Annotated in this window: 54 protein-coding genes and 1 pseudogene (2 of these 55 only partly in view); 24 read left to right on the top strand and 31 right to left on the bottom strand. The window is 66.0% G+C overall.

Annotated elements, in window-relative coordinates; genetic code table 11:
• Together ACNQOV_RS04405 and ACNQOV_RS04400 are read right to left on the bottom strand one after the other, a co-directional pair.
• On the bottom strand, window positions 1-1657 hold the 5' portion of the coding sequence (locus ACNQOV_RS04405; RefSeq protein WP_416393519.1) for a glycoside hydrolase family 3 protein. 101 nt of this gene lie to the left of the window's left edge; 1657 of the gene's 1758 nt are visible here — the first part of the coding sequence; its start codon is at window positions 1655-1657; the stop codon falls past the left edge of the window.
• Window positions 1658-1731: 74 nt separating this feature from the next.
• On the bottom strand, window positions 1732-3033 hold the full coding sequence (locus ACNQOV_RS04400; protein WP_416393518.1) for an MFS transporter: 1302 nt from the start codon (window positions 3031-3033) through the stop codon (window positions 1732-1734).
• Window positions 3034-3168: 135 nt separating this feature from the next.
• On the opposite strand from ACNQOV_RS04400, the gene ACNQOV_RS04395 reads away from it, so the two are divergent.
• On the top strand, window positions 3169-3759 hold the full coding sequence (locus ACNQOV_RS04395; RefSeq protein WP_416393517.1) for a TetR/AcrR family transcriptional regulator: 591 nt from the start codon (window positions 3169-3171) through the stop codon (window positions 3757-3759).
• Between the two features lie 255 nt (window positions 3760-4014).
• Here the strand turns inward: ACNQOV_RS04395 and ACNQOV_RS04390 are convergent, their stop codons facing one another.
• From ACNQOV_RS04390 to ACNQOV_RS04380, 3 genes are all read right to left on the bottom strand, one after another.
• Entirely contained in the window at window positions 4015-4758 is a 744-nt protein-coding gene (locus ACNQOV_RS04390) for an SDR family NAD(P)-dependent oxidoreductase (RefSeq protein ID WP_416393516.1), read from the bottom strand.
• Between the two features lie 56 nt (window positions 4759-4814).
• Entirely contained in the window at window positions 4815-6545 is a 1731-nt protein-coding gene (locus tag ACNQOV_RS04385; RefSeq protein WP_416393515.1) for a CocE/NonD family hydrolase, read from the bottom strand.
• 174 nt (window positions 6546-6719) lie between these two features.
• Window positions 6720-7586, bottom strand: a complete 867-nt coding sequence (locus tag ACNQOV_RS04380) for an SDR family NAD(P)-dependent oxidoreductase (RefSeq protein WP_416393514.1) — start codon at window positions 7584-7586, stop codon at window positions 6720-6722.
• 148 nt (window positions 7587-7734) lie between these two features.
• On the opposite strand from ACNQOV_RS04380, the gene ACNQOV_RS04375 reads away from it, so the two are divergent.
• Both ACNQOV_RS04375 and ACNQOV_RS04370 read left to right on the top strand, forming a co-directional pair.
• The gene (locus tag ACNQOV_RS04375; protein ID WP_416393513.1) at window positions 7735-8436 is read left to right on the top strand and encodes a TetR family transcriptional regulator; all 702 of its coding nucleotides are present in this window, start codon (window positions 7735-7737) and stop codon (window positions 8434-8436) included.
• 17 nt (window positions 8437-8453) lie between these two features.
• Window positions 8454-9560, top strand: a complete 1107-nt coding sequence (locus ACNQOV_RS04370) for a zinc-dependent alcohol dehydrogenase (protein ID WP_416393512.1) — start codon at window positions 8454-8456, stop codon at window positions 9558-9560.
• 138 nt (window positions 9561-9698) lie between these two features.
• On the opposite strand, the gene ACNQOV_RS04365 is transcribed toward ACNQOV_RS04370, so the two are convergent.
• Window positions 9699-10604 carry an SDR family NAD(P)-dependent oxidoreductase gene (locus ACNQOV_RS04365; RefSeq protein ID WP_416393511.1) on the bottom strand — a complete coding sequence of 302 codons (906 nt, stop codon included), beginning with the start codon at window positions 10602-10604 and terminating at the stop codon, window positions 9699-9701.
• Between the two features lie 90 nt (window positions 10605-10694).
• Here ACNQOV_RS04365 and ACNQOV_RS04360 point away from each other — a divergent pair, with 90 nt between their 5' ends.
• The gene (locus tag ACNQOV_RS04360; protein ID WP_416393510.1) at window positions 10695-11261 is read left to right on the top strand and encodes a TetR/AcrR family transcriptional regulator; all 567 of its coding nucleotides are present in this window, start codon (window positions 10695-10697) and stop codon (window positions 11259-11261) included.
• A 134-nt stretch (window positions 11262-11395) separates the two neighbouring features.
• Here the strand turns inward: ACNQOV_RS04360 and ACNQOV_RS04355 are convergent, their stop codons facing one another.
• Together ACNQOV_RS04355 and ACNQOV_RS04350 are read right to left on the bottom strand one after the other, a co-directional pair.
• On the bottom strand, window positions 11396-11671 hold the full coding sequence (locus tag ACNQOV_RS04355; protein ID WP_416393600.1) for a putative quinol monooxygenase: 276 nt from the start codon (window positions 11669-11671) through the stop codon (window positions 11396-11398).
• Window positions 11672-11724: 53 nt separating this feature from the next.
• A complete protein-coding gene (locus tag ACNQOV_RS04350; RefSeq protein ID WP_416393509.1) occupies window positions 11725-12177 on the bottom strand; it encodes a MarR family winged helix-turn-helix transcriptional regulator in 453 nt (150 codons plus the stop codon).
• 58 nt (window positions 12178-12235) lie between these two features.
• Here ACNQOV_RS04350 and ACNQOV_RS04345 point away from each other — a divergent pair, with 58 nt between their 5' ends.
• Window positions 12236-12973, top strand: a complete 738-nt coding sequence (locus ACNQOV_RS04345) for an SDR family NAD(P)-dependent oxidoreductase (RefSeq protein ID WP_416393508.1) — start codon at window positions 12236-12238, stop codon at window positions 12971-12973.
• Window positions 12974-13243: 270 nt separating this feature from the next.
• Here ACNQOV_RS04345 and gtfA read toward each other — a convergent pair whose 3' ends face one another.
• Genes gtfA through ACNQOV_RS04325 form a run of 4 tightly spaced genes read right to left on the bottom strand, consistent with a single transcriptional unit; the run spans window position 13244 to window position 18228 of the window.
• Window positions 13244-14713, bottom strand: a complete 1470-nt coding sequence (gene gtfA, locus ACNQOV_RS04340; protein WP_416393507.1) for a sucrose phosphorylase — start codon at window positions 14711-14713, stop codon at window positions 13244-13246.
• Complete coding sequence (locus ACNQOV_RS04335) at window positions 14710-15939, bottom strand: MFS transporter (protein WP_416393506.1); 1230 nt, start codon at window positions 15937-15939, stop codon at window positions 14710-14712. Before ACNQOV_RS04335 ends, gtfA begins: the two co-directional genes overlap by 4 nt.
• A complete protein-coding gene (locus ACNQOV_RS04330; protein WP_416393505.1) occupies window positions 15936-17417 on the bottom strand; it encodes an alpha/beta hydrolase family esterase in 1482 nt (493 codons plus the stop codon). The genes ACNQOV_RS04335 and ACNQOV_RS04330 overlap by 4 nt, the downstream gene beginning before the upstream one ends.
• Window positions 17410-18228, bottom strand: a complete 819-nt coding sequence (locus ACNQOV_RS04325; protein ID WP_416393504.1) for an alpha/beta hydrolase — start codon at window positions 18226-18228, stop codon at window positions 17410-17412. Before ACNQOV_RS04325 ends, ACNQOV_RS04330 begins: the two co-directional genes overlap by 8 nt.
• 75 nt (window positions 18229-18303) lie before the next feature.
• Between ACNQOV_RS04325 and ACNQOV_RS04320 the strand changes: the two genes are divergently transcribed.
• Complete coding sequence (locus ACNQOV_RS04320) at window positions 18304-19317, top strand: LacI family DNA-binding transcriptional regulator (RefSeq protein ID WP_416393503.1); 1014 nt, start codon at window positions 18304-18306, stop codon at window positions 19315-19317.
• A gap of 108 nt (window positions 19318-19425) precedes the next feature.
• Here ACNQOV_RS04320 and ACNQOV_RS04315 read toward each other — a convergent pair whose 3' ends face one another.
• A complete protein-coding gene (locus tag ACNQOV_RS04315) occupies window positions 19426-20742 on the bottom strand; it encodes an MFS transporter (protein WP_416393502.1) in 1317 nt (438 codons plus the stop codon).
• A 1079-nt stretch (window positions 20743-21821) separates the two neighbouring features.
• Window positions 21822-22391, bottom strand: coding sequence for a recombinase family protein (locus ACNQOV_RS04310; RefSeq protein WP_416393501.1), 570 nt, complete (start codon window positions 22389-22391; stop codon window positions 21822-21824).
• Between the two features lie 433 nt (window positions 22392-22824).
• Here ACNQOV_RS04310 and ACNQOV_RS04305 point away from each other — a divergent pair, with 433 nt between their 5' ends.
• Complete coding sequence (locus tag ACNQOV_RS04305) at window positions 22825-22974, top strand: hypothetical protein (RefSeq protein ID WP_416393500.1); 150 nt, start codon at window positions 22825-22827, stop codon at window positions 22972-22974.
• Window positions 22975-22983: 9 nt separating this feature from the next.
• Here ACNQOV_RS04305 and ACNQOV_RS04300 read toward each other — a convergent pair whose 3' ends face one another.
• Window positions 22984-23643, bottom strand: coding sequence for a response regulator transcription factor (locus tag ACNQOV_RS04300; RefSeq protein WP_416393499.1), 660 nt, complete (start codon window positions 23641-23643; stop codon window positions 22984-22986).
• On the bottom strand, window positions 23640-24611 hold the full coding sequence (locus ACNQOV_RS04295; protein WP_416393498.1) for a sensor histidine kinase: 972 nt from the start codon (window positions 24609-24611) through the stop codon (window positions 23640-23642). The genes ACNQOV_RS04300 and ACNQOV_RS04295 overlap by 4 nt, the downstream gene beginning before the upstream one ends.
• Window positions 24612-24970: 359 nt before the next feature.
• Between ACNQOV_RS04295 and ACNQOV_RS04290 the strand changes: the two genes are divergently transcribed.
• The 4 genes and pseudogenes from ACNQOV_RS04290 (at window position 24971) to ACNQOV_RS04275 (ending at window position 28420) form a co-directional block, all read left to right on the top strand.
• Window positions 24971-25771 (top strand): hypothetical protein, encoded by an 801-nt coding sequence (locus ACNQOV_RS04290; RefSeq protein WP_416393497.1) that lies wholly within the window; start codon window positions 24971-24973, stop codon window positions 25769-25771.
• A 94-nt stretch (window positions 25772-25865) separates the two neighbouring features.
• Entirely contained in the window at window positions 25866-26546 is a 681-nt protein-coding gene (locus ACNQOV_RS04285; protein ID WP_416393496.1) for a DedA family protein, read from the top strand.
• Between the two features lie 26 nt (window positions 26547-26572).
• Entirely contained in the window at window positions 26573-27307 is a 735-nt protein-coding gene (locus ACNQOV_RS04280) for a hypothetical protein (RefSeq protein WP_416393495.1), read from the top strand.
• Window positions 27308-27319: 12 nt separating this feature from the next.
• Window positions 27320-28420 (top strand): annotated as a pseudogene (locus ACNQOV_RS04275) (alkaline phosphatase family protein).
• A 231-nt stretch (window positions 28421-28651) separates the two neighbouring features.
• Here ACNQOV_RS04275 and ACNQOV_RS04270 read toward each other — a convergent pair.
• From ACNQOV_RS04270 to ACNQOV_RS04260, 3 genes are read right to left on the bottom strand one after another with little or no spacing between them, the layout of a single operon-like run.
• The gene (locus ACNQOV_RS04270; protein ID WP_416393494.1) at window positions 28652-30190 is read right to left on the bottom strand and encodes a glycosyltransferase family 39 protein; all 1539 of its coding nucleotides are present in this window, start codon (window positions 30188-30190) and stop codon (window positions 28652-28654) included.
• A complete protein-coding gene (locus tag ACNQOV_RS04265; protein WP_416393493.1) occupies window positions 30187-31857 on the bottom strand; it encodes a CDP-glycerol glycerophosphotransferase family protein in 1671 nt (556 codons plus the stop codon). Before ACNQOV_RS04265 ends, ACNQOV_RS04270 begins: the two co-directional genes overlap by 4 nt.
• Window positions 31854-34376, bottom strand: coding sequence for a CDP-glycerol glycerophosphotransferase family protein (locus tag ACNQOV_RS04260; RefSeq protein ID WP_416393492.1), 2523 nt, complete (start codon window positions 34374-34376; stop codon window positions 31854-31856). Before ACNQOV_RS04260 ends, ACNQOV_RS04265 begins: the two co-directional genes overlap by 4 nt.
• 86 nt (window positions 34377-34462) lie before the next feature.
• Here ACNQOV_RS04260 and ACNQOV_RS04255 point away from each other — a divergent pair, with 86 nt between their 5' ends.
• Complete coding sequence (locus tag ACNQOV_RS04255; protein WP_416393491.1) at window positions 34463-35155, top strand: phosphatase PAP2 family protein; 693 nt, start codon at window positions 34463-34465, stop codon at window positions 35153-35155.
• 167 nt (window positions 35156-35322) lie between these two features.
• On the opposite strand, the gene ACNQOV_RS04250 is transcribed toward ACNQOV_RS04255, so the two are convergent.
• Window positions 35323-36354, bottom strand: a complete 1032-nt coding sequence (locus tag ACNQOV_RS04250; protein ID WP_416393490.1) for a PDDEXK nuclease domain-containing protein — start codon at window positions 36352-36354, stop codon at window positions 35323-35325.
• A gap of 110 nt (window positions 36355-36464) precedes the next feature.
• On the opposite strand from ACNQOV_RS04250, the gene ACNQOV_RS04245 reads away from it, so the two are divergent.
• Window positions 36465-36809, top strand: a complete 345-nt coding sequence (locus tag ACNQOV_RS04245; RefSeq protein ID WP_416393599.1) for a histone-like nucleoid-structuring protein Lsr2 — start codon at window positions 36465-36467, stop codon at window positions 36807-36809.
• Window positions 36810-36950: 141 nt separating this feature from the next.
• Here ACNQOV_RS04245 and ACNQOV_RS04240 read toward each other — a convergent pair whose 3' ends face one another.
• The 4 genes from ACNQOV_RS04240 to ACNQOV_RS04225 all read right to left on the bottom strand — a co-directional run bounded on the left by ACNQOV_RS04240 (window position 36951) and on the right by ACNQOV_RS04225 (window position 41689).
• Window positions 36951-37367, bottom strand: coding sequence for a hypothetical protein (locus tag ACNQOV_RS04240; RefSeq protein ID WP_416393489.1), 417 nt, complete (start codon window positions 37365-37367; stop codon window positions 36951-36953).
• Between the two features lie 345 nt (window positions 37368-37712).
• Window positions 37713-39413: a DUF4041 domain-containing protein gene (locus ACNQOV_RS04235; protein WP_416393488.1), complete on the bottom strand. Its 1701-nt coding sequence runs from the start codon at window positions 39411-39413 to the stop codon at window positions 37713-37715.
• Window positions 39414-39546: 133 nt separating this feature from the next.
• Window positions 39547-40365 (bottom strand): hypothetical protein, encoded by an 819-nt coding sequence (locus ACNQOV_RS04230; RefSeq protein WP_416393487.1) that lies wholly within the window; start codon window positions 40363-40365, stop codon window positions 39547-39549.
• Window positions 40349-41689, bottom strand: a complete 1341-nt coding sequence (locus tag ACNQOV_RS04225) for an AAA family ATPase (protein WP_416393486.1) — start codon at window positions 41687-41689, stop codon at window positions 40349-40351. The genes ACNQOV_RS04230 and ACNQOV_RS04225 overlap by 17 nt, the downstream gene beginning before the upstream one ends.
• Before the next feature lie 280 nt (window positions 41690-41969).
• On the opposite strand from ACNQOV_RS04225, the gene ACNQOV_RS04220 reads away from it, so the two are divergent.
• Window positions 41970-42542, top strand: coding sequence for a GntR family transcriptional regulator (locus ACNQOV_RS04220; RefSeq protein ID WP_416393485.1), 573 nt, complete (start codon window positions 41970-41972; stop codon window positions 42540-42542).
• 255 nt (window positions 42543-42797) lie between these two features.
• On the opposite strand, the gene ACNQOV_RS04215 is transcribed toward ACNQOV_RS04220, so the two are convergent.
• The gene (locus ACNQOV_RS04215) at window positions 42798-43577 is read right to left on the bottom strand and encodes an alpha/beta fold hydrolase (protein ID WP_416393484.1); all 780 of its coding nucleotides are present in this window, start codon (window positions 43575-43577) and stop codon (window positions 42798-42800) included.
• 385 nt (window positions 43578-43962) lie between these two features.
• Between ACNQOV_RS04215 and ACNQOV_RS04210 the strand changes: the two genes are divergently transcribed.
• From ACNQOV_RS04210 to ACNQOV_RS04200, 3 genes are read left to right on the top strand one after another with little or no spacing between them, the layout of a single operon-like run.
• Window positions 43963-44247 (top strand): DUF4190 domain-containing protein, encoded by a 285-nt coding sequence (locus ACNQOV_RS04210; protein ID WP_416393483.1) that lies wholly within the window; start codon window positions 43963-43965, stop codon window positions 44245-44247.
• A 9-nt stretch (window positions 44248-44256) separates the two neighbouring features.
• Window positions 44257-45120: a hypothetical protein gene (locus ACNQOV_RS04205; RefSeq protein ID WP_416393482.1), complete on the top strand. Its 864-nt coding sequence runs from the start codon at window positions 44257-44259 to the stop codon at window positions 45118-45120.
• Between the two features lie 4 nt (window positions 45121-45124).
• A complete protein-coding gene (locus tag ACNQOV_RS04200) occupies window positions 45125-45493 on the top strand; it encodes an SH3 domain-containing protein (protein ID WP_416393481.1) in 369 nt (122 codons plus the stop codon).
• A 101-nt stretch (window positions 45494-45594) separates the two neighbouring features.
• Here ACNQOV_RS04200 and ACNQOV_RS04195 read toward each other — a convergent pair whose 3' ends face one another.
• From ACNQOV_RS04195 to ACNQOV_RS04180, 4 genes are all read right to left on the bottom strand, one after another.
• Window positions 45595-45843: a DUF3892 domain-containing protein gene (locus tag ACNQOV_RS04195; protein ID WP_259572948.1), complete on the bottom strand. Its 249-nt coding sequence runs from the start codon at window positions 45841-45843 to the stop codon at window positions 45595-45597.
• Window positions 45844-45946: 103 nt separating this feature from the next.
• On the bottom strand, window positions 45947-46906 hold the full coding sequence (locus tag ACNQOV_RS04190) for a hypothetical protein (RefSeq protein ID WP_416393480.1): 960 nt from the start codon (window positions 46904-46906) through the stop codon (window positions 45947-45949).
• A complete protein-coding gene (locus ACNQOV_RS04185) occupies window positions 46903-48003 on the bottom strand; it encodes a hypothetical protein (protein WP_416393479.1) in 1101 nt (366 codons plus the stop codon). Before ACNQOV_RS04185 ends, ACNQOV_RS04190 begins: the two co-directional genes overlap by 4 nt.
• Before the next feature lie 280 nt (window positions 48004-48283).
• A complete protein-coding gene (locus tag ACNQOV_RS04180) occupies window positions 48284-49465 on the bottom strand; it encodes a tyrosine-type recombinase/integrase (protein WP_416393478.1) in 1182 nt (393 codons plus the stop codon).
• Window positions 49466-49689: 224 nt separating this feature from the next.
• On the opposite strand from ACNQOV_RS04180, the gene ACNQOV_RS04175 reads away from it, so the two are divergent.
• The 7 genes from ACNQOV_RS04175 (at window position 49690) to ACNQOV_RS04145 (ending at window position 55595) form a co-directional block, all read left to right on the top strand.
• Window positions 49690-49920, top strand: a complete 231-nt coding sequence (locus ACNQOV_RS04175; RefSeq protein WP_416393477.1) for a helix-turn-helix transcriptional regulator — start codon at window positions 49690-49692, stop codon at window positions 49918-49920.
• Window positions 49917-50576 carry a Rep family protein gene (locus ACNQOV_RS04170; RefSeq protein WP_416393476.1) on the top strand — a complete coding sequence of 220 codons (660 nt, stop codon included), beginning with the start codon at window positions 49917-49919 and terminating at the stop codon, window positions 50574-50576. The genes ACNQOV_RS04175 and ACNQOV_RS04170 overlap by 4 nt, the downstream gene beginning before the upstream one ends.
• Before the next feature lie 766 nt (window positions 50577-51342).
• Window positions 51343-52485, top strand: coding sequence for a plasmid recombination protein (locus ACNQOV_RS04165; protein ID WP_416393475.1), 1143 nt, complete (start codon window positions 51343-51345; stop codon window positions 52483-52485).
• A gap of 639 nt (window positions 52486-53124) precedes the next feature.
• The gene (locus ACNQOV_RS04160) at window positions 53125-53781 is read left to right on the top strand and encodes a hypothetical protein (RefSeq protein ID WP_416393474.1); all 657 of its coding nucleotides are present in this window, start codon (window positions 53125-53127) and stop codon (window positions 53779-53781) included.
• 85 nt (window positions 53782-53866) lie between these two features.
• Complete coding sequence (locus ACNQOV_RS04155) at window positions 53867-54121, top strand: hypothetical protein (protein ID WP_416393473.1); 255 nt, start codon at window positions 53867-53869, stop codon at window positions 54119-54121.
• A gap of 58 nt (window positions 54122-54179) precedes the next feature.
• A complete protein-coding gene (locus ACNQOV_RS04150; RefSeq protein ID WP_416393472.1) occupies window positions 54180-54551 on the top strand; it encodes a hypothetical protein in 372 nt (123 codons plus the stop codon).
• Between the two features lie 390 nt (window positions 54552-54941).
• A complete protein-coding gene (locus ACNQOV_RS04145; RefSeq protein WP_416393471.1) occupies window positions 54942-55595 on the top strand; it encodes a nuclease-related domain-containing protein in 654 nt (217 codons plus the stop codon).
• Between the two features lie 113 nt (window positions 55596-55708).
• Here ACNQOV_RS04145 and ACNQOV_RS04140 read toward each other — a convergent pair whose 3' ends face one another.
• Window positions 55709-55891: a hypothetical protein gene (locus tag ACNQOV_RS04140; protein ID WP_139197372.1), complete on the bottom strand. Its 183-nt coding sequence runs from the start codon at window positions 55889-55891 to the stop codon at window positions 55709-55711.
• On the bottom strand, window positions 55888-56469 hold the 3' portion of the coding sequence (locus ACNQOV_RS04135) for a hypothetical protein (RefSeq protein WP_416393470.1). Its footprint extends 39 nt past the window's final position; only the last 582 of its 621 coding nucleotides appear in the window; its start codon lies beyond the right edge, outside the window; the stop codon is at window positions 55888-55890. The genes ACNQOV_RS04140 and ACNQOV_RS04135 overlap by 4 nt, the downstream gene beginning before the upstream one ends.

Here is a 56469-nt window from a genome sequence, read left to right as displayed (position 1 = left end):
CGAAGGGCAGCTTGCCTTCGGGTGGGCAGTCCCCGAAGAGCGCGCGCAGGAACGCGATGTCAGACACTCCGAAGTTCACGACCGTGGCTGCGACATGATCGATCAACGGTGTGAGGATCGCGGCGCGGTCGAGGTACACGTCGAGGACGGTCGGAACCTGCCCGGCGATCGCGGAGATGTGGTCGATCTGTTCCTGCTTGAACGCGAGCGAGCCGGCATGGAAGTACGCCTCGAGTGCGCCTTCACGGTGATCGTAAGGGGCCTCGACCCGGAGGATCGCTATGTCGGCTTCGGCCGCTGAGGCGACCGGTTCAGCAAAGTCGGCAAGCACTGCGTCGTCGATGCCCTCGGCGTAAACCCGGATCCCGCGAGGTAGCGGAAGGGTGGCCGTGCCGTTCGCGCCGTTATCGTTGGTGAGGACCGTCACGGACCGGCTCTGCGCTTCGAGGCCCGCCTCACGATGTTCGGTGTTTCCAACGACCGCTTCGGCGTGCGCTTCATCCGCGAAAGGGTTGTCGAACAAGCCGAGGCGGAACTTCTCCAGCAAGAGCCGGCGGGCGGAAGCGTCGAGTCTGTCGACGCTGACCTGGTCGTCCGCGACGAGGTCCAGGAGCACGTCTGTGCAGTGCTCGCCGCCGAGCTGGTCGACGCCGGCGTTGATTGCCTTGAGGAGCTTCTCTGGCCGGGTGAGGTGTTCAACGCCCCAGGACCGCGCGGACATGATCGAGTCACCCAGGCCCGCGTCGGTAAGGATGCCCCAATCGGTGCAGACGATGCCGGTGAATCCGAGTTCGTCGCGAAGCAGCCCGGTGACGATACCGCGGTTGAAGCCAAACGCAACTTCCTCATACTTCGTGCCGATTGGCATACCGTAGTACGGCATCATCTGGGCCGCGCCAGCAGCGATTGCTGCCCGGAAGGGCTTGAGGTGGTAGTCGAACCGCCCGCCGGGGTAGACCTGTTCGCGCCCATAGGGGAAGTGGGGGTCTTCTCCGTCCTTCTGAGGCCCGCCACCAGGGAAGTGCTTGGTCATCGTGGACACGGACTCGGGACCGAGCTCCTCGCCCTGCATGCCGCGGATGTACTCGGCGACCAGCTGCGAGGTCAACTCCGCGTCTTCACCGAACGTGCCGTTGACGCGCGCCCATCGCGGTTCGGTTGCGAGATCGATCTGCGGGTGCAGGGCAAGGCGGATGCCGACGGCGAGATACTCCTTCCGCACGATGTCGCCGAAACGACGGACAAGCTCCGGCGACCGGACCGCGGCAAGGCCGAGCGTTTCCGGCCACTGCGAGAAGGGCCCGGCCAGCATCGATGTCGCCGGGTTGTCAGTGAAAGCGTGACGGGGGTCGGTGGAGAACGTGATCGGGATCCCCAACGGTCCAGCAAGTGCGATGCGCTGCGCGGAGTTCTGCCACGCAACGAAGTCGCTGGGCGATTCTCCAACACCGACGATGTTGAAGTGGGACATGCGCCGCTCTTCCACCATGGAGCGCAACGGCGGGCCGATGAGGAACTCGCCGCTGGTGTCGAGCTCGCCGTAGGTGACCATGGTCTGGAACATCAGTCCGACCTTGTCCGCGGTCTCCATCCGCGACAACAGGTCCTCAGTTCGCTGTTCGGGGCTCAGGGTGGGGTCCTGGTAGGGGAAACTCATCAGTTCCGTTTCTTCTCGATGTGCTGACGCACAGTGCTTCGTGGTGGGTTGCCGCGGCGGCTGGGTCTGGCTGACTACCGGGCGCCTCGGATGAACATGGTGCTGATCGCGCCGAGGATGATGACGGCCGCTGCGACCGCAAACAGCAGGGTGTAGTTGCTGGAGGTTGCTGACCCAATTCCGAGCGCCAACGGCGCCAGCGCGGGCGCCAGCGATTGAGGAAGAGCGTTCGCGATGTTGAACACGCCCATGTTCTTTGCGGCTTCGGTATCGCGGTTCGGAAGCACGTCGGTGACCAGTGCGAGGTCGATGGCGAAGTACGCGCCAAGACCAGCGCCGAAGAGCACGGCTGCGACGAAGAGCAGGTTCGGGTCGTGGGCGGCAGCGAACACGATCAGCGCGAGACCGGTGAGGATCGTCGCGATGACGACGAACACCTTCCGGCGGCCGGTCCGGTCGGACAGCCAGCCGCCGAGCATCGCGGCGACGGTCAGCACGATGGTTTGAACGATGAGCAGTCGCAGCTGCCAAGACAGTGCGGTGGGGGTGTCGAAACGGAACCGATCGAGCAGGAAGTACACCTGGTAGTTGTTGTAGGCGGCAAAGCCCAGCAGCATCAGGAAGCGGCCGGCGAACGCCCATGCGAAGTCGGGGTGGGACGCGGGGTTCAGCCAGAAGCCCTTGATGAATGCGCCCAGGCGGAAGCGCGTGGTGTCGTGCTTGTCGAGGGTTCGGTCCTGCAGAACGAGTACCAGCACGAGCACGCCGACCAGACCGAGTGCGGCGGGGACGATGATCGCCCACAGCGTCGGCACACCGAGCGAAACGAACGCTGTGGCGAGGGCAATGCCCACCAGCGGTGCGAGGTTCTGCGCGATGCCGAGCCAGCCAGACACCTTCGCGCGGCGAGCTTCCTCGACCTGGTCCGGGAGCAGTGCCTGCAGCGCGGCCTGAGCACCGTTGAATGCGGTCTGGGCGATGGCCCAACCGATGACGATGGTCGCGATGTTGGGTGCGACCGCGAGGATGACCAGCCCGAGCGTGCCGCCGAGGACTCCGAAGAGCAACCATGGACGCCGCATCCCGAGTCGGCTGGTCGTGCGGTCCGAGAGCGCGCCGGCGATCGGGTTTGCAACGAAGGCGCAGAATGCACCGACTCCGGCCACCAAGCCGAGGTCAGCGGCTCGGGTAGCCGGGGTGGAGATTTCGTTGATCTTGACGGCAAGGGTGGAGATCGCGGGAGTGAGTAGCGCGATGTACATCGCGAAGTACGCCATCACGTACGCGACCACCACGCCGGTGCGCGCCGATCGGGTCGTGGCTGGGGCGCGACCGGCGGTCGCTGCCGCCATCTCGGTGGGCTCCAATGCTGACATCAGGACTCCTCTGTCCTCCGAGCCAGCGTCCTCAGCTGGCGGTGCGGACACGCTAACACTGAATCTCGACCAGTTGGTCGGTATTCGTGTGGGACGATGACGAGATGAGGGTGATGAGGGCGTCGCAGGGCGGTCATGGCTGAGCAGGGGTATGCCAAGGGGCGAGCGAAGCGGGCTGAGATTATCGAGCGTGCTGCGGCAGCACTGGGTGAGAGCGGGTACCGCGGGGCGTCACTTCGGGACATCGCCGCACGCTGTGGTATTTCCCACACCGGGTTGCTGCACTACTTCCGGACGAAGGAAGCGCTCCTGATCGCCGTGCTGGAGCATCGTGATCAGCAGGACGCGGAACGCTTCTTCACCCCTCCCGTGGAGGGGTTGGAGCATCTGCGGCGGATGGTCACGCTGACGGCCTTCAACGAGACCCAGCGCGGCCCGGTCGAGCTGTTCTGTGTCTTGTCCGCTGAGGCCACAGCACCGGAGCATCCGGCGCATGAGTACTTTGTTGCCCGGTATCGGGACATCGTGATCCGTCATCGCGCGGCCTACGACGCGCTTCGGGAGCAGGGGGTGCTCCGTGAGGGCGTCGATCCGCTTTCAGCCGCCCGCGAGCTCATTGCGATGAGCGATGGGCTGCAGCTGCAGTGGTTGCTTGACCCGAGTGCAATGCAGATGGCTCCGCAGTTGCATGCGCACATCGAGTCGAAGCTGACCATGCCCCTGTGACCGACTCGGGGCCGACGCTACGGCAGTGCTTTGAGGGCGATGCCCTGGTCTCTCCTTGCTCGTGATGTGAACCGCAGCGCCCGCTTTCGAGGCGGTCGGGGGCCTAGCACGTCAACGGTTCGATCGTCTTGAGAGCGTCGTGCCACCTGATGGTGGGATCGAGTGTGCCCGCTTCTCGCGGGAGCAGCGTTGCACGACGAACGCACCTCAGCCCGGAGGTTGAGGTGCGTTCGTCGTGAGGTGGTGCCGGAAGGGCTAGACGAGGAACCCGCCGTCGACGGCGAGGTGGGCGCCGGTGATGTAGGACGCGTCGTCGGAGAGCAGGAACGCGACGGCGGTCGCGATCTCCTCGCCGGTGCCCATGCGACCCATGGGGATGCCTCGCTCGGCGACTTCCTGGGTCGCTTCGAGGTTGCCCTCGGTCATCTCGGTGAGGATCACGCCGGGCTGGAGTTCGTTGATGCGGATGCCCTGTCGGCCGTACTCGGCGGCGGCGGAGCGGGTGATGCCGCGGACGCCGTGCTTGGATCCGACGTAGTCGCGCGGGAGCGTTCCGCGGTCGGCGAAGACGCTGGACACGTTGACGACGGCGCCGCCTCCGGCTTCGAGGATCGCGGGGATCTCGTACTTGAGGCTGTAGAAGATGCTCGAGAAGTTAGTGTTGATCACCCGCTGGAAGTCCTCGATGCTCTCCTCGTGCAGGGAGGATGCGGTGCCGGTCACGCCAGCGTTGTTGACGGCGTAGTGCAGCGCACCGAATTCCTCGACGGTGCGGACAACGGCGTTCTGCAGGTCGTCGGGGTTGGCGACGTCGCCGGTGACGGCGAGGGCGCGGCCGCCAGCAGCGGTGATCTCGTCGACGACCTCGGCGAGCTTGTTTGCGCGGCGTCCGACGACGGTGACGGCGGCGCCTTCTTTGGCCAGCAGGACGGCGGTCGCGCGGCCCATCCCGGATCCGGCGCCGGTGACGAGTGCGACCTTGTTTTCGAACCTGTTCATGATGTTGTTCCTTCGATTCTGGTCGCAGCGATGCGACGCGGCTGAGGTGGTGTGGGTTAGCGGTTGATGATCGGCAGGACGAGCCGGCTCGGCCGGGTGCCGCCGTGGTGGACGGTGATGTCGGAGGGGATCATGTCCTCGAGGGCTTCGGTGGAGATCTCGCCGCCGGTGTTGGAGTTGCGGTCGTAGTGCGGGAAGTTGCTGCCGGACACGTCCAGGCGGATGCGGTGGCCGGGCAGGAACACGTTCGAGGTGACCGACATGGGCACGGTGACCTCGTACACGTCCCCGGGCGTCATCAGCGTCGGCTCGGAGAGGCTGTCGCGGTAGCGGAGGCGGAGGATGCCGTCGCAGAGGTTGATCGCGGTGCCGTCCGGGTAGACGTCGACGAGCTTGGCGGTGATGTCGGTGTCGACCGTGGTGGCCGACACGGCGACCTTGAGCTCGACGGGGCCGGTGACTTCGACCGCCTCGGACAGGACCGGGCCGGTGTAGCAGAGGATGTCGTCTCGGCTGTCGATGCTCGACTGGTCGACGGGGCCGACCAGGCCGGGCAGCGGCGGCAGAAGGGCTCCACCCGCGGTGGGCACGGGGTTCTTCGGGTCGTAACGGAACTGGTCCGTTCGTTCCTCGACGGGCGTCTCGGTGGTGAGGACGCCGTCACCGTTGCGGGTGTTCGCCGAGCCGGCGCTGGAGAGGTGGTAGTCGGTGTAGTTGGTGTCCGGCAGCGGCCAGTCAGCCTCGTCGCGCCACTGGTCGATACCCATGACGAAGATCCGCACGCGCGGCGCCGGCGTCTCTGCGGTGATGCCCTTGACGTGCTCGTCGAAGAACGCAGCGTGCAGGGGTGCCTGGTCTTGGACGGCGAAGATGCCGAAGCTGCGGTCAGGGAACTGGCCGGAGGTGTTGACGTGGTCCCAGGGGCCGATTACGAGCCGAGATTGCTCGCGGGTTGCTTCGCTGCCGCCCTCGGTGCGGAGCGTGACGAAGTCGCGGATCTGCTGGTGCAGCTTGACGTCGTACCATCCGCCGGTCTCGAGGACTGGGACGGTGATCTCGTTGAGACGGGACGACCAGTCCTGGGCCTTCCAGTAGCTGTCGAAGGTGGGGTGCGTCAGCCATTCGTCGAGCCAGCGACCCGTGCCCAGCACCGGGCGGGAGAGCACCGGGGTGGCGTCGTTGAGGCTGAGGATGTCGGTCATCGCACCGCCGATGGTCATCAAGCGCGTGGGGTCGCTCTGCTCACCGCGGGTGAGTTCGCGCTGCTCAGCGTTTGCCATCATCATTCCGCTCCATGCGGTGACCAGGCTGAGGCTGAGCGCTCCACCGCGCGAGTACCAGAGGCCGTGGTACCAGTCGGCAGCGGCGTCGGTCGGGGCGATTGCCTTCAGAGCCGGGTTGTCGCCAAGCGCGAGGGCGTACTGGGTCATCCCGAGGTAGGAACCGCCGTACGCCGCGACCGAGCCGTCGAACCAGGGCTGCTCGGTGAGCCAGGCGATGAAGTCCTCGCCGTCGGCCATCTCGTTCACCTTCGGCGCGAACACCCCGTCCGAGGCGAAGGTGCCACGAACGTCTTGGTAGACCACGGCGTACCCGGCATTGACCATCGACAGGAGCGCGGGCATCGGGCTGACGGTTCCGCCGAACATGTCGGCGGAATCCTTGTTGTAGGGCATGCGCACGACCAGGGTCGGTGCGGTGCCTTCGCTGGGGCGCCACACATTGGCGCGCAGGGTGACTCCGTCGCGCATCGTCACAGGGACGTCGCGGTCATAGATGTGAGACATTGCTAACTCCTCGTCAGCGTCGAAGGGAATTCGGTAAGGACCGTGCGAGCCAGGGGGTGCGAGGCGGACGCGGCGACGCCGGTTGTGCTGGTGGAACGGGTTTGTTGTCTCTGCAGACGGTGGGCAGCGGAGGGAGGCGAGGCTTTCGCCCCTCCTCCGCTGCAGCGGTGGGTGCTAGGCGTTCTCGCCGGGCAGGGCCACCGGGTAGGGCTTGCCGAAGTCGAGCGAGCCGCTGGCCTCCTGCCACTGCTTGGCCTCGGCGATTTGGCTCTCGGAGTAGTTGATGGCGTTCTGGGCGGCGTCGGCGCCAAGAACGACGTGCATCGGGATCTCGTCGAGCTTCGCGACGCGGACGAGGAACTCGCCAGCACGCTGCGGATCGCCCGCCGAGGACATCGGCATGCTCATGAAGCTGGCGAGCATGCCAACCGAGTCCTGGTACTCCGCGGGGATTGCCGGGATGTCCATCGACGATCCGGCCCAGTCGGTGGCGAACCCGCCGGGCTCGACCACGAGGTACTTGATGCCGAACGCGGCGGTCTCAGCGGCCAGGACGCGGGTGAGTCCGTCGACGGCGAACTTCGCTGCCTGGTACGAGCCCAGGCCGGGAGCGCCGCCCACGCGTCCTCCGATCGAGGAGAACTGGATGATCAGGCCCGAGCCCTGCTTGCGCATCACCGGGATCGCTGCCTTGGAGACGGCGTAGACGCCCCAGAAGTTGGTGTCGAACTGCCGGCGGAAGTCGTCTTCTTCGCCCGTCTCGACCGGCGCGATGTTTGCGTAGCCGGCGTTGTTCACGACCACGTCGACGCGGCCGAACTGCTGCACGGTAGCTTCGAACGCCGCGGTGGTCTGCGCGCCGTCGGTGACGTCGAGCTGGACCGGGAGGATCTTGTCGCCGTACTGCTCGACGAGGTCGTCGAGCTGCTCGGGCTTGCGGGCCGTCGCAACGACCTGATCGCCGGCCTGCAGGGCGGCGAGGGTGAGGGCGCGGCCGAAGCCGCGGGAGGAGCCAGTGATGAACCAGGTGGAAGTCGTCATGCAGACAGCAAAACACCGTTTCGTTATTTGCGCAACGGCGTTGCGCTAACTCTCAGAGATGGCCGGGGGCGCGTACCCCGACGAACCTTCTGGGTAAGCCCCTCGTGCCGCCGTTCTTAGCGCAACATGGTTGTGCTACCGTGTGGTGATGACTACTGCATCGTTCCAGCGTGCGCGGAGCCCCGAGGCGAAGCGGCAGCGCGAGCGTGCGATCCTCGATGCCGCACGCGATTTGGCCTCGGCCCAGGGTGTGGGCGCGATCACGTTGACGGCGATAGCGGAGGCGGTCGACATGCACAAGTCCGCGTTGCTGCGGTACTTCGAGACGCGGGATGAGATCTTCCTGCGGCTTGCAGCGGACGCGTGGGAGGAATGGTCGGCTGCCGCGCGTGCTGAGCTTGGCTCCTTGCCGCTTGCAGGGGCAGATACTGACGCGCGTGGTGCGCTGATCCGGCGGGTTGCGCAAGTACTGACCGCCACCTTGTTGGCGCGGCCGATGTTCTGTGATCTGCTCGCGCAGACACCACTGAACCTCGAGCGAAACGTCTCCTTTACCGTCATCCTGCCGTTTAAGACCGTGGCCCTGCGCGAGGTGGCGGCCGTGCAGACGGCGCTGCAGCGGCTGCTCCCGCTGCGCGCTGAGCAGGCGATGAGCGTCGTCACGACCGCGACCGGGATGGCCGGTGCGCTGTGGCAGATGACATCGATGACGTCACACCTACGAGAACGCTACGAGGCTGACCCTGCTCTCATGCATGCGCTTGTTGATGCGCGGCAAGAGCTCGAGCACATTCTCGGCGGCCTGCTTGCCGGATTCACCGGTACGCCGTCGGCTGCCATGGCGCCGTAGGCGGCCACGTAAGACGGGTGGCCTCAGCGCAACTCTGGCCGCCGACATCGTCGCAGGACGCACCCCAGCCTGCGATCACGAGAAAAACGATGGAGTTGAGGATCTCAATGAAGAGTGTTGTTGTCACCGGGCCGGACACCGTCCAGATGCACGACGTTGAAACCCCGCACGCGGGCCCGGCCGACGTCGTCGTCGCGATGCGCGCAGTTGGTATCTGCGGATCGGATGTGCACTACGCACACGTCGGCGGCTACCCGCCGCGGATGAACGCAACCCGGCTGGGCCATGAAGGCGCCGGAGAAGTGATCGAGGTCGGCGACCAGGTCACGGACGTTCAGATCGGTGATCACGTCGTCATCAACCCGATGGCGGCCGCCGACGGCATCATCGGCAACGGCGGTGCGCAGGGCGAACTGTCAGAGGTCATCCTCCTCACCGACGCACAGGCCGGCAAGCACTTCCGGGTGGTCCCGAAGGACCTGCCGTGGGATGTGGCAGCGCTGAACGAACCGATGGCTGTTGCCTACCATGGCGTGAACCGCTCAGGCGCTGGCGCGGGAGCCAAGGCAGTCGTCTTCGGCGCGGGCCCTGTTGGCCTCGGAGCCGCGATCGGGCTGAAGAGCAAGGGCGCAGCACACGTTGTCGTCGTAGACATCGCACCGAATCGTCTGCAGAAGGCACTCGCGGTCGGAGCGGACGCCGTCATCGACTCCAGCAAGGAAGACGTCGTCGCGCGGCTGCGTGAGCTGCACGGCGAGGAACCTGGCTTCATCGGCGCTCCTCCGCGTCCCCTCACGGACGTCGCAATCGATGCTGCGGGTGTCCCGGTCGTCACCCACACCGCGCTCAACGCAATCCGCGCCCGTGGCGTGCTGACGGTCATCGCCGTGCACAAGCAGCCGGTGTCGATCGACTTCCAGGAGCTGCTGGTCAACGAACCCGACATCCGGCTGTCCATGGGGTACCCGACGGAGATCTTCGAGGTCACCGACGCCCTCATCGAGCACCGTGACCGCTACGCACAGATCATCAGCGACCGGATCCCGTTCGAGGACGCACTCCGCGCCCTCGACCTCGCCAGCACGCCCGGCGCCACGGACAAGGTCGTCGTCACCTTCCCGTAGCAGCACGACGCCCTCGACGATTCCGCGACCTAGCCCTGATCGGCATCGAAGCCGTCCGTTACTGTCGCGTCGTTCATCGATCCCGCACCGCATTCTCGGTGCGGGATCGATGATGCTCACCGGTGATCACGCACGGCATCAGAACGAGTAGCGCACGCCCGTCAGGTCTTCCGAGACTCGCCACAGCTTCTGCGCCAACGCGGTGTCGCGTGAACGGCGGCTCGAGGAGACCTGCTTCGGGTAGCCGCGGACACCGCCCATGCCGTCGGGGCCGTAGTACTGGCCGCCCGCTGCTGCCGGGTCGGTCGCAGCGCGCAGGGTTGGCAGGGCGCCCATCTCCGCCGGCTGCGATGCAAGGCGCATCACGAAGAACTCCGCCACCGGACCCATGTGACGGCCGAGGTCGGTGCTTGACCCGCCGGGGTGTGCCGCGAGGGCTGCCGTCTTGTCCTTCGCTGCCGTAAGGCGACGCTGGAGCTCGTAGGTGAACAGCAGGTTCGCGAGCTTCGACTGGCCGTAAGCGGCGACGCGGTTGTAGTTGTTGTCGAGATTCAGGTCGTCGAAGTGGATGTCGGCGCGGACGCGGTGACCGAGGCTGCTGACAGTGACCACGCGCGACCCGGCGGTCGGTAGCAGGTTGTCCAGCAGGAGGCCGGTGAGAGCGAAGTGCCCGAGGTGGTTCGTGCCGAAGTGCAGCTCGAAACCATCGACGGTGCTGCCCTTCGGCGTGTACATCACACCCGCGTTGTTGATCAGCAAGTCCAGCCGCGAGTGCTTGTTTTTGATCTCAGCAGCAGCCGTCCGAACCGAGTCCAGCGAGCCGAGATCCAGCCTCTGCAGCTCCACGCTCGCCGTCGGCGTAGCAGCCATGATCCGGTCAACCGCCGCCTTGCCCTTGTTCGTGTCGCGCACCCCCATCACCACGTGCGCGCCAGCAGCGGCCAGCGCTGCAGCGGTCTCGAAACCGAGCCCGGCGTTCGCCCCAGTGACAACGGCCGTCTTCCCAGACTGGTCAGCGATGTCGGCAGCGGTCCAGTTCGACATTTGATCCTCCTCAAGTACCATAGCTATAAGCGGGGCGACCGCTCCGCTTAACTCCGACTATACGGAACGCACGCCCCGTTTACAAGCAGGATGTTGGAGGTCCTTGTGCCTGGAGCCCGATCCGCACTGCGAGCCGACGCTGCCCGCAACCGGGAAGCAGTCCTCGAGACCGCGTATCGCACCTTTGCGGCCGAGGGCATCTCGGTGCCCATCGACGAGATCGCGCGCCGCACTGGTGTGGGAGCCGGGACCGTCTACCGCCACTTCCCCACCAAGAATGCCCTGGTCGCAGCGGTTATTGATCACCGCCTCGAGCAGATCGAAGTCGCCAGCCGGGAGATGCTCGCAGCCGATCCGGCGCACGCGCTGGTGAACTTCATCCGGACGCTCGTGCTTGAGTGGGGAGCCACCGACCAGGCTCTATCACAGGTGATCGCTGGCGACAGCACCTTCAAGGACGCATCCGACTTCGAGCCCCGGTTCATGGAGCTGATCGCGGTGCTCCTCGCGGCAGCCCAGCGAGCAGGTTCCGTCCGTGCGGATCTCCACGACCGAGACGCCAAGGCTTTGGTCGTGGCCTGCCAGGCAGTGCAGAGTCACATGCCCGACATCGCCGACCGGGTGACGAAGATCATCCTCGACGGCGTTCGAGCCTGAGCCGACCGGGCTCGAGTACCAGCCGGGCCACAACTCAAGCCGCTTCGATCACGCACCGCTAGCCATCGAGGTGTCGCAGCACGGCCACCGGAACTCAAACCGTTGGCCGCTTCTGCGCGTCCGCAGCCGATGGTTCAGCGAGCGAGTTCGTGGACCGAGTAGCGACGTTCGATGCCGGCAGTGGCTCGGCCCCACTCACTGGACTTCGCTCGCTCCTGGTGAGCGTTGAAGACATCGGGGTTCTCGAACCGTTCCTCGACCGACCACGTCAACGGGCTCTCGGTCGGGGCAACGTCGAAGGCGATGCATCCTGGTTCGGCCCGGGTAAGGCGAGTGTGTTCCGGGAGATGCTCGCGGACTCGCTGCGCTTCCTCCTCGGTCGTGCACACAAGCTGGCCTGACAGTCGCATCTCTCCCACCCACCGACCGTAGGGGGTCAAGCGATGTCCCGATAGCCGATCGGCTATTGAGACGGTGCGGATGTGCCGTTGAGTGCGAGTTTTTCGAGGACTTGCACCAGCACGGCCGGGTCGACTCCCTCCGTGCGTTGCAGGAGGTGTGTGCGGACCGCGGCTGCGTGGATGGGCCTGGCTACATGCACGAGGCGCGCTCCCTCGTCCGTGATGCTCACGAGCACACCGCCGTCAACCGTGCTGCGGCTGACGAGGCCCCGGTTTTCCATTCGTGTGAGTTGATGAGAGAGGCGGGTGCGATCCCACTGTAGCGACGCACCGAGGTCGTTCTGGCGGAGCTCGCCGCCCCCGAGCTCGACGAGTCGGGTCACGATCCCGAAGTCCTGATCGGACAAGCCTGAGCCGGCCTTGATGTCCTCGGCCACCCGTTGCCGGACCTTGTCAGCCGCGATCTTCCAGGCATGCCAGAGACGTTGTTCCTGCTCGGTCAGCGGCGCGGTCACTCAGCAAGCCTACCCAGGTGCTGTTGACGCATCAACACGGGGGACGCATGCTGTTGACATGACAACACCAAACAAGGCACAGAAAGTCGCTCTCGTCACCGGAGGGAATAAAGGCATCGGCATCGCCATCGTCCGCGGACTCGCGCGAGAAGGCTTCACCGTCCTCCTCGGCGCGCGCAGCGCGGAGGTCGGCCGGGCAGCCGCCACCACCGTCAACGGTGACGTGCGCCCGGTCGTTCTCGACGTGACGAACCAGGATCAGATCGACGCCCTCGTCGCGGACGTCGGTGACGAGTTTGGTCAGCTCGACGTCCTGGTGAATAACGCCGGAGTGAACACGCTCACGTTCCGGCCACTGAAGGACCTGCCCAAGCCGACCGAGGAGAACGTAGACGACTTCAAGAACGTGTACGAGGTCAACGTCTTCGGCGTCGTGCGGATGATCGCCGCGTTCCTGCCGCTGCTGACGCAGGCGGAGGCGCCTCGGATCGTGAACGTGACGAGCAAGCGCGGCTCGATCGGCGAGGCGGGAGCCTGGGTGAGGCAGCCCTCGATGGTGTACTCGAGCTCGAAGACCGCGGTCAACGCCATCACCGTGCACTACGCCCGCGAGTTCGCGGACACCACGCTGAAGATCAACGGCGCCGCCCCTGGACACGTCGCCACGAACTTCAACGACTTCCGCGGCACGCGCACCCCCGATGAGGGTGCGGCTGTGGCGGTGCGACTCGCGACGCTGCCTGCTGATGGCCCCAGCGGCGCGGTCTTCGAGGACGACACGCAGCTCGCATGGTGACCGCGATCTCGCGCGAGTTGTATCGGCGAGCCGATCGACATCTTGACCGGTCAGAGCTTGAGCTCCGACATCACCGGTGTGGCAATCATCTGCGCCGCCGCCCTCCCGGCAGTACTCCTGATCCTGCCCAGAAAGGACACTGCGTAGCGATCAGCTCATGAAACGGCGGCCGTCTGGCCGTCAGCCGATGGCGAGCAGCGGTCTCGCTGACCGATTGGCTATCGATACGCCTGATTCTCAGTGATGCAGTCAGGCTGGCGCGGATGTGATTCAGCTGCGCAGGACGTGTCGTGCTTCTCCGGTGTTGTCGGTCTCGGTGATGCTCCACGCAAGCGTCCGGAAGTCAGCGTGCAGGTCCGCTCGGACGTCGTTGCCCGTCCACGCTAGGTGGAGTGTGTGGTCGTCGGAAACCTCTTCGACGGTGACGTCCACAGCGAACGCAGCGCTCGAGTTCCGGAAGCGGAGCGCGTCGAGGTACTTCGCGACGTCGGGGTCGGTGATCCGCGTAGCGATCTCGTCGCGGGTGTAGTCGTGACGGTTGATGGCTCGGGGGTCCCCCGAGGCCGCGAGCGTCTCGAGGTCGTTCGCGCCGAAGAGCAGGCCGACCGACCACACCTGCGGAATGCCCGGGGCGAAGAGCTGCACGACGCGAGCGAGCAGGTAGGCCTGGCTGTCTTCGCCCAAAGCGGAGAAGTACGAACTCATCAGCTGGTACGGCTTGGCCTTATGCCCGTCACGGCGCACGGCGGAAGGTGCTCCTTGAACGAGGTGGCGGCTGTCAGCGATCACGGCGTTCACCCGGTCGGAGACGAGCTCGATCTCGTCCTCGTCGAGGAGGTCCGCGACGTCTACGACACCGATGCCGTCGTGGGTGTCGAGCGTGGTGAACTGCTTCCGGGGACAGATGGTCATCCAGTGGCGCAAGCGGTCAGTGCGGCCGGTCATCACGGCGTGCAGCATCAGCATCGGGAGGGCGAAGTCGTAGACCCAGTGGCCTCGGTCGGCCATCTTCAACTGCACGCTGTAGTGCTCGTGGATTTCGGGCAGCATCTCGGTTCCGCGCACTTCGAGCGGCTTCATCGCGATGTCGAGCACCTCCCACACGTCCGGTTCGATGAAGAAGGACGAGGTACCGGCTTTCTTCGTCGCGTAGGCGAAGGCATCGAAGCGGACCAGGGGCACATGGTCGGCGAGACGACCGAGGTTCCGGTCGTAGTACGCCCTGGTCGCGTCGTTGCGAGGGTCGATATCGACCTGTTCGTCGAAGAAGGTGTTCCAGAGCTGCACCGCGGTGCCGTCCGCAAGGGAGAACGTCTTGACTGGTCCGCCGGGCTTGCGCCGGTACAGCGCGGCCATCTCCTCCTCTGTGGGCTCCCCGTGCTCCCAGAACTCCGACCAGTGGATGAACATGTCCCGGTAGGGCGACGCATCGCCGTGCTCGATGTAGTCCTGGAACTCCCGTGATCGGATCGAGACGTGGTTGACCATGAAGTCGGCCATGAGGAAGTACCGGTCGGCGAGGGCATCGATGTCGTCCCATGTCCCGAATGCGGGATCGACCTCGTCGTAGTCGATGACGGCGAAGCCTCGGTCACCAGAGGATCGGTAGAACGGGAGGACGTGGACGCCGCCGAACGCGCCGTGGAGCTCGTTGTCGAGCACGGTGCGCAGCGACTTGAGGTCACCGCCGAGCCCGTCGGCGTAGGTGATGAGCATGGGCTTGTTCTCGATGCGCTTCACAGCGAATCCTCCTGAGTTCGGGGAGTGCGGCCGGTGCGGAGCGCGAGGACGATCGCGACGGCGACCGGCAGGGTCATGACGAGGAACATTGCGGTGTACCCGGCGGCCGTTGATCCGAGCGCGCCGGTCGCTGCGGTCAGCAGCGCACCAGCTCCGACTGGAGTGATGAGGTACGCAAGGTCGACTCCGAAGTAGTTGGTGCTGCCCGCGACTGCTCGACGTGCTGGTGCGACGGAACCAAGTGCGAGGCTCTGTACGAGTGGCTGGCAGACGCCGTAGCCGAGGCCGGCGAGCACGGCGGCGGCGAGCATCATCGGCAGGCCGTCCGAGAGCGCCAGGACGATGAAGGACGCCAGGAACAGCACCATGCTTGGGACCATGACGGCTCGGGCGCCGTACCGGTCGGCGAGCCGACCGGTGATCGGCCGCGCGGCGAGCATCGTCGCCGCGTACACGGTGAAGTAGGTGCCGACCGAGGCGATGTCGTGCTCACGGCCGAAGAGGACGACGAAGGCGTTGACGGACGCGAAGCCGCTCGCGAGGAAGAACACGATGACGGCTGGTCGGAGTGCTTCGCGCGCGAAGAACGAGTCGGCACGGAGGCGGACACGTTCCGGAACGAAGTCACGTTGCCGCGGGAGCCCCCAGGTCATGACCGCTGCAGCCGCCGTTGTGGCTAGGCAGATTAGGAAGGGGATGCGGATCGACGTCGCCCCGAGCAGTGCCAAGCCGATCGCTGGCCCTGCGGCCATAGAGAACGCCTGACTCATCGAGAACCAGCCGATGCCGCTCGCCATGCGGTCCTCGGGCAGCGCATCGGCCGCGATTGCGAGCGTCAACGGCGCGAGGAATCCCATGCCGATGCCGTGCACCAGGCGGCCGGCGAGGAGCACCCCGAGGTTCGGTGCGACGGCGTACATCGCGAATGCGAGTGCGATGAGCAGCAGGGTCGCGAACAGGAGACCGCGTTTGGGGAAGCGGCCGGTGGTCACGCCGACGAAGAACCGGGAGCCGAGTGCGGTGATCGCGAAGGCACCGGTCACGACCCCAACCATGAAGGCGTCACCGCCGAGCTTTGCGGATGCGACGGGGACGAGCGCGATCGACATGTACTGCGCGAGGTTCGCGATCAGGCCGATGAGGGTGATCAGCACGAACCGCCGCGACCAGATCGACCGCCGCGCGTGCTGCGTTTCGTCGCTGAGGACAGGCTGTGCCGCGGTCACGGGGTCACATCCGTCGAGAGTGCGTCGCGCAGGACTGCTGCGGCGACGACGGAGAGTTCGCACCAGTGGTCCGTCGCGTAGAGGACACCGTCCCGCTCACTCGTCCACCATCCGCACGTCGTGCGGAGGAACCAGGCTGCAGGCACGAGAAGATCCCCGTCGCGCTCGATGCACTCGACCGGCATCGCGACGACGCGACCATCGATAAGGCAGGCAACCGACCCGCGAGCGAACCGCACCTCGCGTCCGTCCGGCAAGGCGAAGGACACCGAAGCACCCGCGTCCTCCACCCGACGCCGAGTACCGAAGTGCTTGGCGAGGAACTCTGTGGGCAGCGTCACGAAGTCAGCGCGGAGGACCCGGTTCCCCTCGAGACCGTGGTACTTCCAACTCTGGTGACGAGCCGGAGCGACAGACATTGCCACCAGCTGCTGGTCGAGGATTGCCCTCCTGCTCCCGTCTGCGACGATCAGGTTTACGGCGTCTCCTGCGAGGTTCGGCCCGGTCGACTCGATGCCGTCAGGACCCCGTCGGAGGCCAGCGAAGAACGCCCAAACCTGCTCGGCGTCGTCGAGAGGCTGCCCGTGGTCGCGCCCGGCGACGTCCCGGAGGACGACGTCGGCGCGTGCACCCCGCCAGTGGAGGACCGTGTCGACGCCGTCCGTAGTCACCACAGGAATGGTGGACTCGACCTCGTTCACTGTGGCCCAGGCCGCCCGGTTTGCCGAAAGCGTGGTCAGTCGGTCGGTTCCGAAGAAGGTCGGGACGTCGTCGAACTCCACCTGGGTCGACCACACCGGCACGGCGGCCTGTGGGGGTTCGTCGTTGAGGGTTCGCGGTGAGGTCGCGCCTGCTGAGCCTGCGACGCCGGCGAGAAGGTGTCCATGGTGTCGGGCGAACTGGTCGGCCATGCCGTGTCCCATGGACATGCCGTGGACATAGATGCGCGCCCGGTCGACCGGGACAACATCCGTGATCGCGTCGATGAGTCGAAGGAGCTTCGCTTCGTCGGGGTTCTCCTCGCTCACTGCCGGGATGAAGTCCTCGGCGCCAGGCACTTCTCCGCCGAGGCCGGCGGGGAGGTCGCTCAGAGCCCAAATGCCACCGACCGACGCATCTGGGAAGACGACGACGAACCCTTCGCGTTCGGCCACGAGCGTCCACGATGAGTAGACCGCCTGGCCCCAGCCGGCCATCATGCCCCCGTGCAGGGAGATCACCAGCGGCAGATCCCGACCGGCCCGCGCGCTGTGAGGGACGAACGCGACGCCGGCGATTCCGGTGTCTGCGCCGATCAGGTCCGTCAAGTCGACGAGTTCGGCGGGGTAGGGCTGTGAATTGTTGCCGTTCTCGTTGACGACGATGTTCGTTCCGCGCAGATGCGGCGGCAGGAAGTCGCGGTTGTCCTCGTCGGGCGTTCCGGGCGGGATCACCGGACGGCGCCCGTGCGGGTCGGAGGGCGTAGTGGAATCAGTCATTGGCCTGCCCTGAGAGGAACGGCATTGCACGCCGGATGGATTCGTCCCAGAACCGCCACTCATGTCCAAGGCCGGGGATCTCTTCGAACCGCATGTTCAGCCCGGTCGCCTCTGCGTGCTCGCGGTAGCGGGCGAGGTCGTCCCGGATCAGTTGGTCGGCTCCACCGGTGCTGAAAAGGATCGGCGGGAGTTCGTTCCGTCGTTCGTCGAAGATCCGCCACACGTTCTCGTCCCCGTCGACGAATGCGCGCCACCCCCCGGCGTTGTCGGCCATGCCCGCCAAACGCTGCAGGAACGGGTCGGCACTAGTCCGGACCTCGTGCTCGTCGAGCGCGTCGAGTTCGCGAGGAGCGGCGGAGAACACCGCGGCGCGACCGAAGCGTTCGGGGTTGTTGGCGACGAACTTCATCGTGCCCCGACCGCCCATCGACAAGCCCGCGATGGCGTTGTCCTCACGAGCCGACGAGACGGGGAACCATCCGTGTATCAGCGGGAGGAGCTCGTCGACGAGGTAACGGTTCGCGTCGTAACCGAGGGAGAAGTTCGGCCAGTTCGAGTAGTTCGAGTTCAACGCGCTCGGCATCACGACCACCATCTGCGCTTCGGTGGCGTAGGTCTCGATGTTCGTCCGGCGGACCCAGTCGGTGTGGTCCCCGAACGTGCCATGCAGCAGCCACAGGACGGGGTAGCGCTTGCCGGAGCTGTAGAAGTCCTGGGCGTTGGCACCGAGGGGGAGGTCCGGGAGGATCACGCTGATGGTCTGGTTCGACCGGAGGAAGCTGCTCAGGAAGGACAACGTCGTCAATGCCATGGATCACTCCTGTTTGTGGTGCGCGCTACTCCGCCAAGCTAACATTGCTGAAGTTCAGCTTTGAAGGGATCCGTCGTGCCGAACAAGACGGTCACACTGCGCGACGTCGCGGCTCGCGCCCGGGTGTCTTCGACGACGGCGTCTGTCGTGCTCGGTGACCGCGGTCCGGAGTTCCGTATCGCCTCCGAGACGATTGAGAGGGTGCGCGCTGCGGCTGAGCAACTCGGGTACCGGTCCCCCGGCGGCCGACGGCGCCGCAATCGAACCGCGCTCTGGAGCGTGTTCGTCCCGAGTGACGTGGACGTCTTGCCAGCTCGAACGTTCCTCGACGGGGTCTCGGCGTTCCTCGAGGAGCGGCAGATCGCGGTCACGTGTGCGCTCGTGGTCTTCGAGCGTGGGCACCTTCGGGACAAGCTCCGGTGGATGTCCCCAGACGTGCTCGGCGGCGCCGTCCTCGTCGGTCTCGATGACGAGGACGTTGCGTTCGTCGAGAGCGGTGACGTCGAGATTCCGGTCGTGCTCTACAACCGGACCGCGCGCAACGTTCCCTCGGTGATGGTCGATGAGCTTGGGGTCGGGCATATGGCGGCGACGCACTTCCTCGCGAGGGGCATCGACCGGTTCGTCGTCGCCGGCCCGACGCTCATTACGAGTGCGACCTCGCTGCGGCTTGCAGGCTTCTCCGGTGCACTCGTGGCGGCCGGCGACGCGCTCCGCCCAGAGATCTCACTGGAACGTGTCGTCGTCGGGGACGACCAGGCTCTCGACATGGATCGGCTGGTTGCTGCGTCTGAGCGTCGAGGTGTCTTCGTCCTCACCGACACGTTGCTGCCCGCGGTGATGGCTTCACTTGAGTCGGCTGGTGCCGACGTGCCGGCGTCGACGGAGGTGATCGCCTACGGCAACGGTGTGATCAGTGGGCTGTTGCACCCGTCGGTGACAACGGCGACCGTGCCGATGCACGCGATGGGAAAAGAATGTGCCGCGACGCTCGACCGAGCTGTCCGGCAGCCGGGGCCGTCGCGGGACGCACGGCGGGTGTTCCAGGCGGAGATGGTGTTTCGCGACTCGTCACCGGCTGTGCCCTAGATCCACGTCGGTGCGATATCCGCCCACCCTGAGAAGACGCCGACCCCGGCACGGATATACCCCTGCCGGGGTCGAGCATCACGCGGGACGAACGTCACGAACGGTCCGTTAGCGGACGCCCTTGATGCGGTAGACCATCGCCGCGCCGATCAGCGCCACAGCGGCTGCGACGATGAACCACAGCGAGTACCCCGCGCCGAACAGTGCATCACCGAGTGGGATGATGACAACTCCGGCGATCAGCGGGGAGAGCGTCTGCGGCAGGGTGTTGGCGATGTTCAGGACACCGAGGTCCTTCCCGACCTCTTCCGCGTTCGGCAGCACCGCGATGCTCAGCGCCATGTCGACGGAGAGGAAGAACCCGGCGCCAGCGCCGATGAATGCTTCAGCGACGAGGATGAGCCCGAGGCCCCACGTCGTCCCGAGTGCGGGTGCCACCGGGAACATCAGGACACCGACAGCGATCATCACTGCGCCCAGCGCCACGAACAGGCGGCGATTCTGGATCTTGTCGCTCCACCAGCCGCCAAGGATGGCGAACACGACGTTGGCGGACACCAGGACGACCGTCGCGAGGAGGTTGAACTGCAGCTGCTGGCCGATGTCCGTAATGCCGAATGACGTGGCGAGGAACAGGATCAGGTACGTGACCGTCGAGGCGTACCCGAACATGATCATCAGCTTGCTCAGCCACGCCCACCCGAGGTTGCGGTGCTTCGCGGGGTTGAACACGAACGACGCGAAGAACTCACGGAAGTCAAACCGGTCGGGCTTGGTCGTGAGGACGCGGTCCTTCAGTAGGAAGGCGAACATGAGGCAGGCGATCAGGCCGATGGCTGCCGGGATACCCATACGCAGGATGTCGTTCGGGAGCAGGGTGAGGCCGAGCGCGCCGGTAAGGATGCCGAGGGGCGCGGTCGTGCCGATGATGCCGGACACTCGCCCACGGCGAGCCTCCGGAACCTGGTCGGCGACCGTCGCCGTCAACGCGGCCTGTGCGAAGTTCGCGAACAGCTGTGCCATCGCCCAACCGACGATGAGCAGCGTGATGTTCGGTGCGACCGTGATCACCAGGATGCCAAGGAACGTGCCGATCGCGCCGACGATGATCCAGGGCTTGCGCATTCCGGTGCGCGCAGTCGTCCGGTCGGACAAGCGGCCGACGAGCGGCTGCGTGATCAAGGCGAAGAACGCTCCGCTTCCGAGTACCAGGCCAAGGACTGTTGAAGCCTGTTCGAGTCCTACCAGCGCCTGTACGCGGACCGACAGACCGCCGAGACCGGGCGCGAACAGTGCGAGGAAGATCCCATAGGAGCCGAAAAAGTATCTGAGGGCAAAACCCTTCGGTTCTCGCTGCAGGCTGTCAGCAGGCAGTGTTGCGTCCGGTGCCGCTGCGAGCTGGTCGCCGCGTGCTGTTGCGGTCATTGTTCGACTCCTTCGTCGGGTGGTGTACGACTCGCAGAAGCTAACACTGCTGAAATTCAGCGTGGACGCCGTTTTGACGCAGTAATCAGAGTCGCAGGCCGCTGGTCCGCGTTCAAAGTGCCCGCGAGCCCGCCATAGGCCCAGAAGTGACCGAGCAGGTGATGACTACCGCTCGCTACTCGGACGCGGCGAGGCCGACGAGGTCCTCGACGGTGAACCTCCGCTACGCGGGTTCCTAAATCGGCAGATTTGGCCCTTGCATGGCTGCTGAACCACCCACTCGTCCCGGCGGCGATCGTCGAGCCCAGCAAGGGCCGGCAACTCCTCGAGTCCCCTCGCGACCAGGCGGGGCTCTCCGATGGGATTGCCCCGACAGGATCGACGATGAGCAGCGAGCCTGGTTGGCGTCGCTGCCGGCCACCGCTCGGCCGACCCAGGGCGTGCTCGCGTTTTATGGAGCACCGGATGATGACCTGAGCTCTCTTCTGGAAGCAGTCATGCTGAGCGGGGTGCGGCAGCAAGTGAGGACGAAGTCATCCGACGACTGGGCGCCCTCACCGACGAGGCGCTACTGCTCTGTGGGCACACCCATCCTTGGCGATCGATGCGCCTGGTGAGCGGGCCGCTCATCGTAAATTCGGGAAGCGTGGGCTGGGCTGCTTACGACGATGACCAGCCTTGCCCGCACGTCGTCCAGGCCGGAACACCGGACGCTCGGTACGCCGGGGTCGACGACGCGATCGGTTCATGGGAGGTCACATTCCACCGGGCGCACTACGACATCGAGGCTGCAGCAACAGCCGCGAGGGCGGACGACCACCCAGACGTCGAGTACGCGCTCCCCACCAGACGCATACCCTGGAAAGGCGCTCGAACGCGTCCCAAAGCCGGTCTATCGGTGAGGCAGGTCGACTACGAATCGAATAGGCCGAGTGCCGCCGCAACGGCCACAGAGCAACCCACAACTACCGCCACCACGCTCCCGATGTTCGCGGCCAGTCGCTGATCGTTGTTCATCCCCATGTCCCGAGCCCAGAAGTGTCCGACAGCCGATGGCTACCCGAGAATCGGGTTATCCCTCACTTCGGATCGGCGCGATGAACTGCGCGGTAGACGGTCGCTCGCGCCACTCCGAACAGCTCAGCGAGGTCGCTGGTGGTGTGGGTGCCGGCACGGTGCAGCTCGACGAGGTGCCTCTCCTGTGCCTTGTTGAGCTTGGGCTTGCCGCCGCGGAGCTTGCCGGCGGCCTTCGCGATCGCCATGCCCTCGCGGGTGCGTGCGCGGATAAGGTCGGCTTCGAACTCGGCAACCATACCGAGGACGTTGAATAGGAGTCGGCCGACGGGGTCGGTGGGGTCGTAGACCGATCCCCCGAGATTGAGCGCGACGCCCTTCTTCGTGAGCTCGTCCGCGATGTCGGTGGCGTCGCGAAGCGATCGCGCGAGGCGATCGAGTTTCGTGACGACGAGCGTGTCGCCAGCTCGGACGGAGGCGAGAGCTGATCGAAGGCCGGGTCGTTCTCGGGTGGTCCCGGACATGCCGTGGTCGACGTGGATGTCCTGATCGGCGACTCCAAGGGCATGAAGGCCGTCGCGCTGCGCCGCGAGGTCTTGTCCGGAGGTCGAGACGCGGGCGTATCCGATCAGCATGACGGCCACTGTACTGTCAGCCGTACCCTCACCGGGCATTTTTGCGGGACAGTCTGTTGAGACTCAAAACCGAGACGTTTCCTGGTTCCGCGATCCCCTCCCCCGAGGTCGCGAACGCGTCCGGGGAGCGACCGCCTACCGGACGCGCACGTCCAGAGAGCGCGGGACTGAATCGAGTCCTATTCGTAGCGGCCAATGTGGTCGTGGTGGACACCTCTACGCAGCTGCCTGCCGGAGCGATCGAGTGGGTGTGTGACGGGTTGGAAGAGTCGCTACTTTCGTTGATTGAGCCTGCCGCTGAGTTGCCAACGGAGCCCGGGCGTGACGAGTCCGGTGAGCCAAGCTGAATCAGCTTGTCTGAGGGACAGAACGGTTGCGGCTGCGGTGCGACGAGGAAGGGCTGACCTCCTGGGCGATTCCTTGGCGTGCCGCGGTGACGATGAGCTCGGAGGTGGTTCTCGTGGGCGTGTGGATCGTCGTCGCGGTGGCTGTCGTACTGCTGTTGGTGGTCGTCGGGTCGGTCGGAGCTGCGCTGCTCGCGGTGGCTTCAGAAGTGGAGCAGGAAAATCTTCCCGACGACTGAGCAGCAAGGTCAGGCAGGAGTGCCGAGCCGGTATCCGACACCTCGGATAGTGCTGATGAGGTCGCGGTCAGTCTTGCGTCGGATGTAGTGGACGTACGTGTCGACCGTGCCAAGCTGCTCACCGTTGTCGAACACGGCGGACAGCAGGTGCTGCCGCGTGAACGCGCGCGAGGGTTCACTGGTGAGCAGTCGGAGCAGGGCAGTCTCCTTCTCCGTCAACATCACGCGCCCGGTGTAGGGCGAGGTGATGCTGTGGTCGTCGGGGTAGAAGGCCCAGCCGCCGATCTCGATACCGGTGCCGGCACCGGTGTAGTCACGGGTGAGCGCTCGGAGCCGGGCCGAGAGCTCGTCGAAATCGAATGGTTTGACGAGGTAGTCGTTGGCACCGGCGTCCAGCCCGGAGACGCGGTCGTGCAGTTCGCCGAGGGCGGTGAGCATCAGCACGGGCGTACTGATGCGGCGCTGGCGGAGAGTGGCGACGACTTCGGTCCCGTCGATGCCCGGCAGCCGGCGATCCACGACCATGACGTCGAAGTACTCCCTCGCTGCGGTCTCGAGTGCAGACTCCCCACTAGGGCAGAGCGTCACGGCCCAGTGCTCGCCCAGTTCGTCTGCGACAAGCGGGCCGAGCCGAGGATCGTCTTCGACGAGCAGCAGTCGGGGCGTCATGATCGGGCCTTCCGGTCGTGGTTCAGCGCGCTGTCGGCAGTGATAGGGAGGTGGAGGGCGAAGACGGTTCCGCTGCTGTCGGTGCGTTCGACCACAGCGTCACCGCCGGCTCGGACCGCGACGTCGCGGACCAGCGCAAGTCCGATGCCGTAGCCGGTACGGGTGCTCGTTGTCGTGGCCGGCGTGCCATGGGCAAAGCGTTCGAAGACGCGGGTGGGCTCGATGCCGACAATCCCGGGGCCGTCGTCGGCGACACGGATCGTTACACGAGATCGGGTGGTCTCCGCGGTGACGCGTACGTGTCCGCCGGCGCGGGTGTGGCCGATGGCGTTGTCGATCAACGCGACCAGGCACCGGCGCAGCTGTGTGTCAGACACGCATACGCATACGCATGCGTCGCTCGGGCTGACGTCGAGGCGCACATCGCGGTCCGCGGCGAGGACGTTCATGTCGCGGTGTACCGCGTCCATTGCCGCGCGCAGGTCGGCGGTACCGTCCGGATCGGCGGTCCCGGCGGCTGCCTCCAGGAGGTCGTTGACGATGTTGATCAGTATCTGCGTGTCGTCGCGGAGCTCGTCGACGACCGGACGCCGGCGGTCCTCTGGCGGGGTCATTCGTTGCAAGCGCTGTACCCGGGCGTTGAGCACCGTGAGTGGTGTTCGCAGTTCGTGACTGGCGTCGGCGACGAAGGTGCGCTGCATCCGTGCCGCTTCGGCGATCGGTCGGACCGCACGTCGGGCGATCAGCCACGCCGCAATGCCGGCGAGGACGATCGCGAGACCACCGACACCGACGACTGCGATGCTGAGGTCGACGGTGTCGAGGTAGATGTGGACGTCGGTCGGGCCGGGGCGCTCGTGGAGTTGGCTCGGTGTCAGTTGCCACAGCACATACGCCACGACGAGGACGATGATCGCGATCACCAGCGCTGCCGACACGACCGCGACGCGAAGTGCGATGCCGATCACGGATCGGCGGTACGCCAGCCGGTCCGGGTCGGTGTCTGTGCCGGATCGGAACGACCATCGAGCCAGCGTGTCTGCAATCGCTGATCGCCATCCGTCCGACATGTGACCCCTTCCCGACGAGTGACGCCGGAACGCGAGGGGGGAAGCGTTCCGGCGTCACTGTGTTGGCTCGATCCTGCCTCACTCAGAGCAGCACCGGCTGGTCGAGCATTACCGTCGCTGGCCAAGGAACAGCCAAGAAAGCGGCGTTCTGGCTGCAAGGTCGTTTCTTGGTGAAGTCTTGCGTGCCGGTTTCTACCGTCGGAGCACCGCCGTTCCCGCGAACCCGTGGCACGGCTCGTCCCGACGAGGAGAACACCATGTCCCACTCGCCTGCAGCGCCCGCGCCTGCCCGGATCCGCGCGAACAAGGTCCCGGACCCGACAGCGTCGTTCTGGATCATCAAGGTCCTTGCGACCACCGTCGGCGAGACTGCCGCGGACCTCCTCAGCGACACCGTAGGGCTGGGGCTGCCGCTGACGACGCTGATCATGGCGGTCGCGCTGGCCGTGTTCCTGGTTCTGCAGTTCCGGGCGCGCGCGTACCGGCCGCCGTTGTACTGGATCACCGTGGTGCTGATCAGCATCGTCGGGACCTGCGTCACCGACAACCTGACGGACGGCCTCGGCGTCCCCCTCGCCGTCAGCACCACCGTGTTCGGTGTCGCACTGCTCGCCGTGTTCATCATCTGGTACCGCACCGAGGGCACCCTCTCGATCCACGGCATCGACACCGTCCGCCGAGAAGCGTTCTACTGGCTCGCGATCCTGTTCACCTTCGCGCTCGGCACCGCCGCCGGCGACCTCATCGCCGAGCAGACCGGACTCGGGTACTTCCCGTCGCTGCTGCTCTTCGCCGGCGCGATCGCCCTCACCGCCGCCGTCTGGTTCATCGGCCGCCGCGGCCCGGTGCTCTGCTTCTGGATCGCGTACATCCTCACCCGACCGCTCGGCGCCTCCACCGGGGACCTGCTGTCCGCGTCAACGAAGGACGGCGGCCTGGGCATCGGGACGATCACCACGAGCATCGTGTTCTTCGTCATCATCGCCGCGATCATCAGCTATCTCGTCATCCGTCTCCGCCGCGACGACACCGCGCAGCGCACCCGCCTCACCGTCTGACCCCGACCGCTGGTGTCGCCGCCGATCTGGACGACGGCGGCACCAGCCCTCCGCTTGTGAAAGGCATCTCGTGCTCTCCACCGTTCCGCTCGCCGTGAGCCTGTTCGACGCAGCGTCCGTCCTGCACGCTTTCGGCCCGTACGTCCTCGCCGGGATCGCGCTACTGATCTTCATCGAGTCCGGGGTGCTGTTCCCGTTCCTGCCCGGCGACTCCCTCCTGGTCACCGCCGCGATCATCAGCAGCACTCTCGGCGTTGCCCCGTGGCAGGTCGCCGTCGTCGCGTCCGTTGCCGCGGTCGCCGGAGACCAGGTCGGCTACTGGATCGGCAAACGGTACGGCCGCCGACTGTTCAAGGACGACGCCCGCATCCTCACCACCGCCCGCCTCGACGAAGCGGAAGCATTCTTCACCAAGTGGGGTGGCCTGAGCCTAGTCCTCGGACGGTTCGTCCCGATCGTCCGCACGTACGTGCCCCTCGCGGCGGGGACCGCGCAGATGCACTACCGCCGGTTCCTGCTGTTCAACCTCATCGGAGCAGTCTCCTGGGCCTGCGGGCTGACCGCCGTCGGCGTGCTCCTCGGCGGCATCCCGTTGATCGCGCACAACATCGACGCGCTGATGATCGTCATCATCCTCGTCTCGATCCTCCCGATCATCATCGGCGCACTCCGGAAGCGCCACGTCGCGCGGAAGCGGCGCGACGCACCCGCATCGCCCACCCCGCAGACCAACTACAACCGGGCAGACCGCGACCGAGCGGCCGGCGAGCGGTGAGGACCACAACAGTCCCCCGGAGCCGGGTGCCCGCACCCACCGTGTCGTTCTGGGTGATGAAGGTCCTCACCACCGCGATGGGGGAAGCGCTCTCCGACTTCCTCGTCACCCGGTTCGACCCCGTCCCGACCGTGCTGGTCACCGCGGCGCTCTTCGCCGTGGTCCTCGCCGCGCAGCTCCGAGCAGACCGGTACCGGCCCTGGCTCTACTGGGGCACCGTGTCCATGGTGGGCGTGTTCGGCACCATGGTCGCCGACGTCACCCACGTCGCACTCGGCATCCCGTACGCGGTCTCAACGCCGGTGTTCCTCGTTGCCCTGGTCGTCGTGTTCGTCCTCTGGCGCCGGGTCGAGGGCACCGTCGACGTCCACACGATCACCAGTACCCGGCGGCAGCTGTTCTACTGGGCCGCCGTCATCGCAACGTTCGCGATGGGAACCGCAGCCGGCGACCTCGCCGCCAGTACTCTCCACCTCGGCTACCTCGGCGGCGGACTGCTTTTCGTCGGGCTCATGGTCCTCATCGTCCTCGGCAGGCTCGGCGGTGTCCTCGGCCCGGTGGCAGCGTTCTGGACCGCCTACGTCCTCACCCGACCCGTCGGCGCATCTTTTGCTGACTGGGTTGCCGTCTCTAGGAGCCGTGGCGGACTTGATGTGGGGACCGGACTGGTGAGCGGGCTCCTCGTCGCCGCGATCATCGTCGGGGTCGGATGGGTGAGCGCCGCGCACACCCGTCAGCAGTTCGCAGGCACCGTCGGCTGAGTCGAGCAGCGCATGAGGCAGCAGCACCGTTCACCTCTCCTGACAAGACGTCAGGTGTTGGCTGCCGGCCTGTTTGCGGGCGCGGCGGTCGCATTGAACGACAGCACCACAGCGACGACAAGGGCGGTGCTGCCGACGGAGGGCGGCGCTAGTCGTGTGTCGACACCGAATGCCGCGTTCGAGCACATCGTCGTGCTCATGATGGAGAACCGGTCGTTCGACCAGGTCCTCGGCTGGCTCTACCCGAGCGGAGAACCGCGCCCAGGACAACGGTTCGAGGGGGTCGCGGGACGGTCGTGGACCAATCCGTCGCTCTCCGACGTCCCGGTGCCCGCGCACCGGTTCGCCGGGAATGTGGACGACGTGCTGATCAGTCCCGCGGTGAACGCTGGGGAGGGCTTCAGCCACACGATGCGGCAGCTCTGGGGATCTCACGACCGTGACAGTGCGCCGACGATGGATGGGTTCGTCGTCGACTACCAGGACCATCTGCGGAGCTATCTTCACCGCGATCCCACCGTTGCAGAGTACGCGCAGGTGATGGGCGGCTTCAGCGCCGGTGCGCTGCCCGTTGTGTCCACCCTCGCGGAACAGTTCGGGGTCTTCGACCATTGGTTCTCCGCAGTGCCGACGGACACGTGGCCGAACCGTGCGTTCTTCCACGCAGCAACCTCGAACGGCTTCATGTCGAACGCCGGTGGCGGCGGCTACGGGAAGTGGTTGAACGCGCCTCCGGTCGCGACGGTGTTCAACTCCCTGCAAGGCGCCGGGGTTCCGTGACGGGTCTGTTACGACGCTTCTCAGGTGATCTCGTTGACAGGCATCCTGGCTGCACCATCGATCCAGCAGTACTGGCAGAGCAACTTCCGGAGCATGGAGCAGTTCCACGTCGACGCGCGGACCGGTGACCTGCCGGCGTACTCCTTCATCCAACCGCGCATGGTCTACAGCCGGAACTCCATGCATCCGCCAGCGTCTGCGGCCTCGCCCTGGGCCGGCAAGTACAGCAAAGCCCGTGGCAGACATGCTCGCTGCGGAAGCGCTGATCGCCCGCGCCGCTGTTTGCCGCCGCGAACCGGACGACGCCGCGCCCGGCATCGTGGCCGGTCGTGACGGCGCCGCGGGTTCCGCGTCCGCCCGCATGGGCGGCTCCTCGAACGTCAGGACGCGGTGTGGCACCGAGTACGGATGTGCTGCCGGTGCTGCTCGCGAAGTTCGAACCCGGCACGGTCGCTCCGGTCGATCCGAGTACTGCGTACGAGGTTCCTCGTCGAGCACGGCCACGGACTGTTCGGGGTCCGAGACGACGGTCTCGAACCCTGACCAGTGTCGCATTCCCCGCAGTCAGCGCTGCAGCTGATATTCGACGATTGTGCTGCGGTGCTCGTGGAACTTCCGCGCTGGTTGGTACCCGAGTCGTGCAAGGTCAGCCATCCCGTACGTGTCGGCTCGCCCGTTGATGGCGTACTCCACCAGCCACACGCGGCTTACCCCATCGAATCGTCCTCGTGCCGCCGCTGCAGCCGGCGTGTACGCCGAGTCCCGCCATGTGTCCCGCGCCCAATAGGGGGTCTCGAGGGTCACGTCCCGCACGTTCCGGAACCCGTCCGGGTAGGTGTGCAACGCGAGCCGGGGGTTCCGTGACGGCCGGGTGGACTCGTCGAACACGACCGCGTCCCCGGATCGTGCATGGGAGCCGATGGTCGCGCTGATGTTCGCCCAGTCGCTGTCGTTCTTCGCGTACGGTCCCCGCTGCTGGACCCAGACCGGTGCGGAGACCGACGTGATCAGCACGGCGCCGACGACCGCCACGACCCCCGGACGGCGAACCAGCCGGCCGATCCGGTCCACTCCAAGCGCGATGAGGATCGCCGCCGCCGGTGCCGATGAGGTCATGTACCGGCCGGAGAACATGGGGTGGACCAGATTCGCGAGGACCAGCAGCGTGACCGGGACGAGGAGCCAGGCCGCCGCGACCACGGTCAGTGACACCGGGGGCATGGTCCGTGACGTCGGCCGTCCGAGCTCAATGTGTCCTCGTGCCAACCGCCGCCGCTGATACAGAGCCGAAGCCCCCGCACCGGTGAGCGCGAGGACGATCAGCGCCCACGCCAGCACCGCGTACGGGACGCTGCTGAACCAGAGTCCGACGGTCAGCGAGGTGAACGTCACGGTCGTGCGGTGCGCGAGGAAGGCGATCTGCCCGCTCTCGGACGCTCCCGCGACCGCGATTGGACTGATCAGCACCATCACGATGAGTGCGGCACCGATCCACTGACGGACAAACCGCCGTCCTGGCCGCGAGGAAGCGATCACGACGACGTGGACCGCGACGAACAGTGCCGAGAAGAGGAACAACCAGATGCTGACCGTCAGGAGGACCACGTAGGAGATCCACCACCGACGGGCGGGAGCGCTGCCGGCGAGGAGTCGGATGAGGACCCACAGCGTCCAGCCCGCGAGGGCGGCGCTGAAGGCGTAGGAACGCGCCTCCTCACCGGCGTAGGTGATCCGAGGGAGGGTGCAGCAGATCGTGCCGGCGAGGACAGCTAGGCGGACGTCGCTGAGTTCGCGCACGAGCACGACGACCGCTGCCGTTGCAGCGCCGGCAGCGACTGCCGAGGGGAACCGGACCGAGAACGCGGACGCCCCGAAGAGGTCCACCCAGAGGTGGAGACCGGCGTAGTAGACCCCGTGCACCGCGTCGACGTGCTCCGTCATGCGGAGCAGGCTCGCCCAGGACCGCTGCGCGGAGAGCACGCTCGTGCCTTCGTCGCCCCAGAACGACGGGATCCATGACCCGGTCGCGGTGACAAGCACCGTGATGGTGCCGAGCACAGCCGGGAGGAACCAGCTCCTGTGCGTGATTGCCGTCCGGATCATGAAGCGTCCCGGACGACGTTCACCGTCCGCACGATCTGCTGCGGCATGTCCTCCCCGCCCCACGTGAGCTGAGCGCGCGCCGGTGCTGAGCGGGCGAGTCCGTTCCAGAACGTGGACCTCCCGGACGCGTCGACGACGACGTCGAAGCCGGTATCTGCGAGCATGCGATGCCACTCACGGCGGTTCGAAGGTGCCTCCGACCCGAGAAGGTGCCGCACCCACGATGGGAGTGTGGATCCGTTGCGGGAGCCTTGACGGACGAACTGGCGGATCCGCGGATCGAGTCGTCGTTGCGCGTCCAAGTACCAATCGGAGCGCGCGTCCGAGAGCAGCACGGACATATCGAGCTCCGTGAGGTCGAGTTCGTTGATCGTCCGGACGACGTCCGCAACGAGCGCCTCGTGCGCCGCCGCGGGGAGGACGACCAAGACCGAGGGCGGCCCGGCCGGGGCTCGGGTCGTTCCGGGACGGTCCTGGAACACCGCGGCAATCAGCCGTTCGGTGGCGTGACCATCGTCGTAGGGATTCATCCGAGCGCGCATCGCTTCCGCTACATCCCCAACGTCAATCGGAGTGTTCACCCACGCTGCCACCCGCTCCGGCGCAGTCTCGACAGGACCCGGCCACTCATCGGTTGGGATGGACAGCCCGCGGTAGGAGGCGTACTCCTCGATGTCCGGTGCGAAGAACACGATCGGGCGCTCGAGCGGGAGGAAGTCGAAGAAAATGCTCGAGTAGTCCGTCACGAGCGTGTCCACCACACCGAGCAGCAGGTTCGTGGGGATGTCGTTCGGCACCAGGACACCGGCTGCAGCCGGGTTCCGAGCCGCGAACCGGTGCACCACCTGGTGGGTCTTCAACAGGACGACGAACCGATCCGGATCGAGTGCGACCTGGATCCGGCCGAGCTGGCTGAGCAGCAGTTCGGCGTCGTCGCGGGGGCGGACGAACGAGGTGCCCCGCCACGTCGGTGCCCACAGCACGATCCGCCGATCCCCGACAGGAAGTCCGCGCTCCTCGAGGAGCGCGCGGACGTCCGCGCGTCCGCGGTCGTCGAGGAACTCCCGGTCGATCCGCGGCAGACCCGTCGCGAGGACCGGCCGCCGCACGATCCCGTCAAGCCGGTGGGCACGCCGGTAGAGGAACTCCGTGGTGTGGTCGTTCGGCGTGACCAGCACATCGGCGTGCAGGAAGTTCCGGACGACGTTCGCGACGCGGAACGCCGGGTCCCCGATGTCGAAGCCCATGTGCTTGAGCGGGGTGCCATGCCAGGTGTTGACGTAGACCTGCCCCGGACGCTTGTCGAACTGCCGGTCGAACGTGGCGTTGCTGATCAGCCACCCTGCCGTGACCAGCGCGCGGTCGTACGCCGCCGATCCCGGCGCGACGAACCGGACCCGGGGATGGTGGGCGAACTCCCGGCGGACCGAGGCGTTGTCGTTCTCGTCGGAGAGCGACCACACGTGCCGCTTCGATCGGTGCCGTGGATCGTCGAGCAGGGCACGAAACAGCGCCTCTGGACTGTCCAGGACGCCGTTGCCGTTGAACGACTCGTACAGGACGAGGTCATGGTCGATCGGTCGCGTGGACCAGAAGGCACGGACCTCGGCCGACCAACGGCGGCGGACTCGGCGGCGGACCCGACCGATCCGGGCACGGATCGTCATGATGTCCCCTGTCGTCGGTCCTGCGAGCACTGTCGTCCACGATCCTCCGGCAGGCCGGGGAGCACGGTCGATAGGAACGCACCCGTTGCCAGGTCGTTGTACGCCGCGGCGTCCAACGACGTGGGGGCCACGCTGCCCCGGAGGAATGCTCGAAGGCCGTCTGCCAGTCCCTCATCGGACAGCGGCGTGACGTAGGCGCCACCCTCGGGGAGTGCATCGGCGACCGAGACGAAGCCGGTTGTCACGATCGGCTTCCCCAGGACCGCCGCCTCGAGGATCACCATCGGCTGGCCTTCGTGGTCGCTGGACACCACGAGGCAGTCCGCTGCGGCGACGAGCGGGAACGGGTTCTCCACGACATCCGTGAACACGACGGCCTCGCCGACCCCGAGCGAATCGGCGAGCTCCTGCAGGTCGGTCAGCAAGGAGCCGCCGCCGACGATCAGCAGACGGGTCTCCGGGTGTTCGGCGTGCACGGCCGCGAACGCGCGCAGCAGGCGTCGGTGGTTCTTCTCGGGCGAGAGCCGCCCGACCGTCACGAACCAGGTGCTGCTGTCGGTGCGCTCGAGGAGCGACGTCCGCCACGACGACGCTTCGATCGGCGCATCGGACATCAAGCGGATCCGGTCGGCGTCGACGACGTTCGGGACCGTAACGTAGGTTCCACCGGCGATGCGTTTCAGGGCCTGCTCGTTGTGGGCGGAGAGCACGGCGGACACCGAGACCGCTCGGTCGAACTGCGCGTACAGCCCGGTGACGAACCGCAGCGATCGCCGCATGCTCGGCCTGCCGTCGACCTCCCGGTCGAACTCGGCTCGCATGTCGTTGTGCAGCCAGATCGACCTGCGGACGGGCGCCGGCGCATGCAGGAGGAGCTCCGCCCAGAACGGTGAGTACCCGCTGAAGTCGACGACGGCGTCGAAGTGTGCGTCGCCGAAGCAGCGTCGCCACTCCGCGTCCCACAGGCCGCGCAGCCCGGGCGACGTGGCATGCGCCCAGGTCGATGCGCGACGTTCGGCGAGCCGACGGTGGAGGTGCAGCAGCTTCGACCCGTTCATGCCGCCCACCCGCTGCAGCTGACGCACCCGCGGGTCGAGGCGTCCGCGGTTCACCACCCCAGGGCCGCGACCGGTCTGGTTGTACGTCACGGTGACGTCAATGCCCGCGTCGACGAGGCGGGGAAGCAGGTTGACCGCGGCGCTGGTGATGCCGTTCGAGCGCAGAGCGCCCACGTGGACCAGCAGGCTCGGCCGCGCGTCACCGCGCAGGGACCGGACGGCACCGCGGACGGGGATGTGGTCGCGGAACAGCAGGTCGACGACGCGGTCCGCCGCGTGTCCGTCGTCGAACGGCACCAGACGGTGCCGCAGTTCGGTGTAGGCGTCCCGATCGGTGTCGGCCACGCCGGTGCGGAGCGCGTCGGCGACGGCGCCGGCGACCTCGGTCGCGGTCGTGCAGCGCGGGCCCGGCCACCCGTCCGTCAGGTAAAGCCCGCGCGTGGACTCGTACTCGTGGTCAGCGTCCGCGGCGAAGACGAGCGGCTTCCCGGTCGCGAGCCAGTCGACGACGATCGACGAGTAGTCCGACACGAGCACCGCGGCCTCACCCAACAGCAGGTTCACCGGCACGTCCCCGGGCACGAGTCGTCCCGCCAGTCGGGGCTCCGCTTGTGCTGCCTCGGCGACGACCTGGTGCGGCTTCACGAGGACCGTCCCGGGGATGCCCCGCCGGCGGAGGAACGCCTCGACATCGTCGGCCAAGGACGCCATCGCCGCGGAACGGTCCTCGGGGTCGGCGAACCGGTCTCCGCGCCAGGTCGGCGCGTACAGCACGATCGGTTCCGATCCGACCTGGACCCCGCCGTCCCGCAGACGACGACGCAGCCGGACGCTATCCGGGTTGACCTGGCGGTCGAGGCGGGGGTACCCGACCTCGAGGACGTCCGCCGAAGCGAGCCCGCGCAGCCGGTACGCGCGCTCGTACATCTGCTCCGTCATCCACTCGCTCTGCGAAAGCAGATGCGTGGCCTGCAGGAAGTTCCGGATCGTGTTCGCCGACGCCGTCGCACCGTCGGGTTCGTCGAAGCCCATCCGCTTCAGCGGGGTGCCGTGCCAGGTGTTGAGGTACCGCTGCTCCGGCCGGCGCGAGAAGGACGCCGGGAACGTCGCGTTGTTGATCAACGTTCCCGCGGTGGCGAGGTACCGCAGGTACTCGGTCGAGTCGCGGCGGACCACGTGTGTCTGCGGCTCGCGGTCGAGCGCGGGGCCGATCGAGTGAATCGTCTTCGCGTCCAAGACCCACACGTGCCGGAGATGCTGGAGGTCGTCGGCGGCGAGCAGGGCACGCCAGATCGCCTCGGGATTGCACGCAGCGCCGTTGCCGCCGAACGACTCGTACAGCACCAGATCCGGCTTGACCGGGCGCGACCGCCAGAACGCAGCGACCTCAGCGCGGACAGCACGACGCGCGCGGCGGGCAGCGGATGCCACTGATTGGGCCTTCGGCATCGCGAACCTCATGTCGGAAGCGTGACGGGAGGCGACCCAGATTCCGCTAAGCAACAGATCTGTGACGATTCTTGGTGTCTGCCACGTGGGGTGAGCCCATGACTCAGCAGATTTCTGACGGTACGCGCAACGATCGATCCGGGATCCTGCGACAAGAACCACACCCGGGCCGAACGCTCCTCACCGCTGCTGCCGTCGTAGCGGCGATCACGGTCCTGGGATTCCTCCTCCGCAGTCACCCCATCGACGCGTCGCTCGCCTCATGGCTGAACAGCGCCCACATCGGAGTCGTCGCTGCGATCAGTACTGCTGTGTACGCCGCGTTCTCGCCGGCCCCTGCGATCCTCATCACCATCGCGCTGACAACACTGGTGTGGTTTCAATCTCGCCAGTTGCGCGCTGCCGCTGCGTTCGCGGGGACAGTCGCAATCACGTGGATTCCTTCCGACGCTATCAAGCTCATCGTTCACCGCCCGCGCCCCGACGCGGGCACCCTCCCCCACCCGTTCACGCCCGCTCAAACCGACCCATCGTTCCCAAGCGGACACGCTGCGTTCATCACCGCTCTCGTCCTCGCGCTGCTATTCGTCATCGGCGACAGCACCCACCGCCGAGCTGCGCTCACTGGTGGCACGGTCTTGATCGCGTTGATCGCAATCGCCCTGAGCATCGACGCTGTGCACTACCCAACCGACGTTCTCGCATCCATTGCCTGGTCGACCGCAGTTGCGCCCGCCGCTCGGTATCTCTCAGCCAACGTGATCGTCCCCCGCATCCCCGGACTTCGATAACGGCAGCGGTAGCGGCAGCTCACGATCGGCTACCGCACACGTCGCGGCGATTCGGGAGCCCGCGAAAATCCGGGGACGCGGTGTCTCAGCAGACCCGTCCGGCGATCTGCCCGCCGATGGTTCCCTCCGTGAGACACGGTGGGGCTTCTGGTGGCACGTGCTCCAGGTCAGGGCTCGGGAGTGTCGGTCTGCGTCGTCAGTGCGGCTGCGAGGTCGGATTCCGAGGGCAGGGCAGCGCGGACCGAGGGTGGGAGGAGGTCGTAGCTAGCGACACCGATCGGGGTGTGCTGCCCCGCCAGGGAGTACCGGACGACGGCGTCGTTCTTGTCCGCGACCAGCAGCAGCCCGACGGTATCGGCGTGCTGAGGCCGGCGGAGTTTGTCGTCGACGAGCGCGACGTAGAAGCCGAGCTGGCCCAGGTACTCGGGCTTGAACTTCCCCGTCTTGAGCTCGATGACCACGTACCGGAGCTGCTCGACGTGGAAGAACAGCAGGTCAACATAGAAGTCGTCTCCGTCGACGTCGAAGTGCACCTGCCGCCCCACGAACGCGAAGCCCTCGCCGAGCTCGCGGAGGGTGTCGATGATCCGGTCGACGAGTGCCTGCTCGAGGTGGCGTTCCTTCGCGTCGCCATCGAGAGCAAGGAAGTCCAGCACGTACGGGTCTTTCGTGATCTGCTGCGCCAGGTCCGACTCCCCCGGCGGGAGCACCTCAGCGAAGTTCGTCGGCGCCGCCCGCAACCGCGTGTGCGCCTCTGACCGAAGCTGGTGCTCGAGCACGTTCCGCGACCACCCGTGCGCGGCCGCCTGACCGGCGTACCAGTCCCGGAGCTCATGATCATCGAGCCGGTCAAGGAGGACCGTGATATGCCCCCAGGGCAATTGTCCAACAGCCTGTTGGACAACTGCATCCGCCGACCACTCCCCCGCGAACCGGCGCATGTAGAACAGGTTCGCCCGGGAGAACCCCTTCATCTCGGGGAACTCCGCACGCAGATCCGTTGCGAGCCGGCCGATGACGTTACTGCCCCACCCTTCATCGCCCTGGCGCTGCAGGATGGTCGCGCCGATCCCCCAGTAGAGGCGAATCAGTTCGGTGTTTACGCGGCGCTGCGCGGTAAAGCGGGCCGCGCGGACCTGCTGCTTCAGTTCGGCAAGAGCAGCGGCATACCCGGATACAGCCGGCGACGAATCAGACATCACCACTCAGTCTGCCCGACCAACCGGTCTGCAGAAGAACGTACGAAGCGTTCTACGGAATCAGTTATGCCAGGGTGGAGATGACCCCCGAGCGAAAGGCGACCTCCACTATGGCGCAGAAAGTCACCACGCACCTCGTCGACGACCTCACCGGCGACACCATCGAAGACGGCCACGGCCGCACCGTGTCCTTCTCTTTCGATGGCGGCCACTACGAAATCGACCTCACCGACGACAACGCCGACGCGCTCCGCGAAGCGTTCTCCGACTACGTCGCCGCAGCACGCAAGGTCACGGGCCGATCCGGCCGCACTACTGCCGGCAGCGCGCCGAAGCGTGGAAACTCGGAAGAGCTCGCGAAGATCCGCGAGTGGGCGAACGCGAACGGCCACGAAGTCTCCTCCCGCGGCCGCATCAGCCAGGCCGTCCGCTACGCATACGACGCCGCACACTGACGTCCCCCCGACACAGAACAGCCGGCCACCCCTCGGGTGGCCGGCTGTGCTCTCGCTGGTAACGACACGGAAGCTGCGGCGGCGACGGGACTGACTCATGCGACTCCTGCCGTTCCGTCGGGTAGGAGGGCGGTTCGTCCGTTAGGACGCTGGCTCGACTCCGAAAGCTGAGGGGCTCCGGCGGATGGCGTGCAGCAGTCCACGGGCCTTCCACGTCCCGGCTCCGACCTCGATCGAGTATTCCCCCGGGGCATCGATCCGGTTGGCGATCGCCCGGTAGTTCCGCTGCGTCACGCCTTCCCAGAGGATGAGTTTCCCGCAGTCATCGGTGGTCACGATGACCCGCGGATTCGGGCCGCCGATGCCGCGGTACGACGAGCCGCGCGCGGTCCCCTCGACCGACGTCACGTGGCAGCGAAGCGTGAGCCGGTGCTCGAGATCGTACGAGCGCAGGACGGCCGGAGCGACGAAGATGACCACGACTAGGAAGACGAGAACACCCATACCGCCGACGAAGCGGACGACACCGCGAACCTGCCTACGGTCCGCGGCCGTCATCGGTGCGTTACGCGAGCGGTCGGCTCGATGGCGGCTCACGCGCGTCCTCTCGTCGGGTGACCCATCCATACTGGCCGACCAGCGGCTTCATCGGCTGCCCCCCTCGTCCCCTAAGTGCACGCAGCGGCCAAATCGGGCGACGCCAGCACTCGGACTGCTGGCCACGTTGCATCCTCCGGGCGTGCGGCGTCGGCGATCAGAAGCGCGGGAACTCGAACGCGAACACCGCTCCCTCGCGCAGAGCAGCCGCCACTCTCGAAGCGGCCGGCTGTTCTCGTTCGCGCCGATACGACGAAGTTATGTCAGCGGGCGGACGCCCGCCTCACTGAATGCGTCTCGACCAACTCAGTCTTCGGCTGAAGCGACGGATCCCACGTACGACATCGATCCGCCGCTCGGAGGCGCTGGTGTGGACGTGTCAGCCGCAAGCTCACTCGTCCGGAACTCTTCCGCGGCGGGCTCCACGGTGTACTCGACCACCTCGACTGCATGGCTTTTGAGGGCGTCAAGCACCTCGGCCGGCGTGACGTAGAAGAACTCGCGTCGGAGGTTGACCTTGTTCACCCGCTGGTTCGCGAACGTCTGGTGCAGCATCGTTTCCACTCCGACAGCGTCGTCGGCGAAGAACAACGCGTGCACGTCGAAGCGGAACGGCACTGACGCGTCGCCGAGTTCGATGACGCGGTCCATCGGCTTCAGGCGCCTCGTCATGCCGATTTTCACCATGCGTTCCCCGAACGCTCCGACGTTGGAGATCACGTACACGTAGCCCGCTCGCACATTGGCTGCTCGATAGTCGACATCGGTGATGGCGCGGTCGACGTCCTCAAGTCGCGCTTGGACGCGCGCGGCACCTTCCGCGTCGCCGTTTGCCTGCAAGGCAGCAAGAGTGGATAGGTAGTGCTGGCGTTCCTTCTCGAGTCGGTCGTGCTCGGCTTGCAGTTCAGCGGCAGCGCGCTGCTGCTCGCGGAGTTCCGCTCGACGTTCTCGCTCGCGTTCCTTTTCCGCCTGCACCGTCTGGAGGTGCTCGTTGGCGAGGGCGATCTCCTCAAGCCGCATCTGGTGGTAGCTCGGTTCGATGCGAAGATCGATCATGGTGCCGCTCTTGGCGATCTGCTCCGCGGCCTTGCTGAGCCGCGTCTGTGCGACGTGCAAGTTGCCAGCTCGAGTGGCCTTGATGGCGTTCTCCGCTTCCGCGTTGTAGGCACGCAATAGCACCTTCGCCATGTCCGTCATGAACTTCCGGCCCTGTGCTTCGGAGTTATTGAATGTGAATCGTGGCGCCGTGGTCACCGCGCGCTTGTCGCGAACTGCGTTCTTGATGCGGTAGCGCAGCGCTTCCAACTTCGACGCAAGCTCCGTTGACGACGCAGCTGGGTTCTCGAAGTCAAAGAGCCCGACCGCCTGGAGTTCAACCGCGGCGGTCAAGTCGACCAGCTCTGCTCTTCCGGCACTAATGCCCGCGTTGATCTCATCGCGCGTCGCGCGTGCCTCCTGAGCTTGCTGCTCAGCGGCACGAACGCGGTCCTCGGCGCTCCGAACCGCTTGCTCTCCCTTGAGCCGCTCGGCCGCCTGCTCGACGGTGAACCTTTCGCGCGCGCTGGCCTGTTCCTTCGCCAAGAGCTCGCGTCCGTGCAGCTGCTCGGCCTCGAACTCCGCTCGAAGGGTTGCGAGCTGACGCTCTTGCTCGGCCCGGTACGCATCGACATCATCGAACTCACGCATCTGGTAGCGAGCAACAACCGCCTCGCCCGCCTCGATCCGGGCCTCGGCGGCACGCAAACGCTCTCGCGCCTCCCGCTTCGACAACTTCTCCACCGGCTTGTCGCGCGGGGCAGGGACGGCCATTCGCGGCGACTGCTCCGCCGCTCGGGCAGCACGACGCGTTTGCGGAGCGGCCGAGCCACCGGTGCCCGAAGGCTCATTACCGCGATCAGCTGGCGCCGGCTTCTTGAGCTGCACATGCTCGGTCCACCTCTGGCCGTCCCAGTAGCGGACGAACCGCGGATCCTTATCGTCGTACCAACCGGCAGGTGCTGCTGACATTGCTTCAGCTTACGGAGCACAGCACCAGTCGACACCCCCCGGTCCGGGTGCCCCATCCGACGCGGACAGTGGCGTTGGGTCGACCATCGCCGATACCGCGCTCTTATGTCAGGTCGCCCCGTATATCGGGATATTACCTTGGTGGCGCACTGAGTCTCGAACGCACTCGCTCGATAACGGGAAGATTATCAAAAACTGCACGATCTATCGATAGCTCGAACAAATCATCCAAGCGGTGCGCAATCTTCACGCCACTAAAGCACTCGAAGCAGAATCGCAACGCTGACAATAGATCATGGCTGTTGACCAGCAGCCAAACGTCTACCTCCTTCAGGGCAACCTCAGCCTCACCCACGATCGCCTCTTTGTTCGGCGGAACATGCTCGGTTCGCAGCAGCGCTAGCTCCACCACGTCCCGAATCCCTACGGCCAGCGATGACTTGTCCATCACTTGACGAAGCGGGAACTGTTTCATGTTGAGGAAATGTTCATTCACAATAGACGCGAAACGTACTGCCCCTATCTGCAAAGCAGCGTCAAACGCGCGGGTGACGCCCTCCTGCGGATCAAGCTCAGTCTCTTCAAGGTAGCGGCGAGAGACACGACGGAGGCACAGTTCATCCGCATTGCAAGCATCCATGTATAGGTCGTACATGTCCGTCAAGACAACATTGTCTGGATACGCGTCCGCAGCCCCATTGAGTCGATCGAAGTCGGCATCCACCAAAAATACCGCGCGGGTGAGAGCTGAGGACGCCAAGACCGCTGCCTCCAGCAAACTTCTCTTTCCATAACCCACGACGACATCGACTTTGTCGCTCCTCAGGAAATCTGCAAGCAGATTGAAATCGCTCTCTCCTTCAACGACGACTAAGCTATCTTCCGCTCGAGGAGGGTCCATCATCAAGAGATTAAACAGGTCTGTTCCGTCGAGATCACTCCTCATCTTCACGCGGCCCAAGCTCACGAGTCCGAGACCACCAAGACCCAATGATTTGGGGAGAGTGCGTCGCAACTACGAAACGAAAACCACGAAGCTCGGCAACTCGCGATACGTCTGCAATGAAGTTCTTCTGCCAAGTGACATGGAGGGATATCTCAGGCTCGTCGATCAGAACGAGCGCACCGGGCTTCACCCTGAACAGCAAGTTATACATCAGCACCAGTTCGTGCTGCTCCCCCGTAGATAGCCCACTCGGTGGAACTTTATGGCCCGTTGTTAGAGATTCGACCGTCAGACCGTCATCCGCGTTAATCACAATTCTCTTACGCAAGAAGCGCGCATTAACGAGCTCCTCAAGCAACGTGATACGCCGCAAAAGGTCGTCGAACGTTGACAGCTTCTCGGCGTTGTCTTTCAGGTAGGTAGTCAGGACGGCACGCTGCCACGGGGCCAGCTCTCTTTCAGAGAGGGGTACATCCATACCTGCGGATGTAAGACCGATACCGACCAGGCGTTCGCGGCGTTCGTCCTGCGATTGGTACTCACGCCGGATAGCCTCCTCTGTGAGAGCATCCTCGACATGCTGGTCGATAATGCGCTTAGGAAACGATCGGTCGAGTCTTTGCGAGGCAAGCGAATTGTCTGCGAGCGAACGTTCAATGCGCTGCTTGAGGTCGCCAGCATAAGCATCCACGTTCCACTGTGGCGAAGACTGGAGATCGGGGCGATGCCGATTTGTAGGTATCGGTATATTAGTGAGACGCTGAGTTTCAATCAAATACGTCGTATTATTCTCGAGGAAGTCTTGAAGCTCAGCCGGTGGTCCTGCATGGACGAATCGCCGACTGCGGGGTGCGCCATACCGCCGCCGAAGCTCTCCCCACTCCATAAGTTCTCCGTCAGACGGGTCTCTCCAGAGATCCGCTACGCCGGGAACGGGTACATACGGAGACAGCCGCGCAACTCTCCGGCGGATGGCTATATCATCCTCAACCGGTGCCGGCCAGTTGATCAACTCTTTACTACGCGCATCAGACAGCTGATACACGACACTTTCGGCCACATCCTCCTCTAGGGTTTCGTCGCTCTGCACCGTCTCAACTTTGGAAACGAGCAAGCTACGTCCAGCGTCATCGGTCAATTCCAAAGTAGAAAACCAAGAGGCGGCAAGCCTGTTGTAGTCAAGATTAACTACAGCATCGATCAGCTCGAGGAACCTTGTCTTGCCAACACCGTTGAGACCGTAGGCGATTGCAAATTGCCAGTCCGGCTCCAGCTCGATGGTGTGGTCGAACTCCCCAAGGAGCCCTTGCACGGATGCAGTCGTGAGCACGCTTCTCCCTAATTTCTCTCATCTTAGGTCGATCTCCATCGTCCTGGTGCAGCTCCAGGGTCATAGTTCACGACGTGGATAAGTTGCGCTGGGGTATACCTCACTGCTACGCCTCCGCCGATGCCTGATTGGCGTTGCGTTGGGGTAGGAAGACGTGTCGGTGCCACGCTTCCATGCTGGGTCTAGAGATGCCGCAACACGAGACGTCGCCGACGGACGAATATGCGGATTTCCTGCGCTCCTACTTACATCGGACTGATATCTGGGATACGGTATCGGCATGCCTGTACCGACGTCTCCGACCAGTCAAGGTCCCCGCCGTCTCCTCCGCGACGTCGTCTACGAGCAGATGCTCGAGGCGATCGAGAACGGCACGCTCGAAGCAGGGGAACGCCTCAACGATGAGGAGCTCACGAGCTGGCTCGGTGTCTCTCGCACTCCGGTGCGGGAAGCGATCGCCCGGCTCGAGTCCGAAGGTCTCGTGGAGATGGCCGCGAACCGATACACCCGGGTTGCAAGCCTCTCCGGGCACGCGCACGACCAGGCAGCCATGCTCCTCGCTGCGTTGCACGTGTGGGCGATCCAGCACGCCAGCGAAGCGACCGCAGATGCGCGGAAGACCGCGGCCACCTCCGCGAGCAAGGTCACAGCCGACGTCGACGCGCACGACGTTGACGCATACCGAGGGCTGCAGGACGCTGTCGCAGCGCTCATCGCCGGGTTCGACAACCCGCTCTACATCGCGACTGAGGCCGCGGTGCGTGGCCGAGTGAAGTTTCACGCACCTGCTGCTGACGCGAACATCGAGTGGGACAGGGCAGCTGCAACGGCTGGCGCCCTCGCGAAGATCTAACCGCCGGCGCTCGGCATCGGGCGCGACGCATCGCGGTCTATCGCTGATGCTGTCGCTTCCCCGAGTTACGGTCACACGCAGGGGTCTCACCAGCTTCTGCGCGGGCCGCCGAAGTCGAGGCGAAGCCCCTTTGGCCGGTCCACACAGCCCGGCCCGGGCTCGTGCAGATCGTGCGGCGAGCGATCGGCTACCGGGGCGCGATCACGACACAGAGCGAAGCTGCTCACACATCAGGCCGTCTCAGTAGCCGATCGGCTAGCGGTCGATCCGCGCAAGCCAATCGCGGACCAGGGCGGCGGTGACCCCGGGTTGCTCGAGGTGCACGTTGTGTCCAGCACCGTCCAGGACGACGAAGCTCCCTCGCGGGTAGTGGCCCCGGAGTGCGAGCCCGTCCTCGTAGCCGACGACGTCGTCTTGCCGACCGAACAGGTGCAGGGCCGGCGCGGTGAACGGTTCCGGATGGCGCTCCTCCGGCACGGCATCGAGTGCGTAGTCGGCGGCGATGCGATCCATCACAGCAGGGTCGGCGCCACGAAGACCAGGCAGCACGTACCGCTCGAAAGCGGTGAACGCGGCGGCGTCCTGGATGACGCTGACCTCCTCGAAGGCTTCTCGCGCGTCGCCGGCGGCTTCGAGGGCGGACGGTTCGGTGTGCAGCACGGTGCGTTCGGGGACGGCGCGGTCGGCGTGTGCCGGGTGCACGACACCCGCCAGGGTCGCGACGCCGAGGACGTGGTCTCGGCGTTCGTGCGCGACGTGTCGGGCGATCATGCCGCCGAAGGAGTTCCCGATGACGGCGAAGGGCTCGTCACCGAGGTGGTCGTCGATGTCGGCGAGTACCTCGTCGGCCACGTCGACCGCGCTCGTCGCGGTTGCGGTCATCGCGGCGGCTTCGGCCCACGGCAGGTCGAGGAGCACCAGCCGCCAAGGCAGATCCTGCACCGCGTCCACCAGCGGCAGCATGATTCGGTGGTCCACCCCAAAGCCGTGAAGGGCAACAAGCGGACGACCAGAACCAAGAACTCGCGCGATCACCCAGCAAGACTACGAGCAACCCGTACCGCCAGCCGATCGCCTCCCGAGACAACTGCCGGCGTCCACCGAGCGCCTGGATGGGCCTCGGTCGGCTGCTCAACCTTCGCGGGGTTCCAGCCCTGCAACGTTCGTCTCCCAGTGAGCGAACACGACTGAATCGCGCAGACACGTCTCCATCCCTGACCTGGATGCACCCCGACAGCATCGCACGTCGCGGGCCTGCCCTTAGCGGCGCCCCATTTCTGTGTGGAAGCGCGTACAAACAGGGAGCCTCCGGCGCGCTGCCGGTGGCCGGCCCGACGATCACGCTTTCGTCGCGACCCGGACGTCGAGCGAATTTTGAGACCGTTCACGCAATAAATAGATGCGAGATACGGTCCAGGCCGTGACTTCTCAACAGCCCACCACCCAGCACCCTTCAGCCGCCCCCTACTCCGCTGCGCCGCGGACCAACACGCTGGCGATCGTGTCGCTCGTCCTAGCGTTCGTCGCGCCGCTGATCGGCTTCATCTTGGGCTTCGTCGCACTGTCGCAGGTGAAGTCTCGGGGCGAGAACGGCCGGGGGCTTGCGTTGGGAGCCGTGATCGTCGGTGGGATCATCACTGCGCTGTACGTGGTCCTGATCATGGCCCTCGCCGTGGTCGGTTCGTCGACGCAGACGACGTACTGATCGCCGCCAATGAGCACCACTGACCCGTCCGCCGCGAAACGGGATCGCGCTGCGCGTCTTCGTGGCAGCACCGCTGCCCTGATGATGACGCTGGTCGGCGCGGTCCTCGTCCTCGGAGCCGGTTCCGTCTCCGGCTACGCGATCGGATCGTTCACCGGTGTGTTCCGGGAGATGCACCTCAACAGCGTCTTCTCGCACTCCCCTGCCCCGGACCATCCGTGGTGGGCAGCGCCGGCCGCCATCTTCGGATCCATGATCGCTACCGCGGTTTACTCGAGATGGAACCACCGCTTCACCGGCAGGTCAGCTGACTTCGCCGGCATCGGTCCGGGGAGCCTGTGGCTGATCGGTGCCGCGGCTGGACTGTGGTGGACAACCACTGTGCTCTGGCCTGCACCCGATCGCGTCGGTACCGCCGTCGATCCGGAGTTCGGCCAGGACACCGCATGGGGATTCGGCGGGTGGGTCTGGTACGCGTCGGCCTGGTGGCTCCCCGCGGTGTTCACCGTGCTGGCAATCGCTGCTGTCCTTGTCGGCGCCATCGGTCGACGCGGGCAACGCGGTCGGCGTGGCCGCGTCACCGAGCTGCTCTCCGCTGGACACCGAACCCCGGGAACAGTCACTGCTGTGAGCGGCACAACGACCCCGGATGCAGCGCTCACACTCCTCCGGTGGACCTTCACCTTCACCGACAGCGCCGGCCAGACGCGATGGGTCGAGCGCACCAACGGATTCCCACACGGGTCGGCACCGACGATCGGTGCGACCATCACCGTCCTCTACGACCCCACGCAGCCAGCAGACAAACGATCGATCTTCGCGGCCGTGACCGGTGGCGATAACCCGGAGGATTACCTCCGGCCTGGGATGTGACGACATGCAGCACCCACCTCATCCGCCACTCCCGGCCCACTGCAGGGTTCGTGCCGATCACGCGGTTCCGGAACGCGCCCCGCACCGGTTCGAGGTCGGGGACACCGTCACGGTCGGGACCCGTGATACCGAATGGCCCGCGTTCGTGTTCGTCACCGCCGAGCGGGGAAGCGGTTGGGTGCCCGCCCGCCACATCGACATGACCAGCTCACCCCCCACGATGCGGGCGGCGTACGACACCCAGGAACTGCCCGCCTCCGAAGGGGAAACGGTCCAACTCGTTCTAGACGATCCGGAGAGCGGCTGGGCGTGGTGTCGCAACGCCGACGGGCGCGAGGGGTGGATCCCCCACCGGGCACTCACCCTCGACTGACGCATGCGAAGTCACCGAGGTGAAGCGACGGGGACGGCGCCAGCAGCTAGTAGTAGCTGCCATCGGGGTCTGCTCCCAGAGCGCCCCAGTCGCCGTCACTTTCAGCAGTCGGGGAGATCGTCGAGGTTGTTCGGCGCGTAGCCGTCTGCGCTGGTGGTGAGATAGTCGGCGCCGTTGCGGGTCCGAACGCGGACGTAGACCGTTCGGCCCGCGACCGATACGTAGTAGGCCGAGGAATCTGCGGTGATATTGCGGATGGCCTGCGACTTGCTGTGGGTCCATCCGCTACCGCAGAGACCGGTGATGTCTCCGTCGCTGTTCTTCTGACTGCGCGTCACTTGCAGGGACATAGTTGACTCCTTCGTCATCGGCCGACCTAGGTTCGGCCTCGCTATCGCTGGCTGCGATAACGCACAGGGTACGTCGCTGCTCCGACAATGCAGCCGGAAGCCGCTAGCGATCGGGCCGAGATGCAGCAGTAGCGTGGTCGAGTGCGCGGCCGAGCCCGGTTGCGTCGTCATAGAGCGCTTTCACCCGCGCCAGGGCGGCATCGACGGCTGCGTCTGTCTGCCCAAGCTCGGCGTAGGTCTCCTGCAGTGTGAGCTCGTCAAATCGTGACGGTCGGCGCTCGATCATGCCGAGGACCTCTGTAATGGGGCCGTCCGCTGCTGCCGCGAGTCGTGCTGGGATGATGCTCGTCATCGACCGCCCCGACATAGGCACTCCGGTGCGGGCCCATCCGTACACATCTAACGGCAACACCAGCTGCTCCGCCCGACGCCACTCCCCCGGCACCGGCTGATCACAGTCGTGACGGTCGAGGTTGCCTCTCGTCGGGTCGAGCAGGCGGATGACGTCGCCGCGGAAGCCGGTCCAGACCGGCCCTACGATGCGCAGCCACCGTGTCACCGCGCAGGCAGCACACCACGCCGGGTCATCGGAGGAGGGCACAACGTGGCCACGGATCCGGACGACGCTCGTCACCGCGACGTCATCAGGCGTGATGGTGCGGGCTTGTTGACGGGTGAGGTAGAGGGTGCCGAGCAAGATGGTGAGGAAGGCGTCGCGGCGGCCGCGGAGCCCGACTGGGTACCGGTACTTGGGGATCGCCGCCAGCACCTCTCCGACGGCCGCTTGGTCGGGGGATTCTGGTCGCGGCCACACCCGCGCCTCGACCATCGGGATCGGGTCCGGGAAACCAGCCTCGAGGTGACGCGTACGGATCGCGCGCCGGCGGAGCCGCTGCGTCGACGCAGCGCCGGTGAACAGGGTCAGGAACTGTCCGATCGTTGCTGCCGTCGTCGGGAGCGACTCGTGACCTGCCGCCTCGCACCACGCGACGAACCGACCCCAATGCGCCTCGAGCTGCGCCCTGCTGTCGGGCCCGAGTTCGGGGGAAGTTTGGGGGTTCACAAGCGCATCCGGGTGACGGCGTTGCGGACCAGGGGTGCGTATTCGCGGTCGTAGATCTGCAAGGTCGCGGCGTTGGTGTGGTGGGTCTGGTTCATGATCTCCACGTCCGTGGCACCAGCGTTGCGTGCTTCGGTGACGAACCCGGCACGGAGGGAGTGCCCAGACCAGCCCTCCTCCCCCAGCCCAGCAGCATGTGCGCGGCGAGCGACGGCTTTCCCAACGGTGGTGGGGCTGATGCCGGTGTCCCGGAATAAGCCCCACTTCGACACGGCCCGGAAGAACGGCAGCGGCGGCGGCAGCCGGTCCGGGCCGAACCCGTCCGCGCAGACGTGCACGGCAAGGGTGGCGCCGGTGAGCGCGGCGAACAGGCCGGCTTCGCCTCGGGCGTCCTGCGCGGCCATGAGCCGGGAGAGACGCACGAACGCGCACGGGGCGCAAGTGACCGGGTTCGCGCCCTGCTGCAGCACCTTGATGCGGCCGACACCATCCTGATCCGTCTTCGACCGCCGCACGCGCGCGTAGACACCCTCCCCGTCGACGAGTCGGAGATCTCCGACGGTCAGGGCGGTGAGTTCGGACTCCCGGAACGCGCCGACGAACCCGAACAGCATCAGGGCGTGATCGCGGGCTCCGAGCGCCCCGGTCTGCAGGTCGGCGATGTCGATCTGCAGCAGGGTCGTCTGCAGCGCCTTCAACGTCATCGGCTTCGCACGCCGCACCGGCACGGACCGGGTGCGTCGGATGCCCTTGAGGACGTCGCGGACGATCGGGGTGGATCCGGGTGGGGTGTGGCCGCGGCGGGCGTGTTCCCAGTCGATCGCGGCGACGTAACGACTGATCGTGCCGGGTGCGTACCGCTGCGCACCGTCCGGCAGGACCGCGTTGGCCTTGTCGGCGAGGAACGCCGCGACTTCCGCCGGGTCCACCGGCGCCGTGATGATCTGCTCGAGCTCGTGCGGTTCGGAGATCTCGTGGTCCAGAAACCCGACACGCCAGCGAGCGAACTGCCGCAGATCCGACCGGTACGCCCGGATCGTGTTCGGCGACAGCGATGCCTCCGCGAAGACACGCGGGGACGCGTCCGCCGGCACCACCACGGCAGCCGGAGCGACCGTGCTCCCCTCCCCCGTTGCCGCGCGGAGCCTGGCGAAGGCCGTCCGGGACCGCTCCGCGGCCGCACGCTGCTCCGCTGATGCAGCCCGACCGCGCGCACCACGCTGCGCCAGCGCTGCCACAGGATCCGCCGCGGCACCCTCGACTACGACGTCCTGGTCCACATGGCCTCGTCTCCTGGCGGCGCCGGCACTGCGCACGACTGCCGGATCAGTTCCGATAATAGTTCTTCTCGGAACCGAGGCTTGGAAGCGTCGGGGGCGTTTAGGTACACGGGGTTCCTTTCAGCAAGCGAGCATTTCGAGCCGCATCCAACGCGTCGGCAACAGTGTCCAAGTCATCCTCGAACAGGTCCGCGTACCGATCGAGCGTCATAGCTGCCGACGAGTGACCGAGCATCCGCTGCACGGCCTTCACGTTCGCGCCAGCGCTGATTGCGAGCGACGCCGCCGTGTGCCGAAGATCGTGCGGAGTAACGACCGGCATCACCGGCGGCACCGCGCCGCCACGCTCGCGTGCTTCGGCGGCGGCTTGCTCGTCTGCAGCCCGAACGCGCCCCACTGCGCCGACGAACCAGCCCTTCCTTGAATCTCCGGGTCGCAGGTGCTCAAGCCCGACACCCCAGAGGAGGTCATCGGCCGATTTTCTGCCGCACGCGGTTTCGAGTGCGTCGTCGAGGAACGCCGGGTAGACGACCGACCGGCGCTCATGTGTCTTCGGGGTTCCGACGATCACCGTCCCGTTGACGTTGACCGCGTTCTCCTCGACGTTGACTCGCCGGGCCGTCCTGTCGATGTGCCGGACGCGGAGCCCGGTCGCCTCGCCCCATCGCAGTCCTGTGTAGGCGAGGAATCGCACGAGGTCCGGGTACTTGGACGCGACCGCGAGCCGCTCCACCTGCTCATGCGTGAGGTAGGCGCGCCGGCCCTTCGTCTTGCGGGGAAGCTTGATGTCGCGCGCTGGGTTCGAGGTCAGTCGCTTGTCCTTCACCGCCCCGTCGATGATTGCGGCAAGCACGCCATGCGCACGAGCGACAGTCGTCGCGCTTCGCGTCTCCGCGATCTCGCTGATCCACGCTTGGACCTCGGTGTGCCGGATAGACCCGAGTGCTCGTGCGCCCCACTTCGGTTCGACGTGCACTCGCCACGCGGACTCGTCCGAGTGGAAGGTCGAGGGCTTGACCCACGCTCGGTGGGAGGCGATCCAGTCAATTCCGAGGACCCCCAACGTGAGGCGACTGTCACTGGGAGCGATGTATGACCCATCGAGCTTCGCAGCCTCCACAGTGGTGAGGTAGTTCTCTGCATCGCGCTTCAGCTTGAACCCACCCTTCCGGGCAGTCTTGCCATCCGGTCGGCGATAGCGGGCTTCGAAGCGCGAGCCCTGCTTTGTGTCGTACTTGTAGACGCTACCCATCAGTCCCTTGTCGCTCGTGAAGCTCTGCACCGAGGATCCTGGCGGATCAACAATGCGGCCGCAAGAACGTGCACAAATGTGTAGACTGAAAGCCGCGATTGACGAACGCGGCGAAGCGAGCACCGTTACCGATGTAAGTGACAGTCGGGGAAGTGAGCGCCGCAGGGAGAACGATCTCCCACCGACAGATCACCGTCGGACCACCCTCCTCGGGGATAGAGCTAGCGCGATCCGAGGGTCCTCTAGGACCCTCCATGCCCGTCACCACCGCAGTCAGCACCCCGCTCCTCGACGCCCTGATCACGCCGGCGACCCTGTCTGAGCGCCTTGGCTTGTCGCAGCGCACTCTGAGCGAGAAGCGCATCACCGGAACCGGCCCAGCCTTCATCCGCCTTGGGAAGTCCGTTCGCTATCGCCCCGAGGCGGTCGATGCGTGGCTTCTGTCCCAGGAGTTCGGCAGCACCTCCGAGGAAGGGCGCCGATGAGCGCTGGCGAGACTTCCAGGGGTCCGTCCACGACGAGTCAGAACGGCGCGGGACGCTCGCGCCGCTTCCGGGTCGTGTCCCAGACGCTAACGCGTGATGCCGTCGTTCACGGGCTTGATCGGCCGAACGTGGAGCGCTACGCGGGCATCGTGCATGACAAGGATCAGGGTGTCCGCAAGCATGTGCACGTCATCTTCGCGCTCAGGGATGCCCGCAGCTACGCGACAGTCGCCAACATGTTGCAGGTTCCGACCAAGCTCGTACGCCCGGTAGTTGGTCAACGCGGAGACCCCCACTCCTTCGCCCGCGCTGTTCGCTACCTGACGCACGAGTCTCCGACCGAGCAGGCAAAGGGCAAGCACCTCTACGCCGACAGCGAGGTGTTCGCCTCCCCGGGCTACGACTGGCGAGCCGAAGTCGACGCCCTGCGTGCTCGTGAGGGTCACATCCCCCCGCTTCTCGATCGGCTCCGGGTGACGGTGCTGAGGGGCGAACGCAGCGCGCGCAGCGTCTTCGACGAGTACCCGCAGATCTTCGTGCGCCACCACCTGGAGTTCGAACGACTCGACGAGTCGGCGCTGCGGGAGTACGCGACACCCGAGCTGCGCGTCGCTCGACTCGCGGAACGCAAGCAGCGGACGCGAGGCATGCAGTGACGGGTACCGTCGAGCCACGCGATGTCCCTGCCTCCTCGGCGAATTATTGCGGAAATGATTTCCGAAATGATTCGCCAGCTGGAGGCTCAGCCCTCGCACCAGCGATCCCCCGTACCGAGCGAGTCGCGGCTCTCGATTGCGGGTGCAACTCGTTCGCGTCCGCCGATGCCTCTCCGTGCCTCTGGACCACCGTGCAGGAACAGCCGAAGGCTCTGGGACGGTGGTGGGGAGCTCGCCCGCTCGCTCGGGATCTCTCCCCCTTCGACCTCGTGGCGGCGCTCGTCGAGAGGCTCGGCGCCGCGCGCGGTGCGTGCGGCAGCGAATGTGTTTGCAGTAGGAGAGGGCCCAACACCGGTGCCGCGCGGTCTCCTCGCGAGGTCCGGAAGGGCGCGCTCCGCGCTCAGGTGCTTCCGGCGAAGGCTGCGCCTTCGCGTGGCCGACAAGTCACCGCGGAGCGGGACACGGCCACCTGCCCGAGAAGCGACCAGCGAGTCGGGTCCGTAGAGCAGCCTCATGGCTGCTCTCGACGCGCGCTGCGCGTCGGCGCCCCGCAGGGCCCCAAGGACTTTGGCGAGCGAAGCGACGCCAAAGTGTATGGGGCTACACCTTCTTCTGCCGCGAAGGAGACCTCCACCCTCCCGAAGGTGCTCTGGGGTGGTGGTCGGAGTCGCGGCAGGAGAAGCCCCTCGGGAGAGTCGCCGAAGGCATCGAGGGTGGCGACGACGAAGTCGGCGCATCCCTCGATCAGCGTCGAGGGTGGCGAAGCATGAGCTACACGATGACGTTCGACGCGTCCCACAAGGTGGGACGCGGAGGCCACGCGCAGCGGTTCTTCCGCCACATCGCTCGTGAGGCAGACCAGCAGGCCGGCTTCCACTTCCCGCAGGCGAACAAGAACATCGTGCCGGAACGGACGCAGAACAACCGCACGCTCATCAACGACGGGGCGGGAGGGTTCCGCCAACTCGTGTCGATCGACGGGAGGCCGCCGTCTCACGAGTTCCACACTTACCTCGGCAAACGTCTTGCAACCGTCAAGCGCTCACTCCGAAAGGACGCCGTTCTCCTCCGAGGGCTCATCCTGCAGCTCGACCCGAAGTGGTTCGACGAGTTCAACCCGACGTGGCGCACGCATGGCCCCAACAAGGCGGCCGTTGACTACATGGGTGCCTCGTTGGACTGGGCGATCGAAGAGTTCAAGCTCGAGAACGTACTGGGATTCTCGCTGCACCTCGACGAGTACAGCCCGCAGCTGCAGGTACTTGTCACGCCCGTCACGCCTGACGGGCGCCTGTCCCAGAAGGACTTCTTCAAGGGTCCGAACGACCTCCGCCGCCAGCACAAGGACCTCCGCGAGCACATGTCGGCGGCCGGCTACGACGTGGAGACGCGCGTCACCGAGCGATCCCGCGAACACCTCAGTAGCAGCGAGTTCCAGGCGAAGGCCGACCGGTTGCGCGACGCAGCCGCAGACGCCGAGGCAGAGAAGGCCACCTACGAGACCATGCGTGTCAGCCTCAAGAACCGATCGACCAACCTGGATCGGCGAGAAGCGAGCATCGGTGCCCGTGAGACCGAACTCGCGGCTGCTCTTCAGGAGGCTCACCGAGTGCAAGAGACGGCTACAGCGGCACGCCGCGCCGCTGTAGCGGTTCAGGTGGCCACGCAGCGTGCCCGGAGAGAAGCTGAACAGGAGCGTGACCAGCTGCGCGCCATCAATGAGCGACTGCTGCACGTGCCGCCGGAGTTCGAGGCCTGGCTTGACAGGCGAAAGAGCAATGGCCAGCCGCTGCGCCACGTGTTCGAGTCAGACATGGCTCGCAGGCGGGCCGCTCGCGCAGAGGTGCAGCGACTGATGGACGGGGCTCCCGAGACGACGACCGCGGCGCAATCTGAGGCCGATTTCTGACCACTATCCGGTCACACTCTGGCCAGTTGTAGGCCACCTGCATACATTCTGGTGACCTGGGCACCGGGGGGCCGGTCTCTGACCACCTTGTGCCCAGATGAGGACCCTAGTTCGGTCGGTTCCAGGACAGCCAACCCCTGGGGCGCTCCTGACGCCGTTTGGGCCGGGAATTGGTTTTTTGTGACCGCTTTGGGACCGTTTTATGGCCACACTTCGGCCACCGTCCGGCCAGATATCACTCAAAAGGTTCTGGTCGCAGCTTCGTGCGCGATCGACTCAGAGCATGCGGTTCGCCAGGCGTGATCGAGCCGACAGAGAGAGCCTCCTCTCCCCGCACGCTCGCGACGGACCCGGGCGTCTGGTGAAGTGCCGCCGCCAGTCGAGAGGACGTTAATGACGCCGAGCGAGTGGAAGAAGCCACGTCAGACCCATCGTCCGCCAGGGGCCGCCTGAGGGTGCTCGGCGTCGAGGCGAAACCAGCGCGGGTGGCGGCTGTGAGAGGCGTCCGTGGTGCAGGCAAAGCGACACACCCGCAGCCCGTGAAATACCCATACCCAGATTAGCGCATGAACGAGCATTACCTGATGGATATCACTTCGGCACCAGCCGAGCATCGAGCGGTTCTGCTTACCTGCGGCGATGAGTACCGACAGAGATCCCCTCGCAGCACAGAGGCTACCGCAACAGCCGGCCACCCACAGCGCAGCTGAGGAGGCGCTCCTGACCGCGATCCGCTCCCTAGGCGCCGAAGGCGACTACCTCGTCCGCGGCCTCACAACCGTGATCGGAAGCATGCCGCCGATGCCGCCCGAATCACCTCCGTCAGCGCACGCCAAGGCACTCGTCGACGCCGGGGCGATGAAAGCCGAGGACGTGGCTGCTGCTGAAGACAGGCTCGCGCAGGGTGCGCTCCAGCTCGTGCAAGCAGCCGGTTGGCTCGCGAGCGCTTGGGAGACGGTGTCGCTGGATGCGGCATCCAGGCTCCTGCACCGGACTCCGCAGGACCTCCTCCGAGCCGCGGATCGAAACGAGCTCCTGATAGTCGAGCTCGGCGGTGAACGACGGATCCCGACTTGGCAGTTCACTACTCGGCCCGTCGGGCATCTCCTACCGCACCTCGCCGAACTGATGCCTGCACTTCTCAACCGATGGCGGCCTCTCGCGATCGGGCGCTTCTTCACGACGCGTCAGGAGGACCTCTTCGACGAGGGCATGAAGACGCCCGCGGCCTGGCTCGAGGACGGTGGCGATCCCTCTGAGGTACTCGATCTCATCGACGCGGGGCTGCACCGATGAAGGCGAGGGTGATCGCAGTAACGGCCGTCCAAGCTGCAGACGTCTCAGCCCCTCACCGCTCCCACTCGCGGACCGGAGGCGCTTCATGAACGAGCCTGACGCGAGTTCCGACTGGAGAAACCGGGCAGACGCGTTCCGGCAGGTCCTAATTCGGGAGACCGCTCGCGTCGCGGTCGCGCGTCTGAGCGAGGTGTCATGGTTCGGTCACAGGACATGGGAAGATCTGAGCCGTCAGGAACAGGACAACATCCTTGGGTGGGTGGAACTCGTCTCCACCGCGCAGATCGAGGCGTACGGTTCCGCGCTGAAGCTTGCAGGTCTCGAGGTCGACGATGCCTGAGAATCGCGTGGCATGGTGGCCAAGTCAAGACGCGCCGCCTCCAGCGAGCTGGTCCTACGTGATCGAGGACCTGCTCGCTCCCGATCGCTCGCAGGAGTGGGCGCGTGCCGCAGCACTCTTCATCGAAGAGCACAGGGAGCGATTCGGTCGTGGCCCGACGTTCAACGAAGTGTTCAATCACCTCCTTCCGGAGGCGGACGGAGTTCCGTCACCGCGCCCGGAAGGCGTCAGCTCGCGGGACCACTACCTCGCTAGGAGCAAGTTTCGGCTCTACGTGATGCGCGAATGGCGCAAGCACGACCTGTTCGCGTGGAGAACAGGAGTGACGCGAAGCCTCAACGCCAAGGGGAGGTTTGCGCGGATGCTGCGTCAGCTTGAGCGAGCGGACACAGAGGGACCGTCAGATGCGCACACGTGTCCGGCGCGATGAGGATGAGGTGCGAAGGCGCGGGGGTTTGCGACGTCGTCGCTCGATCGAGCCGCCATGACGCGTGAGTACACACCCGCGCACGAACCTGTCGCGGGATTGTGCACGTCAAGGGGCCAGCGCGATGCCTGGTACTCCGCGGCAGCAGCGATCCTCGGCCCGAAACTCGTGCACAATCTCGCGACGACACTCAAGTTCTTGAGGGGCGCCCGCGCGGCGGCTCCATCGGGATGCCGAACCGCCAGTGCACCAGCGTGCACGTTCTTTTTCTTCGCACGCAGGCGGCCAAACAATGCAACCCGTTCCGGTACCGGTACAACCGGTACGCGGCCAGCACCCGCGCCTCGCACTGGGGCTGGCGACGCGCGCTGTCGATCTGACTGGATGGAAGCCATGGGGACGAACGACACCACCGGCGCCGGCGCCTCTGCTCAGCGCGAGTACGACCGCCGGCGGGCGAGCGACGAGGCGAAAATCCGCGAGACGTGGGGCGACGGCACCATCGGCACGATCGCCGTCGCGCTCTCGGGCGAGCGACAGAGCACCGTTGCGTGGAAGTCCGGCGCAGCCGGCGAGGCCGAGGTCGGGCGGGCCCTCGACGCGATCGCCAACGAGCACGTCGTCGTGCTCCACGACCGCCGCATTCCCCGGTCCCACGCGAACATCGACCACATCGTCACCACCCGCTCCGGCGTCTGGGTCATCGACGCGAAGCGGTACCGGAACAAGCGGCCCCGCCTGCAGGTCGAAGGCGGGCTCTTCAGGCCCCGCACCGAGAAGCTCGTCATCGGCGGGGATCGCACGAAGCTCGTCGACGGTGTGCTCCGTCAGGTCGCGCTCGTGCAGGACGTCGTCGGTCCGGTCAGCGTGCACGGCGCGCTCTGCTTCGTCGATGCGGATTGGCCGCTCTTCGGCGGCTCGTTCACCGTGCGTGGCATCGACGTCTGCTGGCCGAGGCGGCTCTCGAGGCAGCTCACCGCGCTCGAGGGGGCGGTCGACGCGACCGCGGTCGCAGCTGCGATCGCCGCGCACTTCCCGCCCGCCTGAGTTCTGCGCTGAGCCGGGCCGAGATGGCGACAACGCCGCCGCTATCGTCACTTACCACTGCTAAGTGACAATAGCGAGGCGGAGCACGCGGCTCTGCGCCGCTTGCCGCCCGGTCAGGACGCGCGAGGCACGTTCGCACGCACGTCGTCAGCTTGTGCTTCGTCGAGCTCCCAGCGCTCGTGCTTCGGGTGTTCCGGGTACTTCGCGCGCAGGTACGCCCGCACGACTTGCCCCGGCCGGGACTCGTTCGTGTAACCGAGCTCAGCTGCCAGCTCTCGTGGTGTGTACGTCGTCATGAGCGCGGCCGCTTCGAGTGATCGCTGGTGGGGTTCCGCGGCTTGGTGAGCGACTTCGAGTTCGTCCGGCAGACCTCGCCGACGTCGGAGCCGCAGGCGGGGCACGGGTGCGTCAGGTCCTCGGTGGCGCGCAGATCGCGTTCCATCCCGGCGTAGAACGCGTCCACTGGAACGCTGGACGAGTCGAGGATCGCCTGTTCGACGAGATCACGGTGCTTCACTAGGGCGTCGTAGAACCGCTTCGGGTCGTCTGCCACGCGCATCACGGTCGGGGCGACCTCCCGCAGCGCCTGCTGCAGGTTGGGGAACGGTCGCGGGCCGCCGAAGTCGCCGTTGCCTACGCGGACGCCGTCCCGTCGGGCCTCAGCGATGTGCAGCATCTCGAGGTAGTGCAAGTCGAGAGGCGACTCCGCCGTCGCGACGATTGTCTTGGTCAGCGTGCTGGTGCCATGCGCAGCGATCACCTCCGTCATGAAGGCGCCGCTGCCGAAGTAGCGGTCAATGTGCGCCGAGTCGAGGCGCGTGCTCTGTCCGATGTAGGTCCACGCCTTGTCGGCCGGTTCGGTTCTGAACACGTA

The organism is Curtobacterium sp. LFS084, assembly GCF_047977705.1.
Classification (GTDB): domain Bacteria; phylum Actinomycetota; class Actinomycetes; order Actinomycetales; family Microbacteriaceae; genus Curtobacterium.
Note: the sequence above shows the minus strand (reverse complement) of the source record. Positions and strands in the feature narration are given on the sequence as shown.

Bases quoted from the DNA above. Each gene is read 5' to 3' on its own strand.
- ACNQOV_RS04400 (WP_416393518.1), bottom strand. From the start codon at position 3,033: ATGTCAGCATTGGAGCCCACCGAGATGGCGGCAGCGACCGCCGGTCGC.
- ACNQOV_RS04395 (WP_416393517.1), top strand. From the start codon at position 3,169: ATGGCTGAGCAGGGGTATGCCAAGGGGCGAGCGAAGCGGGCTGAGATT.
- ACNQOV_RS04390 (WP_416393516.1), bottom strand. From the start codon at position 4,758: ATGAACAGGTTCGAAAACAAGGTCGCACTCGTCACCGGCGCCGGATCC.
- ACNQOV_RS04385 (WP_416393515.1), bottom strand. From the start codon at position 6,545: ATGTCTCACATCTATGACCGCGACGTCCCTGTGACGATGCGCGACGGA.
- ACNQOV_RS04380 (WP_416393514.1), bottom strand. From the start codon at position 7,586: ATGACGACTTCCACCTGGTTCATCACTGGCTCCTCCCGCGGCTTCGGC.
- ACNQOV_RS04375 (WP_416393513.1), top strand. From the start codon at position 7,735: ATGACTACTGCATCGTTCCAGCGTGCGCGGAGCCCCGAGGCGAAGCGG.
- ACNQOV_RS04365 (WP_416393511.1), bottom strand. From the start codon at position 10,604: ATGTCGAACTGGACCGCTGCCGACATCGCTGACCAGTCTGGGAAGACG.
- ACNQOV_RS04360 (WP_416393510.1), top strand. From the start codon at position 10,695: ATGTTGGAGGTCCTTGTGCCTGGAGCCCGATCCGCACTGCGAGCCGAC.
- ACNQOV_RS04355 (WP_416393600.1), bottom strand. From the start codon at position 11,671: ATGCGACTGTCAGGCCAGCTTGTGTGCACGACCGAGGAGGAAGCGCAG.
- ACNQOV_RS04345 (WP_416393508.1), top strand. From the start codon at position 12,236: ATGACAACACCAAACAAGGCACAGAAAGTCGCTCTCGTCACCGGAGGG.
- ACNQOV_RS04330 (WP_416393505.1), bottom strand. From the start codon at position 17,417: ATGACTGATTCCACTACGCCCTCCGACCCGCACGGGCGCCGTCCGGTG.
- ACNQOV_RS04325 (WP_416393504.1), bottom strand. From the start codon at position 18,228: ATGGCATTGACGACGTTGTCCTTCCTGAGCAGCTTCCTCCGGTCGAAC.
- ACNQOV_RS04315 (WP_416393502.1), bottom strand. From the start codon at position 20,742: ATGACCGCAACAGCACGCGGCGACCAGCTCGCAGCGGCACCGGACGCA.
- ACNQOV_RS04310 (WP_416393501.1), bottom strand. From the start codon at position 22,391: ATGCTGATCGGATACGCCCGCGTCTCGACCTCCGGACAAGACCTCGCG.
- ACNQOV_RS04300 (WP_416393499.1), bottom strand. From the start codon at position 23,643: ATGACGCCCCGACTGCTGCTCGTCGAAGACGATCCTCGGCTCGGCCCG.
- ACNQOV_RS04290 (WP_416393497.1), top strand. From the start codon at position 24,971: ATGTCCCACTCGCCTGCAGCGCCCGCGCCTGCCCGGATCCGCGCGAAC.
- ACNQOV_RS04270 (WP_416393494.1), bottom strand. From the start codon at position 30,190: ATGATCCGGACGGCAATCACGCACAGGAGCTGGTTCCTCCCGGCTGTG.
- ACNQOV_RS04265 (WP_416393493.1), bottom strand. From the start codon at position 31,857: ATGACGATCCGTGCCCGGATCGGTCGGGTCCGCCGCCGAGTCCGCCGC.
- ACNQOV_RS04260 (WP_416393492.1), bottom strand. From the start codon at position 34,376: ATGAGGTTCGCGATGCCGAAGGCCCAATCAGTGGCATCCGCTGCCCGC.
- ACNQOV_RS04255 (WP_416393491.1), top strand. From the start codon at position 34,463: ATGACTCAGCAGATTTCTGACGGTACGCGCAACGATCGATCCGGGATC.
- ACNQOV_RS04250 (WP_416393490.1), bottom strand. From the start codon at position 36,354: ATGTCTGATTCGTCGCCGGCTGTATCCGGGTATGCCGCTGCTCTTGCC.
- ACNQOV_RS04245 (WP_416393599.1), top strand. From the start codon at position 36,465: ATGGCGCAGAAAGTCACCACGCACCTCGTCGACGACCTCACCGGCGAC.
- ACNQOV_RS04240 (WP_416393489.1), bottom strand. From the start codon at position 37,367: ATGACGGCCGCGGACCGTAGGCAGGTTCGCGGTGTCGTCCGCTTCGTC.
- ACNQOV_RS04235 (WP_416393488.1), bottom strand. From the start codon at position 39,413: ATGTCAGCAGCACCTGCCGGTTGGTACGACGATAAGGATCCGCGGTTC.
- ACNQOV_RS04220 (WP_416393485.1), top strand. From the start codon at position 41,970: ATGCCTGTACCGACGTCTCCGACCAGTCAAGGTCCCCGCCGTCTCCTC.
- ACNQOV_RS04205 (WP_416393482.1), top strand. From the start codon at position 44,257: ATGAGCACCACTGACCCGTCCGCCGCGAAACGGGATCGCGCTGCGCGT.
- ACNQOV_RS04200 (WP_416393481.1), top strand. From the start codon at position 45,125: ATGCAGCACCCACCTCATCCGCCACTCCCGGCCCACTGCAGGGTTCGT.
- ACNQOV_RS04195 (WP_259572948.1), bottom strand. From the start codon at position 45,843: ATGTCCCTGCAAGTGACGCGCAGTCAGAAGAACAGCGACGGAGACATC.
- ACNQOV_RS04175 (WP_416393477.1), top strand. From the start codon at position 49,690: ATGCCCGTCACCACCGCAGTCAGCACCCCGCTCCTCGACGCCCTGATC.
- ACNQOV_RS04170 (WP_416393476.1), top strand. From the start codon at position 49,917: ATGAGCGCTGGCGAGACTTCCAGGGGTCCGTCCACGACGAGTCAGAAC.
- ACNQOV_RS04165 (WP_416393475.1), top strand. From the start codon at position 51,343: ATGAGCTACACGATGACGTTCGACGCGTCCCACAAGGTGGGACGCGGA.
- ACNQOV_RS04160 (WP_416393474.1), top strand. From the start codon at position 53,125: ATGAGTACCGACAGAGATCCCCTCGCAGCACAGAGGCTACCGCAACAG.
- ACNQOV_RS04155 (WP_416393473.1), top strand. From the start codon at position 53,867: ATGAACGAGCCTGACGCGAGTTCCGACTGGAGAAACCGGGCAGACGCG.
- ACNQOV_RS04145 (WP_416393471.1), top strand. From the start codon at position 54,942: ATGGGGACGAACGACACCACCGGCGCCGGCGCCTCTGCTCAGCGCGAG.
- ACNQOV_RS04140 (WP_139197372.1), bottom strand. From the start codon at position 55,891: ATGACGACGTACACACCACGAGAGCTGGCAGCTGAGCTCGGTTACACG.